Origin of the sequence: Brevibacillus laterosporus, from assembly GCF_030489605.1 — a bacterium.
Lineage (GTDB): Bacteria > Bacillota > Bacilli > Brevibacillales > Brevibacillaceae > Brevibacillus_B > Brevibacillus_B laterosporus_E.
Map to the genome: position 1 here is coordinate 173,015 of NZ_JAUKFY010000002.1, position 57,671 is coordinate 230,685.

Consider the following 57,671-nt stretch of genomic DNA (forward strand, 5'->3'; position numbering starts at 1 on the left):
CAGTCATGCAATATGGTGTGGAACGTTTTTTTGCTGATTTACGGACATATGGACTTGACGGGGCCATTATCCCGGATTTGCCGTTTGAAGAGAGTGGGGAGGCGCGTGAAACGGCAAAGAAAAATGCAATACATTTGATTCAATTAATTGCGCCAACATCACAGGAGAGAATCGCGATGATCGGCAAAGAAGCAGACGGGTTTTTATATTGCGTTTCGTCTTTGGGGGTTACAGGGGTTAGAGACAATCTTCCGCTTGAATTAGATGATTTAATTAGAACTGCCCGTGAAAATAGCAGTATACCTGTTGCGGTAGGATTTGGGATTTCTTCTCCTGAACAAGTTCGCGCTGTTGCGGGTTATGCTGATGCTGTGATTGTGGGAAGCGCAATTGTCAGTGAGGTGGAGAAAAATCTAGAGGCCCTCTCTAGTGAGGAGATGCGAAACAGCGGATTAGAACGTGTGAAAAAGTTTGTAAAATCCTTATCCAATGAGTTAAAATAACAGAAACAAAAAAGCATGGGGTGAGGACAAGTGCTACCAAAAGAGCGAATTTTAAATGTTCCGGTGTACAAACCTGGAAAACCTATCGACGACGTAAAGCGCGAATTAGGGCTTACAGAAGTAATTAAATTAGCTTCTAATGAAAATCCGTACGGTTATTCCCCAGTCGTAAAAGAAGCGATGCTCGCTGCTATGAATGATCTGGCTATCTATCCAGATGGTGCAGGTATGCAACTGCGATGGGAACTTGCAGAATTTTTAAACGTACAGCCTGAACAATTGATTTTCGGCAATGGTTCTGACGAAATTGTACTAATGATCTCCCGTGCTTATCTGGAGAAGGGGACCAATAGCGTAATGGCTACCCCGACATTTTCTCAATACAGATCTAATGTGACGGTAGAGGGTGCTGATTTACTCGAAATCCCACTAAAGGATGGCGTCCATGATTTAGAGGCGATGGTAGCTGCCATCAATGAACAGACTCGAGTGATTTGGGTATGCAACCCTAACAATCCATCCGGAACTATGAATACATCTGATGAACTGCTCGCTTTTTTAGAAAAGGTACCAGCTAACGTATTAGTTGCGCTGGACGAAGCTTATTACGAATATGTGGTGGATGAACATTACCCTCAAACCATACCGCTCCTTGATAAATTTAAAAATATCATTATTTTACGTACATTCTCGAAAATCTATGGATTGGCGGCCCTGCGTATCGGGTATGGTATAGCTAATCCAGATGTCGTCTCACATCTTAATCATGTGCGTGGACCGTTCAATACAGGTTCACTTTCGCAAGTCGCAGCACGTGCAGCGATTTCAGATCAGGAATTTGTGACACAATGTAGCCGGAAAAATCGTCAGCAGATGAAGCGTATCACAGACAAATGTGATGAACTAGGACTACACTATTTCCCTTCTCAAACCAACTTTGTTTTACTGGAGGTAAAGAGAGATTCTGACGAGGCCTTCCAATACTTGTTGAAAAAAGGGATTATCACTCGTTCAGGCAATGCGCTCGGTCATCCCGGTTATCTGCGTGTCACGATTGGAAATAGCGAGCAAAACGATAAGCTGTTAGCAGCTTTGGAAAGTCTAGTGACCGAAGCTGTAAAAAAATAACGAAATAAAAAAAGAGGGCAAAAATAGTAAGATAAGTAGTGGAGCAGGCCGGTCAACACCGGCTTTTTCTACTATCTATTGTACTCCTTTGTTCCCATGCAAAATAGGAGGACAGGTAAAACGAAAAAATAGAGAGATTCTTTGGAGTGGAGCGAAGAATATGAATAGAACAATTGCCATTCTGGGAGTAGGATTAATAGGAGCTTCCATTGGACTTGCGCTGCGTCAGAACCCTCTCAACAGAATTGTCGGGTTTGATTTGCACCAGGAACAATTGGACAAGGCGATAGATAAAGGAGTTATCCATTCTGGAAGCACAGACCTGCAACTTGCTGTGAAGGAAGCGGATATTATATTTATTGCAGCTCCCGTAGAGCAAATCCATCATCTCATGCGATCACTAGCTCAATTGCGTTTAAAAGAAGGAACGATTATTACGGATGTAGGGAGCACTAAATATCAGGTAGTACAAAGTGCACGCATTTTACGTCAGAAAGGTGTTACGTTTATCGGGGGTCATCCCATGGCAGGATCTCATAAATCAGGAGTAGAAGCAGGAAATGAACGTTTGTTTGAAAATGCTTTTTATGTGCTTACACCAGATGAAGAGACACCTTTTGAGCAAGTAGAGTTATTGCAGGAAGTACTTGAGCCGTTACGTGCAAAGGTCATTGTTCTGCAGCCTGACGAGCATGATGAAATCGTTGGGGCAATCAGTCATTTTCCTCATTTGATCGCTGCTCTATTAGTCAATCAAGTATCAAAATACAACACGCAAAAACCGTGGTATCATCGATTAGCAGCGGGCGGATTTCGTGATATCACTCGTATTGCATCAAGCAATCCTAAACTGTGGAGAGATGTTTTATTAAGCAATAAGACATATTTGTTACAGATCGCTCGCGATTGGCAGAAGGATTTTACTGCGATTATCCATGCGCTGGAGCAGGATGATGCAAACGAGATTGAATCGTTTTTCCAAGATGCCCGTGAATTCCGTGATTCTATACCGGAACGGCGTCAAGGGGCTATTCCAGCCCTACATGATTTATACATTGATATTCCTGACCATCCAGGTGAGATTGGCAGAATTACCACTTTACTAGGAAGTAAGGAAATTAGTATTACGAACATACAAATCAGAGAAACACGCGAAGACGAATATGGCGCGCTGCGAATCAGCTTTCGCAATGAAACAGAGCTGGCAAAAGGGATAGAACTCCTTCGGTATTTTGATTACAATGTGTATGGTAGAGACTAAAAGAGGGAAATAAAGAGAGGAGTAAAGTCATGTTAACCATTCAACCAGCTAAGAGAATACAGGGTGAAACACAAGTACCTGGAGATAAGTCGATTTCGCATCGGGCTGTCATGTTTGGGGCACTGGCAGAGGGAATCACACATATAAGTGGTTTTTTACAAGGAGCAGATTGCTTGAGCACGATTGATTGTTTTTCCCGTATGGGTGTCGTAATAGAGCGAGAAGGTGAGCGTGTAACGGTTCATGGGAAAGGCTGGTTCGGATTGCAGGAACCGGATCAAAAGCTTGATGTAGGCAACTCGGGTACCACTATCCGTTTAATGAGTGGTATTTTAGCTACGCAACCATTTCATTGTGTCGTAGAAGGGGATGAATCTATTGCGAAACGTCCGATGCGACGAGTAGTAGGGCCTTTGCGTGAAATGGGCGCCAAGATAGATGGCCGAAAAAATGGTGAGTTCACCCCGTTATCCATACGTGGAGGCGATTTGACAGGTATAACCTATACTTCGCCAGTGGCGAGCGCGCAAATTAAGTCTGCCATTCTCTTAGCTGGCTTGCAAGCTGAAGGAACCACAACTGTTGAAGAACCAAGCGTATCACGCGATCATACCGAACGAATGTTGCGGGCATTTGGTATCCAAGTAACCCAATCTGGAAAAAGTGTCAGCGTGCAAGGTGGGCAAAAACTGATTGGTAGAGAGATTAGTGTACCTGGAGACATTTCATCTGCCGCTTTCTTAATTGCGGCTGTTATGATGCTGCCAGAAAGCGAGCTTCTGATTAAAAACGTGGGAATTAACCCAACACGTACTGGAATACTTGATGTAGTCCGTGCGATGGGGGGGACTATCGAATTACGCAATGAACGAGTAGTGAACGAGGAACCGGTAGCAGATATCTATGTAGCTCATGCAAAATTGCATGGAACCGTTATTGAAGGTGATCTGATTCCGCGTTTAATAGATGAAATTCCTGTGATTGCCGTCATGGCTACACAAGCCGTAGGAGAAACGATTATCCGGGATGCTGGAGAATTAAAAGTGAAGGAGACAGATCGAATTGCAACCGTGGCAAGCCAGCTGGGGAAATTTGGTGCTAAGGTTCAACCGACTGATGATGGTATGATCATTACGGGAGAATGCGGCTTACAAGGTGCGGATATCGACAGTATGGGTGACCATCGTATCGGTATGGCAATGGCTATTGCTGGATTGGCATCACAAGGTGAAACGATTGTTCGGCAAGCTGAAGCAATCGACGTATCGTTTCCTGGCTTTGCTACCTTACTTGCTTCCATTTGTCAGCGGTAAGTTGCAGAGAACTTAATGAAATAAAGCTTTGATTTTATCAGCGCTTAGTAGGGATAGCTTCTATCATCATTGGTAGGAGCTATTTTTTGTTTATTGCTAAATTTATAGGAAACAATCGGGGGTCTTAGTCGAAGATACGTCCAAGGACTGAGCCGATATCAAATGTGTTATGCTACAATTAACCCAACGTACAAACGGATGTAGTTTAGAGAGGAGAAGTTCATGCGTCAGCCGAAAGATAAACAATCATCTTTAGATTCCCACCGATCTCGTCAAAAGCGGATAGGTCCTTGGCAGTTAGCCATAACTGTTTTAGCTATAGGGATTGGTATTTTAGTGGATCAACTTTTTTATACGAACGTTTTAGCAACAGTCTTAAAGTTTTGGCCGTTGCTCCTCATTATCATTGGAGTAGAATTAATTTTACGTCAATTATTCCAAACATCTGAGAATAGTTCAGGCTGGAAACTAGATGCTAGCAGCTTGATCCTAATAGTTGTGATTCTTATGGGGGCAAACGTTTACCAGGCTTTCTCTAATGGAAACATTATGGAGCTGGTAACGAATCGGCTTTATAAGGGACCTGTGCAATTTGTTACCGTCATGGAAAAGGATTTGGAAGTGGCTGATATGCAAACGCTTCGGCTTACAAATGATTTTGGCAAGGTTATGGTAGAGGGTGCGGCGGATGGCCGTTTTCATATTCGTGTGGATGGGAATGTGAAAGCTGATTCGAAGCAAGAAGCCCAGCAAAGAGCCCAGGATATAGAAGTAAGTATAGAACAAGGGCAAGAAACCAGTATAGAGATCAGCGATAACTACAATAAAGCTAGAGATTTAACCTTATATGTGATGGTACCTGAAAATACGGCGATTATCTCTGAGGTACAAGCAGGTGTAACAGACATTAAGAAGGTAAGAAAAGCTGATGTGACATCAGATGCAGGCAAGGTTACAGTTTCTGATATTGCCGAACAGCTAAATGTTAGTTCGAACGCAGGTGCTATTGATGCGACAAACATTTCGAATGCAACACTCCGTTCAAAAGTAGGAATGATTACGGTGAGCGGATCAGTGCAAGGAACGCTGGATGTAGGAAATGATGCCGGTAAAATTAATGTTTCAAGTGATGTAGTTCTTAATGGGCCGTGGCAACTGCACTCTGATCTAGGGGCTGTTATGATACATATCCCCAAAAAGAGTCAGGTGACATTAACAGCAAGTACCAAATTGGGAAGTATTACAGGGAATGAGTTAGAAGTTGAACGTAGCGGAGCAAGTGTCAAGACGGTCAAAACATTGGGAGATGGGACCTTTCCGATTCAGGTATCAACTGATCTAGGGAGTATCACTTTTGATGCTACACGATAAAGAAATAAACCCCAGCAATGGAAAGAATTTTGTAAGTAAAAATCTCCTTGCTGGGGTTTTTATTTCTTTATAAAATACGTACTTTTCAAAAATATACTCACGATAAAAATAGTTTGACAAGTTACTAAATCTGGGTATAATTAGAAGTACAGTATGGTTTCTCTCCACTCCTATCCAAATATTTTGCACAAGTGTGCTACCGTTGATTGAATGCGCTTTCATTCGATCGACGGTTTTTTTTTGAATCGAATTGTCTGAATCCTAAAATCTTGGGAATAATCAAGGAATTTTCACATATGCTCGTAGTAAAGATAATCTTACTTTACTAACGAAAAGATCAAGAGGAGGACGAGCATGGATGGGCTTCTCACGATAATTCGTAATGCTTCAGTTGTTACACAGCATGCGGTGAAACAAGAGGATATTTGGATTCAAAACGGTAAAATTGTGCGCACTCATCCAGATACATTGCGTAGAGAATGGAGTAGTGGACAAGCTAGATTAGAAATTGATGCTTCCGATTATTATGTTTTGCCTGGATTTTTACAGGTAATGAAAGCAAATTCACTCAATTATCGTCCTGCCCAATCGTATGTTCAACAGATCCAAATGCTAGTCGAACAAGGAATTACAACATTTATTGATACAATTAAGATAGACAAATGGATGGATGAGTCACAATGCATGTACCAGCTAACTCCCCATTACAATAGTCCGCTTGATTATGCAGTTCGAATCGAAATCATGGCTTCTGAGTGCCATTACCATCGGATTCGGCAATTCATAAAACAAGGATTTCGTCTCATCCAAATTGTAGTGTGCACAGTAGAAGAAGTGCACCGAATTAACTGGAGTAGCCTATATCCGCTCCTACTGCAGGAGCAAGTGTCATTGCATTTGCACATTTTAGGTGAAACCATTTCCCGAGAAGATCGTCAGACTATCATAGAAGCATGGTTGCAATATTGCCATTATGGAAAAATACGCACCTGCATAAATGAAAATCAAATAAAAGACGTAATAAAAGAAGCGATTTCTTTTTATCATCTCCAGCCGGTTGGGAAACTTGAAGAGAAACAGAAAGAGCATGGATGGATCTTGAAGCACTTAAGAAATTGGTATTCGCACCATTCTCTATATGCTTCAATCAAGGAGTTAACCGTTCCATCACAATTTTGGGCGCGTGGACAAGCAGAACGAATCCTGTCCTTAACAGTGCGACTAGCTTCGACGAACGTTGCAAAGCTGGCTGGCTGCTATCCGATTAAAGGAAGCTTGTTACCAGGTGCAGATGCTGATTTATTATTCCTAAAAAAAGACAAATGGTTGACAAATCATTCTATTTCCACTATGCTCATTCTTAGCGAAGTATGTAATCCTGTGAGAGTTATGTCGAAAGGCGTCTTTATTTATCAGAACGGTACGCATCATTCGACAATTGGTGCAGGAAAACATCTGAGGTCATTACGGCCATATAACTACGCGATGTAACCCCGTCATGGGGTTTTTTCATACTGTTCTTACTATGATGAAGTCCCCTGTTTTTCTTCTTAGTTACTCTACGTAGGCTACTTTTGCATATGAAATGGTGAGTTGTAGAACGTGTTCCTTCAGAAGGGCTACGCTTTTCCTGAAGGCAGATTCTTCATCGCTGAAAAAGTTTATGCCTTTTCCGCAACTTTTGGTGATCTGCGTGGTCTAATTTAGTGCATGGGTCACTGGGGAGTTTGGAATCGCTTAGGAGGTAAACCTAGTCAATGACCGATTCCCAGTTAATTCGCGAAATAAAAGAGGGCAATATTGAGAGTTATGCCGAGCTGATACGTCGGTATGAAAGGAAAATCTTGACCTTTGTTGCTCATATGCTGCGCCAAGCTCATCTGGAGCATATAGCCGAGGACATTTGTCAAGAAACCTTTTATAAAGCGTATAAAAGCCTTCATTCTTTCCGAGATGTGGAAGCTACATTTTCAACATGGCTGTATACCATTGCTCGCAACACAGTTTTGAGTGAGTTGCGTAAAAGCCGTAACGCTGACGTCTATTTGGAAGACAGTGTTCAGGTTCCGAGCATTTCCTTTGAACGGCTCCCTGAACAACAATTGTTGCAAACAGAGCGTGAGGATCTGGTGAGACAAGCGATTAATAATCTTCCTGAAAAACAACGGTCGGCGCTTATTTTACGTGAGTATGAGCAACTGGATTACAATGAAATTGCTAAAATCCTCGATCTTACGGTTAGTTCGGTTAAATCTCTTTTATTTCGGGCTCGACAAAGCATTAAATTACAATTGGAATCCTATTTTATCGATTCTCAATTGGAAGAAGCCGAAGGGATGAGTAAGCGATGAGGTGCGATGAAGCACAAGAAATGTTACATGACTATGCACAGGGTGATTTGCCAGAGTTATCGGAGCGCAGGCTTCAGAACCATCTGGCCTGTTGTGACTCCTGTCATTCAAAATATGATGTATTACTAGATAGCGACAAATTCATACAAATGCATAAAGATGACTACATAGCTGATCCACCTGCCACTTCGATTGTAGATGCTGTCATGGCACGCATTTTATCGGAAGAGAAATGGGCCATTCCTATTGGGAAAAAGGTGTTTACATTAACCGTGCGTATGCGGCGTATTGGACTTAGTGTTGCCATGATACTTTTAATGATATGTTCTTTCACTCTTTATCATAATTCAGATGACAATCTTAATTCGTTTGTACCTTACACTGCAAAAGCAGAAGCTCTGTCCTCAGATAATGTCAAATCTGAGGTTAGTACAGCCTCTGAAACAGATCAAGATGTGGCAGTGCAAACAATTGATTCCGGCGGTGAAACAGCTGCTCCGTTAATAAAACAACAAAAAGAGATGCGTGTTAATGTGATTACCTCTGATATGGAACCCTCGTCGAATAAGCCGAATTATAGTGTCATTTTAAGCTTTTTTGGGATTTTAATTACGGTTTTGACTATGAGCTGGTTTACAAGAGCTTAAAATCATATAAAATAAAGGAAGAGGACCGTCAATTTGACGGTCTTTTATCGCTTAGTTATAGAAATGGGGTGTTTCGCATGCCAAAAAAATGGCTGCGTATCATTGAGGAAGCTGTTAATAAAATCGAAAATGATGAAATGGAACTTGGATTGCAAGTTTTACATAAAATAGGTGAACACGGCAAAGAAATTCCTGAAGTAATGTTCTGTTTGGCAGATGTTTGGTGTGGACTTGGACATAATCAGGAAGCAATTAAGATCATTCAAGATTTGCTAGCAAATCCCACTATACCAAAAGAGATGAATCAGGAAGCCAAAATTATGGCTGCGGAGATTGCATTAGACGAAGCAGACTACGATGCTGCCCATGAATATCTGTACGCGCTTAAAGAAGAAGGCTATGATGAGATTCAATTGTATCTCCTATTGGCTGACTTGTATGCTATGCAGGATTTAGAAGAGGTAGCTGTAAAGTATTTAAAAATTGCTCATGAACGTGATCCAGATAATGAAGAATTACGAGCGGCTTTAAGCGAGATGTATATGAAAACAGGCGAGGTGCAGGAAGCCATAAACCTGTTAGATGAGATTTCTGAAACCACGTTCCATGCGCTTGTATTAAAAGCACGTACATTTGCTCAGCAGGGTCAATTTGAAGAAGCCTATCAACTCTATACCAAGGCAGTGCAGTACGAGCAATTACCAGAGGTTGTATACGGCTGTGCTTTGATGTCTTTCTATACCGACAAATGGGAAGAAGCAGAGCGCTATATTCAGCTCTTGATTGCGATTGATGAAGAATATGTAATCGCCTATCCGTTGTATAGCGATATTTTGTTATCCCAAGGAAAGACAGAAGCAGCGATTGATGCGCTGAAAAAGTATGTAGATCTTTCTGGTTTTGATGTAGAACATATCCGCCGTTTAACAGCTCTATTAATGCAGGCTGGCCGTTATGAGGAATCAAAAGAATATCAGAAGCTATTGGAGCAATGGGATTTACAGGAGGAGACAAACGAAGAATAAATCAGCAGGTTGAGTGTGAAGGTAATCAAGCTGTCTGATTGGATTTTCATGAGCAGTTCTCTACTTCCCATGCCATTTGCAAAGCACAGTGAAAGCTGTGCTTTTTTTATTTGTCGCATTACCAAATAGGCTCATTTGCTTTCAAATAATAATTTGATCTGTGTTTAAGGTTTTCTTTATCAAAATGTTTGGAGCAGGTTTAATCCTAGAATGAACTGGGCAACAATGGAAGTAAATCTGCAAAGTAAGAAGGGATGCGCAATGAAATTAGCTGAAGTACTCGTTTACGCTGATATTACCCAATTACATCAGATTGCGAGACATTATGGTTATCAGTGCGATCCGCATTCGAAAAACGAGTTGGTCACTACCTTAATGACCGGGCTGCGACATCAAAAGACAATACGTGCAGAGCTAGAGCAGCTTTCTTCGGCTGATCTGCACTTCCTGCTGCTGTTATTTCTGGATAAACGCGAGCGGTATACACTCGAGGATTTACTGGCAAAAGCAGCAATTGCACAAGTAGAGGAGTGTGAGGAAAAGAAGGAAGAGGCGCGTAAAAAAGTAGCGTTTGCCTTAAAACGAGGTTGGATTTTTCCGGCGAAGGGCAGGCTTCAAGGACAGTTTGAAATCCCAGTCGATATTCGTGAGCTGTATGTACAGACATGGATACAGCAACTGCCTGGAATAAAAGTCCAGAATGAGGTCCCTAGTGCTTATCGTGATGAAGGAACGGCTTTATTAGATGATATGCTGATTTTGCTCCGTTTCCTGCAAAATGAGCCTGTACCTCTTACTCAGGATGGAGGCATGTACAGACGCTTTCAAGTACAGCTATTTCATTTTTTAAGCGTAAAAGAGGAACCGCTTGCTCCACAGAAATGGCGATTTGGTTATGGATTGCATTTTGACCTATATCCAGACCGATTCTCGCTGCTTTATGATTTTTGTTATCATAAAGGTTGGATTGCTGAGGATGGGAAGCACGTTTTTATCACACCGATTGGTTTAGAGGTTCTCCAACAAGGAATTAGCCAGCAAACTCACAATGAATGCATCCGTTTTTGGTTTCGTTTATATAAACGAGCGATTCCTAATCTTCCCTTGTTAGTTCAGTTGATAGCGATGCTAACTTCTAATCAATGGTACTCCTCCCAACAGCTATCCGATTTGCTACTGCCTTGGATGAAGTCTTTTTATTATGACAAACGAGAGGAAATCCTATCCAACCGTATTTTAAAAATGATGGTTCATGTTGGATTGCTAAAGGTAGGGCAATCGAGAGCAGGCGAGTGGGTTTATGAAAGAACGGACGTTTGCGAGGTTTGGCTGCGAGATTATAACGGTTTTGTCGATACCACCATATTAATGAAATGAGGGACTAGTCATGGAACAGTCCAAGTACTTGGGCAATGGTTTTATGTCGGGATTGCTATCGGAGATCATGATTGATCAGCAGGTGCGACAATTTCGCAAGCGCACACTATATAAAGAGATTGATGAAGCATTGGCTGTAAAAAATAAGGAAAAGTTTCTGATGCTGACAAATGAATTGAAAGAATTACTAACATATGAGATAACTGAAACAGGTTAAAAAATGAGGAGCTCGCTTGTAAGCGGGCGTTTTTCCTCGTTTTAGCTTAATATAACGGGGAGAGGCGGTACGCACTATGCAATGGAATGTAGAAGAACTGCAAGGATTCGAGGCAGTTAGACCTTATTATGATTCAGCAATTTTACCGCATTACATATTTGACAAGAAGCTATCAATCGCGACAAATGCTACACGTATGGGTTACCTCTCTAGTCTGGCTATGGCTGTGGAACAACGATTGAAGGGAAGAATCGTGTTGTTTCCCCTCATGTATCAGATAAAAGAGGACGCTGCAGGAGCCAACGAGATTCAATTGCCCAATGAATTTGATTACAATTTTATTTTACGTTTTTCCGGAATAGATGTTTATATACCGCAATATCAGGATTTAGAAACTCATGCGGAGTTTTTGACGATCAGTGATGAAGATTTGGAGTCAGAGATTCGCTTTCAAATTACATGTGATGTTTTATATCAAGAGATTTTGCAAATTTGGCAAAAACATAAAAAACAGACTAATTTATAGAAATGTGAGAAAGGGAATTTACTTTTCGCCAGATAAGACTGATTCTGGATGAGTAATCCCTTTCTTTCCAATAACAGGGTGAAAAAGAGACGAAATGATAAGGGTTTTTGGATAACTCTTCCTTTTTGAGCCTAATTTGCCTGAATTGTGTTGAATTTTTGACAAAATCTTAACATTATCAGTATTTTCGCAAAGCAATGGTAACTCCAAAGAGTCATATTATTGACATTACTTGAGGGGTTAGCTATTATTGGTCTTGACCTAGTGTTTCCTATATGCATGTAGTCGAAATCTGAAAGAAATCTAACAGGATAAGGAGGGAAATAGATGAGCAAAAAAGAAATTTCCAGACGTACGTTTCTAAACTATGCGCTCATGGGAACTGGTGGTTTCTTGGCTGCAGGTATGATCACACCAATGATTCGCTTTGCCATTGATCCTGTGCTGAAAGCTTCGGCTGCTGGAGATAAAGTTGCGGTTGGAAATGTAAGCGATTTTGGGCCGGAACCAAAGAACGTGAACTTTACTCTTCATACGAAAGACGGCTGGTATGAATCAGAAACAACAATGTCTGCCTGGATTCGTAAGCTAGAAGATGGCAAGCTTTTGGCATTGTCGCCTATCTGTAAGCACTTGGGCTGTACCGTGAGCTGGAATTCAAGTGAAGATTTTAAAAACGAGTACTTTTGCCCATGTCACTTTGGTAGGTATGCAATTAATGGAGAGCACATTCTGAATACTCCGCCAACTCAATCGCTTGATGAGTACGAAGTAGAAATTAAAGATGGTAAAGTTTACTTAGGTAAAATTGTACCAAATCCACGTCCAGGGGTGAGCGGATAAAATGATACAAAAAATGTATGATTGGGTGGACGAACGCCTAAATATCACTCCTATGTGGCGTGATCTGGCTGACCATGAAGTACCTGAACACGTAAATCCCGCACATCACTTTTCAGCGTTCGTTTACTGTTTTGGGGGCCTTACTTTTTTTATTACTGTAATTCAGATTTTATCTGGAATGTTTTTGACCATGTATTATGTTCCAGACATCATTAATGCTTATGAGTCCGTAAAATACTTACAAACTGAAGTTGCTTTTGGTGTAATCGTTCGCGGTATGCATCATTGGGGCGCAAGTTTAGTAATCGTCATGATGTTCCTACATACCTTACGTGTCTTCTTCACAGGATCTTATAAAAAACCGCGCGAATTAAACTGGATTGTAGGGATGTTAATTTTCTTCGTTATGCTTGGACTAGGCTTTACTGGTTATCTTTTACCTTGGGATAACACAGCGTACTTTGCTACAAAAGTAGGGCTTCAAATCGCAGACTCAATTCCGATAATTGGACCTTATGCGAAAACTTTGTTAACCGGTGGGGAAATTGTAGGTGCGCAAACGCTTACTCGTTTCTTCGCTATCCATGTATTCTTCTTGCCAGCTGGCTTGTTGGGATTATTGGGTGCTCATTTTATTATGATTCGTGTACAAGGTATTTCTGGACCTCTATAAAACTAGTCTTCAACAATAGGAGGAATTAGCATGGCAAAACAAGATAAAAATGCTACCTTCGTTGGAGACTCTCGGATCTCAGCGAAGCGCATGCCAAATGTGTCACCTTCGTATTCTGACTATCCAGGAACCACTGAACCGTTTTGGCCAAACTTTCTATTAAAAGAGTGGATGGTTGCTGCGGTTTGTTTGCTTGGTTTCTTGGTGTTAACGGTTTCACATGAATCGCCACTAACGGCAAAGGCTGACCCAAATGATACTTCTTTTATTCCAGTACCGGACTGGTATTTCTTGTTCCTGTACCAATTATTGAAGTATCCATGGGCAGCAGGCGATCACGTACTGCTTGGCGTAATCGGTATTCCGGGCATTGCTTTTGGTGCTATGATTCTAGCGCCATTCCTGGATACAGGTAAAGATAGACGTCCAATTCGTCGTCCTATTGCAACTGGACTTATGCTACTGTCCCTGTTCTCCATCTTCTTCTTGACTTGGGCAGCTCATGACGAGCATGAAAAACAGTTAGCTAAGCTGGGTGGCGGTAGCGGCGGCGGCGGAGCTCCGGCTGCTGCAGCAAAGGCTGATCCAAGCTTTAAAGCTGACCCGTTGTGGGCAGCAAATCAGTCTTGTATTGGGTGTCATGGTGGAAATCTTGAAGGCGGTATGGGACCTAATCTGCAAAAAATTGGTTCAACCCTGAGCACTGAAGATATCCACAAAACCATTGTCGAAGGAAAAGGTGCCATGCCAGGTGGTATGTTTAAAGGATCAGATGAGGATCTGAAAAAACTGGTAGATTACCTAGCGAGTTTGAAATAGCAAAGAACGAAAGCTGGCTGATGTCCTCGGCCAGCTTTTCCTATTTTTGGATACCGTGCATAATAGACAGTTCGACACGCAACTGTAACACAATTCTTACAAACGTGTGTACATCGGTTGCAGATGTAAGTTGGTACATGTAAACTAGAGAGGTATCTTTTTACAGCTAATAGGGGTGACGTAAGGAAATGAAATTGATGTGGCTCTGGTTTCTAGGATCATTGAAAAAATCGTGGTTTCTCTGGACATTGTTCTTCATTAACTTTTTCGGGACAATCTACGGTTTTTACTGGTATAAGGACCAACTTGCAGATGTAGCTGCCTATAATGCGCCCTATTTGCTGTTATTTGTCCCAGATAGCCCTACTGGGAGCGGACTATTTACTCTAGTGATCTTTATGTATATATTGGGGCGAAATGTTCCAATATTGGAAGCGGTAGCATCAGTTACGAACTTTAAGTACGGAATGTGGGCAGTTGGAGTTATTATTGCAGGATGGTCTCTTGGCAACGAGGTTCGTTGGCAGGATTTGATGCTGTTAGCGTCCCATTTGGGCATGGCAGTAGAGTCAATGCTATATGCTCGCTACTATCAAATAACGTGGTTGGGTCTTGGAATAGCAGCGCTTTGGGTGTTAAATAACGATTTTCTCGATTATGTAATGGAAATTCACCCGTACCTACCAACACCACTGGTTCCATATACCGGTATCGTGGGCTTGTGTACGGTTGTCTTAAGCTTGCTTTCCATTGCGACTATTTATTATTTACATACACGAGCGAATAAAAATCAGGTCTAATCTTGTCCTCCATTCCATAGTCTGTACTATGGGAAAGGAGGTTTTTTTGTGCCAAAAAACATCAAAATGCTGCTGCTCTTATTGGTGATGGGATTTCTATTATCCATGCCGATTAGTTACTTTGTGACAAAAATGAACCAACCGCCAGAAGAAAAACATTTGGCTGATTTAGATAAGGTGGCAGGGGAAATGCTACGAGCTACTGAAAAAGGAGATTATGACACAGCAAAACTTAAAATAGAGAGGCTAGCTTCTCAATTTCCCAATGAAACCCTTCCTATATCTTTACGGATTGAGAGTCTTAATGCTGTAACACAGTCCATTTTATCAGCCAAAAAAGCTTATACAAATCCAAAAACGACAGAGAATCGGTTGTTGTGGCATGCGACACAGGTGAGAGTAGCTGTAGATGCACTGAGCCATCAAAGGAGCCCTATGTGGCGCACTTATTATAATTCCTACTCAAAGCAGATGCAGAACCTATTGCAAGCCGCAGTCGAGCGAGATACCGAAACCCTTCGAGCGCAATATGAAGAAAATTACCAGCTGTATTTAGCACTACGGCCTGCAATGACGATCCAATTAAAAGAACAGGCAATGGATAAGGTAACACGAAAATATGAAGAAATAGCCAAACATCTATTAAATCAAAAGCTGGATTGGCAGATAATGCGCTCTTCTATTAGAGAACTGAGTAGTACGATGCAGGAAGCGTTTGTTGGAGAGGATCAGACTGCTGTGGGATCATTTATGGATAATCCGGAATCAACATATCGTCTGATGGTTTGGATATCGACCTTGGTGACTGTTTCACTAGCCTATGTAGCTTGGATAAAGTACTCTGCTATGAAGCAACGAAGGATTTAACCCGGAATGGAATAATTCATAATGAAAAAGACCTACTCATATTCAGAGCAGGTCTTTTTTGAAGTTAATGATGATTAGATTAAGAGATTGGTAAATATACATGAGAACAACCAAAATCTTGTTAATTCAAGCTAAAGATATAACGAACAAAGCCATTTATGTTTGGCGCAAGGGCTTTTTATTTTCATCAAATGTAAAACCCTCACCTAAAACTTCATGAACCTCGCTAACGATCACAAAAGCATGAGGGTCAATTTCATTCATAAGGTTTTTAAGACGAGGGACTTCATTTCTGCTAACAACACAGTAAACGATCTCCTTCTCCATGCCTGAGAAAGCCCCTTTTCCATTTAGAATCGTGACACCTCGCCCTGTGGTCAAAATCTCCTGAGCTATTTTTTGAGGGTACTCCGATACGATCATTAAAGCTTTGCCAGCATAAGCCCCGTCCTGGAAAAAGTCTATGACACGGGCAGCAATATAGACACAGACCAAGGTATACATAGCGTTTTGAACAGATAAGTAGACCAAAGATGCGCCGATTACCAGAATGTCACCCATGAGTAAGGTGCGACCCATACTGATCCCAAACATTTTGTTTAATAAGCGGGCGATAATATCGACACCGCCTGTTGTTCCACCATAACGGAAAATAATACCAAGGCCGCTGCCGATTGCTACTCCGGCAAATAAAGTGGCAAGTAAAGTGTCGCCCAATTTTTCATAATCTAAAATCATGCCAAATACTGAAAGAGACACAGATAAAGAAACCGTTCCCACAACAGTGTAAAAAAAGCTGACCTTCCCTAACAAACGATATCCAATAAAGAATAAAGGAAGATTGAGTAATAGATACACAATCCCCTGATCAATAGCTGGAAAGGCTAGCTTGATCAGGATGCTGATCCCTGTGATACCGCCTTCTGCCAATCCGTTTGGAATGTTAAAAGCGTTAATGCCAAAACCCATGATGATAGAACCGAGGATAATTGCCAATATGTTCTTCAAGTGCAATTTCATGAAGGGAAATCTCTCCTTTTCCGGTGAATCAAAAGGTAGCAAACATGCTGACTGTACACAGGTAGGAAAAACTTGCTTGTAACCCTAATCAGAGTCATTATAAAGGAGGTTTTTTGCCTTGTCTATTTATGATACACTTTAGCCAATAGGATTTTTGATTAATTTGCTTGCTTACATAGTTTGCTCGGTTTTGGGTCTAGTATGAGGGAGGAAAAAATGGATAATAAAAAAACATTGCAAGAAATTCAAGGAGAAGTGGATCAGTACATATCTCAGTTTAAAGAAGGGTATTTTTCTCCATTAGCTATGTTGGCTCGTATGACTGAGGAAGTAGGAGAGCTAGCTCGCGAAATTAATCATTATTATGGAGAAAAGCCGAAAAAATCAACTGAAGCAGAAAAAACCGTTGAAGATGAACTTGGAGATGTTTTCTTCATTGTCTTGTGTTTTGCCAATTCTCTTGGAATAGATTTGCAGGAAGCGTTCGATCGTATTATGCACAAGTTTAATACTCGTGACAAGGATAGATGGACCAGAATAGAAGAGTAGGAGAGGGTAGGATGGAAAAGAAAATTCGCGTTGCCGTAGCTGGCGCCAAAGGAAGAATGGGGCGCGAAGTGGTTAAAATGCTTGAACAAGATCCCTCTCTGGAGTTTGTTGCAGGGATTGATTCAAAGCTGACAGGTGTAGATGTGGGGGAAGTATTAGGCGGTAAGCCACTGGGCGTACCAATGGTTAATTCCTTGGAGGAGGCCCTACTAGCTTTTAAACCAGATGTCGTTGTAGATTTTACTACACCTTCACAGGTTTACCAAAACATGCTTCTGTGTCTGAAACATGGTGTGAGACCAGTTGTAGGTACGACTGGTCTTAGTCCTGAAGAGATAGAAGAAGTAAAACAAATATGTGTAGACAATGAGCTTGGAGCTATCATCGCCCCTAATTTTGCTATCGGAGCAATCCTATTGATGAAATTCGCTAGCATGGCAGCTAAATACATGCCGCATGTCGAGATTATTGAACTTCATCACGATCAAAAACTAGATGCCCCAAGCGGAACTGCTATTAAAACGGCGGAAATGATTGCTACAGCTCGTAATGAGATACAGCAGGGTCATCCAGATGAGAAAGAGATCCTTGATGGAGCACGTGGAGCTGATTATAACGGCTTCCGTATCCATAGTGTCCGTTTGCCTGGTATGGTAGCACATCAGGAGGTATTATTTGGAGCAATTGGACAAACCTTATCCATTCGTCATGACTCCATAAATCGTGAATCATTTATGCCAGGCGTTCAAATGGCAATTAAGGCAGTTGTCTCGTTACAGACGTTAGTATATGGACTGGAGCACCTTATCGATTAATACCAAAAGAGTAGTGGTAAATAAGGACAGAATGAGTGACTGAGAGGGGATTTTACATGAACATCGCATTGATTGCACATGATCAGAAAAAAGAAGAGATGGTTCAGTTGGCTGTTGCCTATGAGGGAATTTTACAAAAGCATCATTTGTTTACGACAGGGACTACAGGGCTGCGCATTATGGAAAATACGAGATTGCAGGTAACCCGCTTTTTATCAGGACCATTAGGCGGCGATCAGCAAATTGGTGCTATGATTGCCAAGAACGAAATGGACGTCATCGTGTTTTTGCGTGACCCACTCACTTCTCAACCACATGAACCAGATGTTCTGGCTTTACTACGATTGTGCGATGTTCATCGAATACCAGTTGCGACTAATCTAGCTACAGCAGAAATCTTGCTAAAAGCTGTGGAGCAGGGTAACATGTCTTGGCGGGAAATCTAACAGGGGGAATATTAATGGAAGAGAATCATTTAGACATATTAGCCATTGGTGCTCATCCTGATGACGTGGAGATTGGGGCAGCAGGTGTCTTGCTGCGAGCCAATCAACAAGGGAAAAAAGCGGGTATCCTTGATATGACGTATGCGGAGCTTTCATCAAATGGGACAGTGGTGCGCCGTCAAGAGGAGGCAGCCATTGCTTCTGAGCATATGAAATTAACTGCTCGTTACAATTTTGGATTGCCTGATCGCGGACTCGAAGCAAACCGTGAATTGGCGATAAAAAAGGTGGTCGATCTTATTCGAAAAACGCGACCTAAAGTAGTTTTAGCCCCGTATTTTCATGATCGGCACCCTGATCATGAGAGCGTAAGCCGGATCGTAAAAGAAGCAATTTTTTCGGCAGGAATCAAAAAATTCGTAGGCGAACGCGAATTACCAGCCTATCGTCCTGAGCATTTTTATTATTACTTCATTAATAGCACCGCTATCCCTAGTTTCTTTGTAGATATCACAGATCTGTATCCGCAAAAAATACAGGTGCTAGAGTCGTATCGAAGCCAATTCGAACAAGAAGAAGGAAGTGTAAGCACTCCGTTAAATAATGGCTACATTGAATTAGTAGAGTATCGGGAACGTTTATTTGGGCAACAAGCAGGAGTGAAATATGCAGAAGGGTTTGTGAATGCCACGCCTTTGGTGCTTTCATCCTTGTAACAGTGGAGACGCCCGAGTGCCTGTCAGCCGATGACAGGCCATTTCCTGTGTAAAAAAAGGGAGGAATGAAAATGAATATAGGTATTACGTGTTATCCTTCCTTGGGCGGTTCCGGTGTGGTAGCCACAGAGTTAGGCAAATTGTTGGCTGAGCGTGGACATAATGTACATTTTATTACAGCGGGCATGCCGTTTCGTTTAGGGAAGTTTCACCCCAATATATTTTTTCATGAAGTAGAAGTAAATCAATATGATGTATTTAAATATCCGCCATATGATTTAACATTAGCAAATCGGATGGCGCAGGTTGCACAAAATGAGAATCTCGATATTTTGCATGTTCATTATGCCGTACCTCACGCATTGTGTGCTTATTTAGCCAAGCAAATGGTAGGCGATCATTTGAAAATCATCACTACCTTACATGGCACAGATATCACGGTCCTTGGTTATGATCCAAGCTTACGCGACATGATTCGCTTTGGAATTGAAAAGAGCGATATGGTAACGGCTGTTTCTGCTGATTTAATCCGCGAAACACATGATTCTCTTCAGGTAGATAAGAAAATCGAGCTTGTTTACAATTTTGTAGATAAGCGAAGATATTCGCGTAAGGATGTAGCTGAGTGGCGTGCAAAATTCGCACCTAACGGGGAAAAAATCGTCATGCACATTTCCAATTTCCGTCCGGTTAAGCGTGTCCAGGATGTAGTAGCAGCTTTCCGCTATGTTCGTGATGAAATGCCTGCTAAATTAATTCTGATTGGTGAAGGCCCTGAGCAGTGTAACATCAGGAAACTGATTCAGGAGGAAAACCTATGTGACGATGTTTTCTTTTTAGGAAAACAAGACGACGTAGCAGAGGTCATATCATTAGCCGACCTCATGCTACTTCCATCCGAAAAAGAGAGCTTTGGATTAGTAGCATTAGAAGCGATGGCATGCGGTGTGCCTGTTGTTGCTTCCTGCGCTGGAGGCTTGCCAGAAGTGGTTTCACATGGTGAATCAGGATATCTATGCGAGATTGGCGATACCAAGCAGATGGCGATGTATGCTCTTAAACTGTTACAGGACGAAAAGCTGTACGAAAGCTTTCGTGTAGAAGGACTGCGTCGCTCTCAGGATAAATTTAGCTATGATAATATTACTTCCCAGTATGAATCGCTATATGAGCAACTACTCTCTACATAATAGAGCAACCTTATTTGCATCAAAGGCAGACAATTGACGTAGACAAGGCCTAACGTGTGGTTAGGCTTTGCTACGAAATGAAGTGAAAAATTGAGAGATAAGCACAGCAACTCCTATTAAAATACGCATATCTTAACACCCCTTTGCAAAGTAGGACAAAAAAATGGATGTAGCAAGAAAGGACAGGAGGCGAGTAAATGAAAGAAGAGGCGAAAAAGGTACTTAAAAAATTGGAAGAACACGGATACGAGGCTTATTTTGTCGGTGGTTGCGTCCGTGATTGGCTTCTTCACCGTCCTGTTCATGATATAGATATATGTACAAATGCCCATCCAGGAGACATTATGAAGCTGTTCCCCGACCATATTCCTACAGGATTGCAGCATGGAACAGTTACTGTTAAGCAGGATGGCTATTTATTTGAAGTGACTACCTTTCGAACTGAGGGAGTATATGAAGATTTTCGCCGGCCAAGCGAAGTCACATATGTAAATGAAGTAGTCGAGGATTTGGCCCGTCGTGATTTTACAATTAATGCAATGGCAATGAAATATAATAAAGAACTAATTGATCCTTTTTTTGGACTAGAGGATGTAAATGATCATGTAATCAGAGCAGTGGGTGATGCTAGCCGCAGATTTCAGGAGGATGCATTACGACTGGTTCGGGGAGTTCGTTTCGCTTCTCAGCTAGGCTTCCAGATTGAGGATGAAACAAGAAGGGCCATGAGGGATAACGCTCCATTGCTGATCCATATTGCCGTTGAGAGGGTCCGCGAAGAATGCAATAAACTAATTGATAGCAGGCATCCTGATAAAGGCTTCCAATTTGCGAAACAAACAAAGATATTTCAATCCATCCCTTTGTTACAACAATTATTTGATCAATCGACAATTCATTTATGGAGATTACAAACGGTAGAGAACGTTATCCATAAATGGGTAGTGTTACTTTTTGCGGCAGACTTCAGTTGGGAGCAATCACGTGAATTATGCCGATATTTAAAGATGTCTCGGAAAGAAGAAGAAACAATTACGTTTCTTATGCAACAGCTAATGCTCCTTAAGCCAATATGGGATCAATGTCAAACTGTCGACTGGATACGACTGATTATGAAGCATGGTCCAGATCGCTGCTATGACTTGGAAAAAGTGTTGGATGCCCTGTGGTGGAACGATCTCTCAAATAAGAAAATCACCCTGCAAGCTGCTTTAGATAAGATGGCAGTGAAAACCTTGAAGGAATTAGCGGTAGATGGATCAGAAATCAGAAAGCTGAGTGATCAAAAACAAGGTCCTTGGATACAGCAAACCCTGGAATATCTCTGGGAGCGTACAGTAACTGGAGAACTTGCCAACGAATCAGAGGCCTTGCTGATAGCAGCTAAAAATTTTATATGTTGTGAGAAGGAACATCCTGCGAATGAAATGAAAAAATGACGTTTGGTTCTGCATAAGCGTTTGATGGATGTACGAAAAAAGTATAGAATTGTTATTTTTTGCGGCTATGACGGAGGAGACGTATGAATATTAAGCAGGAAATATTACGCGCTTTTCATAATCATCCACATGAATTTATCTCGGGTGAATATTTAAGTCAAATTTGTAACTGCACGCGAGCGGCAGTATGGAAACATATTGAAGAGCTGCGTCAGGAGGGGTATGAGTTTGAAGCGGTACGCAAATCAGGGTATCGGCTTGTTTCCTCACCAGATTCATTATCGGCAGAAGAGATTTTGTCTGCCATGCAAACAGAACGTATTGGAAAAAATATAATTGCTTACGAAACGGTTGCAACAACACAGGCATTAGCTCATGATTTAGCTTCTAAGGGAGCACCTGAAGGAACCCTCGTGGTAGCAGATCAGCAAACGGGCGGTAAAGGTCGGTTGGGTCGGGTATGGCATTCACCAAAAGGGACAGGAATATGGATGAGCTTAGTGTTGCGTCCAGTAATCCCAATTGGGCGTGCTCCCCAAATGACGTTGCTAACAGCGGTTGCTATGGCAAAAGCGATCCAAGAGTTCCAAATCTCGGTTAAAATTAAATGGCCTAATGATATTTTTGTAAATGGCAAAAAAGTGTGTGGAATTTTAACAGAGCTGCATGCAGAGGCTGATCGTGTCAATTACTTAATTATTGGGATTGGCGTTAATGTGAATAATCAAGAGTCAGATTTTGATCCGGCTCTGCAAGAGGTTGCAACCTCATTACGCATAGTATCAGGTGAGCCAATAAAGAGATCTCAATTCATTCAGGCATTTTGCCGTAGATTTGAACAACTCTATCTGGCATATCTAAGCGAGGGATTTGGTCAAATCAAGGTTGCATGGGAAGCATTGTCAATGTCCTTACATCGTCGCGTTACAGTCCGTACTCTGCAAGCCGTATTGGAAGGGGAAGCTACAGGGTTAAATGAAGAGGGAGTGCTCTTATTGCGCGATGATGAGGGAGTCATGCATAAAGTATATTCTGCTGATATTGAGTATAGCGATACCTAGGAAATTTTGTTATACTGCTTCTGGAGGCTATATCCTATTGGAATAGCACTTCCATTTAAGAAGTATGCTAGGAAAACAACTGAAACAAAAATCTGCTCTAAGCCTAAATGGACCGAGACAGAAGGAAGAAATTCTAATGGATTACGTGCTTTATTGCGTAAACACAACCTTCGCCTGCGGTGCGGAGGTTTTTTGGTATGTAGAAAGCACAACAAACGTATGCCATTGGAATACATTCAAGACGGTATTGGGTGTAGGAGACAACGGGAGTGTCTGATGTGCAGGAAAAGAAACCAATAACGACGTCCAAGCTACGTCAAATGAAGCAAAACAAAGAGCCAATTACTATGCTTACTGCCTACGATTATCCCTCTGCAAGATTGGCAGAAGAAGCAGGAATAGACATCCTGCTAGTGGGGGATTCGTTAGGAATGGTAGTGCTAGGCTATGAATCTACAGTGTCTGTTACCATGGATGACATGATTCATCACACAAAAGCTGTTACACGTGCAGCAAAAACAGCCTTTGTTGTAGCGGACATGCCCTTTTTGACATGCCACGGCTCTGTTGAAGAAGCCATTCATCATGCAGGCCGGTTAATTCAGGAAGGAAATGCAAAAGCCGTGAAGATTGAGGGAGGAGAAGAAATTCTTCCTATTGTCAAAAGATGCACAAAGGCTGGAATTCCAGTTATGGGTCATTTAGGGCTAACACCACAGTCTGTCCATCAATTAGGTGGATATAAAGTTCAAGGCAAGGATCTGGAATCTGCAAAGCAATTAATCACGGATGCAAAGGCATTAGAAGAGGCTGGAGCGTTTGGGATTGTTTTGGAATGCGTACCAGCAGAAGTAACAGCGAAAGTTGCGGAAGCTGTGGAAATCCCTGTTATTGGTATTGGAGCTGGAGTGCAATGCGACGGACAGGTTCTAGTGTTCCATGATGTACTTTCTTATGCTTCCAATTTAACGCCTAAATTTGTGAAATCATACGCCCAGATCGGTGACATGATTCAGTCAGCGATTTCTCAATATGTAATAGAAGTAAGAAGCAGACAATTCCCTGAACAACGCCATTCCTTTGCTGCTTCCGAAGAAACGATTCAGCAATTATATGGAGAAGAGGTACGAGTATGATCACGATTAGCACCATCAAAGAACTGCGTGAAGCGCTTTCTGTGCATAAAAGAGCAGGGAAAACAATTGGATTTGTACCAACGATGGGTTACTTGCATGATGGACACCTCAGCTTAGTAGAGCGGGCAAAAAACAAAACAGATGTGGTGGTCATGAGCATTTTTGTTAATCCATTACAATTTGGTCCAAATGAAGATTATTCCGTTTACCCGCGAGATTTAGCACGCGATCAGAAATTGGCAGAGAGTGCCGGAGTACATTATTTATTTACCCCTTCTGTAGAGGAAATGTACCCCCGCCCTATGCTGACAAATATTTCTGTCCATAACATTACGGAAGCCTTGTGTGGTTTGTCGCGTCCGGGACATTTTGATGGAGTGGCGACAGTGGTCAATAAGCTTTTTAATATTGTAGGCCCCCATAAAGCATTCTTTGGCCAAAAAGATGCACAGCAGGTAGCTGTTATTGAACAAATGGTTTATGATTTGCAAGTACCTGTTGAGATTGTCCCTTGCCCTATTCATCGCGAGAAAGACGGACTGGCAATGAGCTCGCGAAATGTATTCCTTTCAGAGGAAGAGCGTTCTCAGGCATTAATTCTCTCCAGAAGCTTGACTCGTGCAGAACAGATGATTGCGAATCATCAAAGAGACGTAGACGTTATTTGTAACGAAGTACGTAATCTCATCCAAAGTCAGCCTTTAGCAGAGATAGATTATGTAGAATTGAAACGTTATCCTGAAATGACTGATATCGAATTTCTAAAAACAGGGGATAGGATTTTATTTGCACTTGCAGTAAAATTTGGTCGTGTCCGTTTAATTGATAACGTAATTCTTACGGTCGCGGATTAAAAGTGTGAACAAAAGATAGTAAACAGTAGAAGATTCACATAAAAGGGAGCGAATTTGGATGTTTCGTACAATGATGACTGCTAAAATTCACCGTGCTACCGTTACGGAAGCAAATTTAAATTATGTAGGTAGCATAACCATTGATAAAGAAATTTTAGACGCACTTGATTTACTACCAAATGAGAAGGTTCAGATCGTAAATAACAACAATGGTGCGCGTTTAGAGACCTATATTATCGAAGGTGAACCAGGCAGTGGCGTTATTTGCTTAAATGGAGCAGCAGCAAGGCTTGTCCAACCAGGGGATGTGGTTATAATCATTGCCTATGCGATGATGACAGATGAACAGGCACGCAAGCATAAGCCTAAGGTTGCCATTATGGACGAGCATAATAAAATCGCTCAATTATTAGCGGAAGAAGTCCACGCTACTATTTTATAGAACAAGAGCTGAAAGGACTACCAGCGCCATTTTTGCATAGAGCCATCCCACTTGTGAGACAATGAGACTACTCACTCTGACAAAGGGGGTGGCTTTTGTGTTTATTGAGGATTGGTTTGAGGACTTACGTCAAAAAGTAGATCGTATTGAGAAAGAATGGGCAACGGCTTCTACAGAAAAGCAGGAACACCTGATACAACAACTAAAACAACTCCGAACATGCAGTGACCAGGTGATTGATCTGTGGTTAAAATATGAAGAAAAGCTAAACGAAGCAATTCGGATGATAAAGCAAACAAGTGATATACCCGCTTCCGCTACAGAAAGCTTGAAAAAAGAATATGATAAGCTGTCGGGGGCAAAGCAACCACTTGAATTCTCTACACTTCTTGAGGATGAGCAGCCACAAATGGAACAACACAAGGAGCTATATGAAAAGGCAGAAGGATTTTATCATCTACGGCTATATGAGCAAGCTAAACAACACTTTGCTTCTTTCTTAGAACAGACGCCTGACTGGGAAAGCGGACGCCTTTATTATGCCTATAGCCTATATTACTGCTGTGATTATGAACTTGCTTTAAAAGAATTTCGATTGTTGACACGAACGGCTGTTTCCCCTAAAGTTGTTTCCATCAGTTACAATGCCTTAGGGTGCATGTATGTACAGGAGCAAAAGTGGCTAGAAGCCATACAGGCGTTTGAAATGGCAATATCTGTCCGTCCTCAGTACACGGAGAGTAGATACAACCTGGCCATCTGTTATTTGGAGCAGGGAGACACGGAAAAAACAATGAAAATATGCGAACAGCTATTAGCTGAGCAAGATCAGGATTGGGAAGTGCAAGTGCTCTATTTACGTGCTGTTCGTCAGTTATTTGCTCATTATCCACAAAAAGATATAGAGCGAATGCTGAAAATGTACGACCCGAATCGAAATCTTGATACGCCAACCTTATGGGAATTAGCTATGCTGGCAGAACAAGCTGGGTTTTATAAGCATGCGCTTAGTTGCTACCAATTCCTTTTGGAACGTCAACCATTAGATGCTGGGCTATGGCATGCGATTGCTTGGAATAAGTGGCTGTTAGATGGTCCTAAGCAAGCGATGCCTGCTTTAAAAAAAGCACTTACCCTGGCACCTGAGCATCCAGATTACTTATTTTCATATGGTTGGATGCAGCTCGCAACAGGTGAGATTACTTCAGCTCGGATCGCCTTTTCAAAAATATTAAACGCCACAGAAAATCATCATCTTGGCTTACTGGGATTAATTTATGCCCATGAGGGAGAAGGAGCTTATGATCAAGCGAAGGATATAGCCACTACTCTCATTCAAAAACAGGATCAGTACTCACAGATGCTGGGGCATTATCAACTGGGAAAATTATCTCTTCAACAGGGAAACCAGATGGAGGCAAGTCAATATTTGGAGAAAGCACGCTCTTACAGCGATGTTGTCCCAGAGGTAAATCAATGGTGGGAGAGATGTAAGAACACAAAGGACCATGTGCAGGTAACTAGTCAAACAGCAGGAATTCCGACATCAACTGCCGAATGGTAAAAAGAAAACAGTAGCAGCATGAGTTGTGAGTGTCAATAGAGGTGACGATAATGAAGCAGTTCATCGTCGTAGATTTTGAAACTACGGGTAATCAGCCACGGCAAGGAGATTCCATCATACAAATCGGAGCTGTCGTGGTCGAGAATGGACAAATAATAGAAAGTTACTCCACATTTGTAAAACCAGATAAACCAATCCCGCCATTTATTACGCAGTTGACGGGAATAACCGATGAGATGGTCAGTGACGCTCCTTCTATAGAAGATGTGCTTCCTGATTTATTGCGCCTTTTGGATGGGCGTGTTTTTGTGGCACATAATGCAGCGTTTGACTTGAATTTTTTACAAGAAGCCCTGCTAAGTCAGGGCTATTATCCATTTGATGGGCCTATTTTGGATACAGTGGAATTAGCACGGGTATTGTTGCCCATGCAAAGTGGCTATCGGCTGGTAGAGCTAGCATCTGATTTTGATATTCGGCATGAAAATCCACACCAGGCAGACAGTGACGCTATTGCTACTGCACACTTATTGTTACGATTGTTAGATATCCTGCATAAGCTTCCTCTTATCACGATTCAAGGATTACAGATGATGATCTCTTCTTTCCGTTTTGATGTAGCGACCTTACTGCGGGAAATTGAGATGGAGAAGCTCATGCACAGTTTTCCTGTAGACGAAGCAGGCTCCTTTACAACTGCATCTTCTATACCTGAGAAAACAAGCAATTATGATATCTATCGGAATCTTGGATTAAAACGACGAAAGAAATGGACGGAGAAGCAATCCGAACAGGCACCGATCCGTTTTTCTTTTGAACCATTTTTCGAACGTATGGTTGCATTAGATGGCGATGGGCTCGCACTTCATCATGAACACTATGAAAAACGTGAGTCGCAGGAAACGATGATGCATGCTGTATACCAAGCGTTTACTGACCAAAAGCATTTGTTAGTAGAAGCGGGTACAGGAACAGGAAAATCGTTGGGATATTTGTTACCAGGTATCTTATGGGCACGTATGCATAAACAGCAAGTCATCGTGAGTACGCATACAATTCATTTACAGGACCAGCTTTTCGACAAAGATATACCTCTATTACAAAAAGCATTGCCATTTTCCTTTCGGGCTGCCCAATTGAAGGGCCGAGGAAATTATCTGTGCTTGCGAAAATTTGAGCAAAGCATAGAGAGCCAGGAGGGGGCCACCCAGGACATACAGCTAGCAAAAGCGCAGATTTTAACATGGCTTACCGAAACGTCTACTGGTGATGTAGAGGAGCTTAGTTTAAGTCCGAGCGGGCAGTCATTTTGGCAATCAGTCAAGAGTGACACAGCCTCCTGTTTAAATCGAGAGTGTCCGTGGTTTAGCCGCTGTTTTTACTTCCAAGCAAAGCAGCAAGCAAAAGAAGCTGATGTGATTATTGTTAACCATGCCTTATTAATTGGTGATATTGATAAGGAGAATGGCGTATTGCCATCGTTTGAAGTTGCGATTATTGATGAAGCGCATCAGCTTGATGAAGTAGCAAGTCAACATTTTGGCACACAACTCTCCAGTATAGAATTGTTTCAATTGGTAGAGCAGCTTGGAACAGAAGGAGAAAAGCAAATGCTGCTTCTGTTAGCCAATGAGCTAAAAGTGTGGCAGCCCGCTGAAAAGGCAAGAATAGAACAACACCTCCAACAAATTAGGATTGAGCAGCAAATGCTAAAAGAGGCTGTTACGAACTGGCTACAGCTCTTTTATCATTGGGGTTCTGAACGGGGCATGGATACAGGAGAATCACAAAGAGCTACACTTCGATATAAGACAGAAGACTTTAAGAAAAAATATAAGAAGCTTGGAAAATCCAGCAATCTAATTTTACAAAAGTTAGGGAATGCAGCTAAGGAAATTGAACAATTGCTGAGTATACAGTCATCCTCTAAGGGGGAAGCTCCGTACTCCTTACAGCGGTTGCAAACGGATGCTGCTGGTTTAGTAGAAGAAATCAGTCAAGTGGCTGTAAAGCTCCATTTTTTGTTAGTAGAAGAGCAGGATGAGTATGTAAGCTGGATGGAAATAGAAACAAGAACGTCCCGGAAACAACTCTTTTTCTTTAAAACGCCACTAGATATAGCCGATACCTTGCGTACAGCTTTACTGGAGCCAAAACGCAGTATTATTATGACCTCAGCGACACTAACGGTGAAGAATAGGTTTACCTACTTTATGGAGCGAATGGGTTTTGCTAATCTACCTGAAGAACGAGTCGAAACACTCTCACTCCCATCACCTTTTGACTATGCTAAGCAAGGACTCATCCTCATTCCCTCCGATTTCCCTTCTGTAAACAAGGAAGGTGAACAGCTTTTTGTTGAAGCCGTAATCGCTGGCTGCGTTGATGCTGTTCGAGCCAGTGAGGGTCGGACGATGATCCTATTTACTTCATATAGTATGCTTAGAACCGTTTATGAAGGAATGAAGAGCTTATTAGAAGGGGAAGAGTTTGAACTATTAGGTCATGGAGTAGATTCAAGCAATAGAAGTAAGCTGGTACGTCGCTTTCAAACCGGGACAAAAACAGTGCTTCTGGGAACGAATAGCTTCTGGGAGGGTGTAGATATACCTGGAAATGTACTAAGCTGTTTGATCATTGTTCGCCTCCCTTTTCAACCGCCCAACCACCCACTATTGGAGGGACGTTCGGAGCGGCTGAAGGCCGAGAAAAAGAATCCTTTTATGACGCTTTCCTTGCCTCATGCAGTTATACGTTTTAAGCAAGGAGTGGGCCGATTAATACGTCAACAGACAGACAGCGGTGTTGTAATTGTATTTGATACACGCATAGTTGAATCTAAATATGGTCGTATGTTTTTGCAATCTTTGCCGCCTTATCAGGTAGAGACTGGTCCATGGACTACATTACGTGAGCGAATAGCTTTGTTTTTACAATAAAATCATTTCCCTAGGAAAAACAAATCTAAATGATTGTATTGAATTTCCCAAGCCATATAAGTAGGAGGGAGGCAGATCCATGACTATGAAGCGATATAACCTATTTCTAGTTAGTTGTATCGGCATGATGATCTTTGCATTATCCCCAAACGGTGAAGCAAGCCGGCCCATTGCGATAGCACAGCAGTTACAGCATATTAAGGACCCGGATGCTGTTGAACAGGAGGAAGATTTTGTTGGGCTTACCACTACTTTTTTCTCGTTACCAGAAGGAGAAAGTACGCTCATTCGCTTCCCTTCTGGTAAAACGATGCTGATTGATGCAGGTAGCGAAAAAGATACGGAAAAATTGGTTTCCTTGCTACTTGAGCGCCATGTTACAAAAGTGGATTACCTGTTATTGACAAACGATTTACCTACTCATATTGGTGGCTATGATAAGCTTGCGGAGAAAATTCAATTTGATAAGATTTACATGCCAAAATTGACAGCCTTCGCAATTCACAGTAATATCCATATATCTAGGGAAAAGCAAGTTGTGTATGTAAAGGAAAGGGATCAATTACTGGATGGCAAAGATGTGGTGATCACATTTTTACATCCCAGCGAGCAGCTGTTTTTATCACCACAGGATAATTCGCTTGTGTTTTGTCTGACCCAAGGAAAGCTCCAATTTTTGTTCACCAGTGCCATCAATGAAAAAGCAGAGGAGCGTTTGCTTGCGAAATACCCTTCTCTACTGCCGGCTGAAATCATAAAGGTTGCGGCACAAGGCAGCAATCAGGCTTCTATTCAATCCTTTTTGACTAAGGTTGATCCCCAGATTGCTGTTGTGCAAACCGGTATTCCGCGCGAGCAATGGAAAGAGTCTCTGCGAGAGGTGGTGGAGCGTTTGGAGGAATCATGGGCAGATACGTATGTGACTAGCCGGGATGGGTCAATTACCATTCTCTCTAACGGACAAGATTATAAGGTTTTAAAGGCAGTCAAGACCTCTACACGTGATAGACAATGAAGTTAGGAGTGCAATTTATGGGGAAAGTACCAAAAATTTCTGAAGCGGTCGTTCGCCGTCTGCCGATCTATTTGCGATATTTAACAAATCTACAGGAGCTACAGGTAAAAACGGTGTCTTCCCAACAGATGGGTAAAACAATGGATATTAATCCGGCCCAAATTCGAAAGGACCTGTCTGCATTTGGTGACTTTGGTAAAAAGGGCATTGGCTATGACGTAGATTACTTGATTGAAAAGATTCGTCATATCTTGAAATTGGATCAAGTGATCCATGTAGCGTTGGTGGGGGCCGGTAATCTAGGTCAAGCGATTTCCAATTACAATGTTTATTTAAAAGATAACATGAAAATTGTTTCCATTTTTGATGCCGACCCGCAGAAAATAGGCAAGGATTTAGGTGGATTGGTCATTGAACCGATTGATAAAATGGAAGATATCATTAAAGAAAAACAAATTCGGATGGCGATAATTACGACGCCAGCCTCCGCCGCACAGGAAGTGGCAAATAAACTGATTGAAGCTGGAATAGAAGCGATCCTCAATTTTGCTCCAACAACCATTCGCACCGAAAAAGAAGTAAAAATTGATCATAACGATTTGACTTCCAGCTTGCAAAGCTTAGCGTATTATTTAAACTAAGTAATAACTAACAGATAAAGGGAGAGTGTCTACGTTGATGAAAATCATTACCAACGCAACCGTAATCACTGTTAATGAACAGAATGAGGTTATTTATAATGGAGCGGTTGGCTTTGATGGGGGAAAAATTACATATGTAGGTAAAACGCCAGAGGATTTATCAGCATATGACGAGATCATTGACGGAACTAATAAATATCTAATGCCAGGATTAATTAATACACATGGTCACGTAGGCATGTCTTTACTGCGCGGATTTGCGGATGACCTGCCTTTAAAACAATGGCTGGAAGAAAAAATGTGGCCAATGGAAGGTCAGTTTACAGCAGAGCATGTGAAATGGGGTACAGCTATTTCCATTATTGAAATGATCCGTACCGGTACAACTACCTTTGTAGATATGTATGATCATATGGATACAGTAGCACAGGAAGTGGAAGCATCCGGGATGCGCGGTGTGCTATGCCGTGGGGTAATTGGTTTCTGCTCAGAAGAAGAACGTCAGCAGAAATTGCAAGAAGCCGCATCTTTCGCATCACGTTGGAACGGTGCAGCCAATGGCCGCATCCATACAATGATGTCGCCGCATGCTCCTTATACGTGCTCTCCTGAGTACATCCAGCAAATCCTGGAGAAGGCTATCGAGTTAAACGTACCATTACATATCCATATGTCTGAATCAAAAGCAGAAGTAGAGCAAAACGTTCAGGATTACGGTGTGCGTCCTGTTGCTCACTTGGAAAATCTAGGTGTATTTAATCACCCTACACTAGTTGCCCATGCTGTACATTTAACGGATGAGGAAATTGATACATTGGCTAAATATAATGTTAAAGTAGCTCATAATCCGATTAGTAACTTAAAATTGGCAAGTGGTGTAGCAAGAGTACCTGAGATGCTTGCGAAGGGTGTTTGTGTAAGTTTGGCAACTGACAGCTCAGCGAGTAACAACAACTTGAATCTATTTGAAGAGCTAAAATTAGCAGCTATCCTGCATAAGGGTGTTTCCTATGACCCAGAAGTGGTTCCAGCAGAAGAAGCGCTTCGTATGGCTACACGTTATGCTGCAGATGCTGTGTTCCAAAAAGACAGCTTAGGGTCCTTGGAAGTAGGGAAAAAAGCAGATATGATAATGCTAAATGCTGCCCAAGCACATTTCCAACCGGCAAATGATCCGATTTCCCATGTTGTTTATGCAGCAAATGGCTATGATGTAACAGATACAATTGTTGATGGGCATTTCTTAATGAAAGATAAAGAGTTAATCACAATGGATGAACAAAAAGCAATCGCTGAAGTGAACCGTGTATTTGCGTTATTAAAGCAATAAGCTCATAAAAAGCTGCCCTATCCATATGGCAAAGGCTCCTGCCAAGTGGTTGAGACGGCAGGAGACAGTGCAGTGTAGGTGCGGTGTGTAGGCAGAGAAAAAATTTAATCCGTCCGTTGCATCTCTGTTTGCCATAAATCTGTAAGTGAGGAGTGGCGAACAGAGAGCGTAGCGGTAGGTGGCAAGGTACGCAGCGGTGAGGATAGACCTGCCCAGGATTCGTACAAATCGTTTTGTTCCCAACCCTGTTTAGGTAGGGCAAGGCTCCTGTCGGTTTGATTCACACGCTCACCTCCTTGTGGTGTACTGATAGTATGGCTACTTCTCATGACTCTATAATTAGTAAGTTTTCCACGTGGTTCTAAAACCTTCTTGTATCTCATAATTGTTAGGAGATACGTAAGGGAGGGGTGCCCATGTATGTGAAACAACGGTATCTTTGGATGTTGGTGCCAATATTAGCCTGCTTATTTGGTTTGGGAGTATTACTGGGACAAGCAGCAGATAAGATATCTGTAGCACAAGATAGGACGAATGAGTCAATTGATAAAAGTAGCTGGAATGAAGATCAAAATAACACCAATCTAAAACAATTGATTGACCAACTTTTTGTAGAGAAAGCAACTCCATTTGGAGTTAAGATACAAAATCAGCCTTTTACAGGGAGCTATCGAGGCAATCACTTTCAACTTACTGGTGCTTTGCAGGGAAAAAAAGTGAAAATTGAACGTAACAATCGAGGTGCTTTGCTCGTCATAGATAATGAACAACGGGAATTGAACGTACTGCCTTATGCTTTGTTTACACCAACTGAGCATGCCTCGCTCTTGAAAGATCAAATCTCCCAGCTACAGCCTGTCCCACTCGCTTCAAGAGATGAAGCAGGTTTGCGAGGGTATAACGTTAGACTACAGCCAGAAAAAGTCAAAGACCTTTTAAGAGAATGGTTGGGATCTTCTTTTCCAGCAGAAAATGAACTTGTACAATTACAGCAATCAACTACAATTAATTATCAATTGTGGTATGATGATGAAAGAAAACAGTTGAAGCGTATGGTCGTCTTGCTTTATTTGAAGAATCAGAAGGGCGATAGATCAGATCAACTGATTTTTAATTTTTAGGGAAGTAGGAGAATCATTGTGTGGAAACGCATCTTGATCATTTCAGCATGTGCGCTTGTCGTGCTAGGCGCATCCCTGTATCAGCTACTTTCCAGCTTATTGTCTGAGCGTCACACGTTAGAAGCAGAGGCCAGAGCATTAGTAGCAGAAAAAACAAACATTGCTGAGATCGATACGATAGAAGAATATCGAGGACGGGAAGCCTATATTGTCGTTACAGGAAAAAACAAGGCAGGAACCCCGGTGGTGGCTTGGTTTAGCAAAGAACACGTCACATTTGACTTACTGGAAAAAGCTTTTCCGCGAACGAAAGTTAAACAATTAGCGGAAGCCTCTTATCCCGGAGCACAGATCGAACGTATTGTACCAGGTATAGAGGGTGATAAGAAACTGTGGGAAGTCACTTTAGTGGACAAGCAAAATCGTTACAACTACGTATATTATGATTTTTTGACTGGTCAAAAAATACGGGCATATACGTTAAATATTCCAAAATCATAAGATGACCCGTTCCTTCTGGAAAGGGTTTTCTTACTTTATCACCGTTTTTTTATTCCTGAAATGGAATTGGTCACAGTTCCAGCAAATACATAGCAAAAAGGTACCATAAAAATGCTATACTTGGTTTCGTAACTGATAATAAAGCCGCATTGAACGGAACAGATAAAAGTTTTTATGAGTAAAGAAAGGGGAGTTATTGGTGAAATTACGTAAAGTACCTATGTTACTGTCACTGCTTGCCGCACTTACGCTCCTCTTTGGTGGCTGGTTTCTATACCAGAAGATGCAGGTAGAAAGTCCATTGAGAGAAAAGGCACAACAACTAACATCGGCTACCTTAGTCGATTTTAAGATGAATAAAGAGCGTGTTGATATGAAGCTCCAAGTCACAAATCCAGATAAATTTGTAGAAGAATACCCGGACCTGTTAAAAACACTTCAAGCCTATGCACGCGGGAGGGCATTTGATATAATGCTTACCAATCAAGCTGATTCACTCAAGCCGGTCTGGAATGAAGGGCTATTTGGACTAACGGAAGCCATCGAAGGTAGGGCTTATAGTAAAATTCCTACCATTTTAGCTCAAATGAAAGATCGATATAAGCTTGATAAAGCATTTGGACGAATTGACGATGCAAATGTTTATATTTTTTTGAAGCGAGGAACTGATGAATATTACCAAATTATTCCTCGTAAACAGTCAACAAGCGAGGTGGCAAACCTTGGGTAAAGAAATATTGTTTGGTGTAGTGCCAGCGGTTATCGTTTTCTTGCTGTTTTTGGGTATTAATATTGGACCATTTTTGCTGTTTGGGGCAATTTTAGCAGGTACATACTTGTTGTTTTCCAAACAAGGAGGCATGCAGATTGGTTCTGGTAAAAGCAAAAGTGGTAGTCAGGTTGTGAGGAAATCCAATATTACATTTGCGGATATCGGAGGACAGCAACGTGCAAAAAAAGAAATCAAGGAAGCCTTAGATTTTTTGCTCCATAAGGATGCGATCGCTCAATACGGAATTCGTCCTTTAAAGGGTGTGCTGTTAACGGGACCTCCTGGAACAGGTAAAACGTTGATGGCAAAGGCTGCCGCTAATTATACGAATTCTGCATTTGTTGCAGCATCTGGCTCACAATTTGTAGAGATGTACGTAGGGGTAGGAGCTCAGCGTATTCGTGAATTGTTTAAGGAAGTTCGTGCTTTAGCTGAGAAAAACAATCAAGACAGCGGGATTATTTTTATTGACGAAATCGACGTTATTGGTGGAAAACGCGATGGTCAGCAGCAAAGAGAATATGATCAAACCTTAAACCAGCTGTTAACCGAAATGGATGGTATGACAACAAGTGAAAAACCGCGCATACTCATTATGGCGGCAACGAACCGAAAAGATATGCTTGATGCAGCATTATTGCGTCCAGGTCGTTTTGATCGTCACATCCAGGTCGATTTGCCTGATAAGCCGGCCCGTGAACAAATATTAACCATACACACGGAAAATAAACCACTTGCGCTTGACGTAAAATTGGAAAAAGTGGCGCAAGAAACATTTGGCTTCTCCGGTGCCCAATTAGAAAGTGTGTGTAATGAAGCTGCTATTTATGCAATGCGTGACAAATCTGATAAAGTGATGCAAAGTCATTTTTCACTTGCTATCGATAAGGTTATGATGGGGGAAATGACTGATCGTGAAGCGCCTCAGACTGAGAAAGAGCGGGTAGCGATTCATGAATTGGGGCATGCTATTGTAAGCGAACGAGTACGTCCTGGCTCCGTGTCACAGGTAACATTAACCCCTCGCGGACAAGCATTGGGTTACGTCCGTCAAAATCCAATGGACGATCATTATCTTTATACCCGTGAGTATATGGAAGGACAGATTATGGTTTGCCTTGCAGGTGCAGTGTCAGAAGAAATTTATTATGGCGGACGTAGCACGGGGTCTAAAAATGATTTTGAACAAGCCCTGCAAATGGCGCAAGAAATCGTTCAAAGTGGTATGTCTAGATTAGGGATTATTAATATGCAATATGCGGATAAAAATGCAGTCCATCAAGAAGTACATTCTATCATTGAAGGATTGCTTGAAAAAACGCGGTCTTTGCTGAGCGAACATGATTCAGTTTATCGCTATAGTCTGCAGGTGTTATTGGAGGCTGAAGTGTTAAGTGGTGATCAATTTCGCGAAAAGCTGGCCGAAATAGATATGGTAGTAGCGTAATGACCGATGGATTCATCTATCGGTTTTTCTTTTGTCAATTAAAAAAGAATGGTCATGTTTCTCTTTCCTACATACAATATCGTATTCATGACAATAAGGAAAGGATAAGAATATGGCTAAACAAAACTTACAAAAGCAGAATATTAAAAACAGGCAAAGGAAGTTGAAAAAGAAAAACAAAGCTCTTCAAGAGTTAGATGCACTGGAAACAGCCTTGATTAATAATTGGATTGATGATAGTTCCGATTTTTACATCCAAGAGGAGGAGACCTCCATTCCTCACTCGGCAAATGACGTGAAGACATTGCTACAGGAGTCTTCTCAAATGGAAATTTATAAGCCTAACCGCTCACAGCCCAAAAAGCGAAAGCAACGAAGTCGCCGAAAGCCAAAACGTTACTCTTCTAAGCGAAGCCCGACATATTCGGATCTTAAATTAGTTTCATCAAAAATTCCACAAAGTCAGCAGCACTTCATTACAAAATGGAATGATGATGAAAAAAGTAATGACGAGGAGTCACCTTATTCTGGAGTACCATCCTATTATGAGGAAAGTGATTGTAAGCTTGTTGATGCAAAACCAAGTATAGACGATCAAATTTTTTCCCAGCTTCCGCATCAAGTTGCGCAAATTATGTGTACAATGCCAGAGGTTTTCGGATTGACAGAGCAACATTTGCAACCTTTGGCCGTACTGACTCGACATTTGCAAGATTTTTTAAACGCTGAGAAAAAGATAGAAGGTGAGCAAGCAGTATCAAATCAATCAGATGCTTCTGTTGTAGATGCTTCTATTGTGGAAAATCAAATTGCTAGCGATCCTTCTAGTGATCCATCTCAGGTGTTGCTGGATCAACCACCGAATCAGTTGGAAATAATAGATCTGCAACAAGTCGGAAAAGAAAGTTTTACGTTACAACAAGGTCGCGTGAGAACAAGCTTGACAATCAATTTAACAGAACCATTTCAAGAGAAGGAATATGTATTTATGGCAACGACAGATATACCTTTTTGTTTTGTCGTTGTAGAGAAGAAGGAGTCAGATAAAGTAACTATTGAAATCATACGTCAAATTGCTAATCGTGAGGTATCTGGACAGGTGGAATGGATAGCAATCGGTACAAAAAGAGTAGAGAATCAGATGGTTGAAATAGTGGAGTAGCAATTTGACGAGTTAGAGATAATACGAACTAGAAACACCATGGAGGCCATGGTGTTTCGGTCTTCTCTTTTTACTAAAGGAAAGCCTCTTACTAAAGCAAGCGAATCAATGTCTGAAGATGCTCTTGCCTGTTGAGCTTCTGAAGAGATAGGCTGAAAAAAGTCGTATCAACGCTATTATGAATGACGGTAATTGGAGCCGTGTTACATAGATATTAAACCGCTGTTGGTCGGTAGGAGTAGGGTACAATATCTGAACGGATTGAGTACCATGGAAGATGGACAGAGAGGGATGGCTTCATTATTTCAGGAGTGCGGCTTATAAATCACAGGTCCGTATATTGTGCCGCTTTTAACCTGCATTGCGCCTCTGTTGTTTCAACAACAATAATCGTGTCATCGTGATTCCCTCGGCATAATCCTTATACTTGCGGTACTGTCTGCTGTAAGATATACTTGGGAAACATCCGGTGTCATGTTCATGCCGCGATAGTAGTGTAAAAACATTCAGTTTCGTTACCATTGAAAAAATATCACGATTGCGCCATTCAGTATTTACTCCCACCAACGGTTTACAGTCGCCAAAATGATTAATATTTTCATTTTCTAGCCAACTGGGTGTGTACGTATTCCAGAAAAGATTAACGCTTTGAAAATAAGACCACAACGTTTTTCTGGTGCTTTCCGGTTGGCACAAAATATATTTTCTTTAATGTATGGTTACTCTGAATCGTAAAGGTATAGTTTATTTGAGAGGGATGCTTTTTCAACGCAGGGGCTTGTTCCTTTTGTTCTAGGCAAGTTTGTTCAATAGGGACAGCATTATCTTGTTTTGTTACTATTTGTTTTTCCATTGGCATTTTTTCTGTTTCTTCCTTGCGAATGGCACTTGCCTTACTTTCGAGCATCTGTTCAAAAAGGGCGGGTTCATGAACAGGGAGCAGAGGTTGAGTTGCTTCATTTGCGATATTTTCAGGGAGGGGTAATTTCTTCTCGGAAATGACTCCGTACATATAACAAGTTAAGCTGTTCATTTCATAATATTGCTTCCATTCGTTATACAGCTCAGATGCCATTTTTTCTACGAAAGCAAGGAAGAGAGTGGCTTGCTTAGTAGCAAGACCGATAAGTAAATTTCGGGGATAAAGATAGGTGCGATCTCGCCGAGCACTTTTGCCCCCATCTTTTACCTTGAGCTGTCCAGATGAGAGCAGGTAGAGATTCTCCTTAACCGGATCACTTTGTTCAGAACTTATTTTTTTTAAGATGGAAAGTATCTGTATTAGCTTCAACAATAATTCTTTAGGTATGATCTTTGATTGTAGATATTCACGCAAATCAATTTCGGTAATTTGTTTTAATACATTGTAATTGTTGTCGCTCTCAGAGCTGGCTGGGAGTAAGTCCGTATGTTGTCCAACTGGCAAAACGCAATCCTTACCTTCACAATCCTTTTGCTCTCCGGACATCTTGGCGAAAATACTATTCATTAATTCGAGGACATCCCCTTTTTTCTCTGTGTCTATTGATTGTACCGGGGTCGGATTTACTACTTCCACATCTTGATTTACTTTTGGGATTACCCAAATGAGAGCTAGGCATTTAAGGAAATTGTTATACTCCAAAAGATCCCCTCCTTACTGCTGCATTGCAGTATATTTGATACCTTTATTAGATGCACCAACTCCCATAGTCGTTCATAAAATAGTCGCTTGTACGTTTGATATTAGCCCTTAAGATTCTATAACGAAGAACTATACATCTATATCTATGTGTGATAGGCTAACATTAAAGTATTTGGCATTTTTTATAACACGACGTTACCAGGAGGTTCAGGTTTTCCATGAAACTTGCAAATCGAGTCACAGTTCTTTCTCCATCTTCTACTTTGGCTATTACGGCGAAAGCAAATGAAATGAAGCGGCAAGGGATTGACGTTGTTAGCTTTGGAGCGGGGGAGCCTGACTTTAATACCCCGGAGCATATCATTGAAGCAGCAGAAAAAGCGATGCGCGAAGGAAAAACCAAGTATACTGCAACAGCCGGTATTCCTGAATTGTTACAAGCCATCAGCAACAAGTATCAGCAGGAATATAATTTGACTTACAGCACCAAGCAAGTCATTGTGACCAATGGGGGAAAACATGCCTTATTCAACTTGTTCATGGCGTTGTTAAACCCTGGTGATGAAGTGATTGTTCCAATCCCTTATTGGGTGAGCTATCCAGAAATGGTTAAGGTAGCAGAGGGGGTTCCTGTTTTTGTTGAAGGAAAGGAATCCAATAATTTCAAGGTGACAGCCGAGCAAGTAAAACAGGCTATTACCCCTCGGACACGTGCTCTCATTATAAATTCTCCAAGTAATCCTACCGGTAGTATTTATACACGTAAGGAATTGGAAGAAATTGTTGATGTTTGCTTGTCACACAATGTGTTGATGGTTTCTGATGAAATTTATGAAAAGCTGATCTATGATGGTCATGAAGCCGTTACGGTAGCCTCATTTGGCAAAGAAGCCTATGAAAACACAGTGATTATTAACGGAATGTCTAAACCATACTCCATGACAGGCTGGCGGATGGGGTACGCTTTAGGGAATGAGAAATTGATTCGAGCCATGGTTGATTTGTCGAGCCATAGTACATCTAACCCGACTTCTTTTGCTCAATATGGAGCACTAGCGGCATTGACAGGACCTCAAACTTCCTTGGAAATGATGCGAGGCGAGTTTGTGAAGCGCCGTGATCGTGTAGTCGATTTATTAAATGAAATCGAGGGTGTAACATGCCTAAAACCAGAGGGAGCCTTCTATGTTTTCCCGAATGTTGCTAAAGCCATGGAAAAACAAGGCTTTACTAATATAGATGACTGGAGCAAAGCGTTATTAGAGCAACAAAATGTGGCTTTAATCCCGGGCAGTGGCTTTGGATCTCCTGAAAATATTCGAATTTCTTATGCAACATCTATGGAACAATTGGAAAAGGGCATTGCTCGTATTAAGCAATTCGTGGAAGGAAAGTCTCTCTAAGGAGGGGCTTTTTTTCCATGCCAAAAAAGTAGCAAGAACAATCGTTGAAATTAGTAGAGAGAGGATAGTATAATTGTAAGGGTTATCTGGTACAGATAAATGGAGGTCTTATTATGTCATTAATTACAATTGCTCAGGTCGGCCAACATGTCGGGGAAGAAGTCAAGATAGGTTGCTGGCTATACAACAAGAGAAGCAGTGGAAAAATTCAATTTCTCCAACTGCGTGACGGCTCCGGATTTATTCAAGGGGTTGTAGTAAAAGCAGAAGTAAGCGAAGAAGCTTGGAACAATGCGAAAGAACTAACACAGGAAAGTTCTTTGTACATAACAGGAATGGTACGCGCAGATGATCGTGCTCCAAGCGGTTATGAGCTGACGGTAACAGGAGTAGAAATTATTCAAATTGCCCAAGATTACCCGATTTCTCTTAAAGAGCATGGGGTAGATTTCTTGATGGATAACCGTCATCTATGGTTGCGTTCTCCACGCCAGCGTGCCGCGATGGCTGTTCGCTCCGAAATTATTCGTTCCGTGTACGAGTTCTTCCAAATCAATGGATTTTATAAAGTAGATCCGCCGATTTTGACACCTACATCTGCTGAAGGAACAACTAACTTGTTCCATACGAAATATTTTGATGAAGATGCTTATCTCTCCCAAAGTGGTCAGTTGTACATGGAAGCTGCTGCAATGGCTTTAGGGCGTGTATTTTCGTTTGGTCCTACATTCCGTGCTGAGAAATCCAAAACACGTCGTCACTTGATTGAGTTCTGGATGATTGAACCGGAAATGGCATTCGTTGACCATGAGGAAAGCTTGCGTATTCAAGAAAATTTTGTATCACATGTTGTTCAGTCCGTATTAAATAACTGCCAACGTGAGCTTAAAACACTTGACCGCGATACCACGAAGCTGGAAAAGGTTAAAGCACCATTCCCGCGCATTACGTATGATGATGCGATTAAGCTTCTTCAAGAAAAAGGCAGCGAGATTAAATGGGGCGATGATTTTGGCGCACCAGATGAGACCGCAATTGCTGAGCATTTTGATATGCCTGTTTTCATTACGCATTATCCTGCTGAAATCAAGGCATTTTATATGAAGCCGCATCCAGATCGTCCAGAAGTGGTTCTTTGTGCTGACTTGATTGCTCCAGAGGGCTATGGAGAGATTATTGGCGGTAGCCAGCGTATTGATGATCCAGAATTACTAGAAGCACGTTTTAAAGAGCATAACCTCTCTGAAGAAACCTACAAATGGTATATGGATCTACGTAAATATGGAACAGCACCTCATTCTGGTTTCGGCTTGGGCTTAGAGAGAACAGTGGCATGGATCTGTGGATTGGATCATGTACGTGAGACAATTCCATTCCCGCGTCTATTGTATAGACTATACCCATAATAGATTGTTTATCAATCAATAAACTTTTAATTTGTTAAATAGTAGGAAAACCCCTTGTTCAAAAAAATAACAAGGGGTTTTCCTCTTTTCTAATGTTTAAAACTACTTAATTTAACGAAAAAACGGCCAGAAATGTAGAAATGACGAAAAAACAGTTGAATGTGAGAATGAAAATCATTTATAATACTCTTTGGATGATGGTTAATGAAAATCAATCTCATTTGTAATAATTTGTAATATAAACAAATACATAATTGATCCATAACACGAAAATAGAACGATTAAATAATAGAGATCACATCAGTTGCTAATGTCATACGGGGGGAACTATGAAAAAGAGATATTTATTTTTAGCATTAATCATCCTATCCATGTGTTCCTTATTTATTGGAGTCAAAAACATTACTCCACTTGACATTCTAAATTTTAAAAATGAGCAAGTTGAAATTTTCTTAATCAGCCGTGTTCCACGACTAGTTAGCATTATTGTGGCTGGTATAAGCCTTAGTATCTGCGGCTTAATCATGCAGCAGATCACCCGTAATAAATTCGTATCTCCTACTACTGCAGGAACGATGGACTGTGCTCGATTAGGCGTGCTGGTATCACTCATGCTATTTACTACAGAGAGTCCGATCGTAAAGATGATTGTCGCATTCATATTTGCCTTAGGCGGCACCTTTATTTTTATGAAAATCCTTAAAAAAATAAAGTTTAAAGACAACATCTTTATTCCATTGGTAGGTATCATGTTTGGTAATATTATCAGTTCTATAAGCACTTTCTTTGCTTATAAATATGACCTGATACAAAATATATCCTCATGGTTACAAGGGGACTTCTCCATGATCATGAAGGGAAGATATGAGCTTTTGTATATCAGTATCCCCCTTGTCATTATCGCCTTTCTTTATGCGAATAAATTCACGGTCGCAGGGATGGGCGAAGAATTCGCGGTTAATCTAGGGCTTAACTATCAGCGTGTGATCAATATCGGATTAATCATCGTTGCTATGATTTCCTCTCTGGTATTGCTCACAGTCGGAATGATTCCATTCCTTGGTTTAATTATTCCGAACATCGTTTCCATTTATCGCGGGGATAATCTACGGAACAGTCTACCGCATACAGCCTTACTCGGAGCCGTATTTGTCCTAGCATGTGATATATTAGGGCGTATCGTAATTTTTCCTTATGAGCTCTCGATTGGACTTATGGTCGGAGTTATCGGCAGTGGAATCTTCCTGTACTTACTCATGAGGAGAAATGCATATGCAACAATGTAGAAGAATGTTGGGCATCCTTGCGATGATCGCAATCGTCTTGATTGGATTATTTATTTTCTACAAGATGAATGCGAACAATTGGGATTATGTTCTTCCCAAACGCAGTAAAAATGTACTTGCTATTTTATTGACTGGGGGAGCGATTGCGTTCTCATCTGTTGTTTTTCAAACGATAACGAATAACCGAATCTTAACTCCTAGCGTCATCGGGTTGGATTCGCTGTATATGTTTATCCAAACATTGGTTATTTTCATATTTGGTTCAATGCACATCACAATCATGAATAAAAATGTTAACTTTGTTCTTTCAGTAGGACTCATGATTGTATTCTCAAGCATTTTATTTAAAACGCTGTTTAGAGGTGAGGGAAGGAATATATTTTTCTTGCTTTTAGTGGGGATTATCTTTGGAACCTTTTTCTCCAGTCTATCCTCGTTTATGCAAATGTTAATTGATCCAAACGAATTCCAAGTCATTCAGGATAAAATGTTTGCCAGCTTTAACAGTGTAAATACAGATATCCTGATACTATCTGTGATTGGAATAGTCTTAGCTGGCGGTTATGTTTTTAAACAGTTAAAATTCCTTGATGTATTGTCTTTAGGAAGAGATCAAGCGATTAATTTAGGAATTAACTACGAGCGAGTTGTGAAAAGATTACTGATCGTAATTGCGGTGCTAGTTTCTATTTCAACCGCATTAGTTGGTCCAATTACCTTTTTGGGATTATTGGTAGCCAATTTGGCACGGGAATTCTTAAAGGTGTATCAGCACAAGTATTTGCTAATTGGTTCTATGCTGATTAGTACCATTGCTTTAGTTGGCGGACAGTTCATCGTGGAGCGGGTTTTTCAATTCTCGACACCGCTCAGTGTCATCATCAATTTCATTGGTGGTATGTACTTCTTATATCTGCTGTTAAAGGAGAATAAAGCATGGTAGAAGTTAAAAACGTCACAAAATTCTATGGGAATAAGCCTGTTGTTGAAAATATATCGGTGAAGATCAAAAAGGGAAGCATCACCTCCTTTATCGGTCCCAACGGTGCTGGGAAAAGTACATTGCTGTCCATGATCAGCCGCTTGCTCAAGAAGGATGAAGGCGAGGTTTTTATTGAAGGGCAGGAAATAAGTAAATGGAACAGCAACGATTTAGCCAAGAAGATTTCGATTTTAAAACAGTCCAACCATATTAATATTCGCTTAACTGTGAAAGAATTGATCAGTTTCGGTCGTTTTCCTTATTCACAGGGTAATTTATCGCCGGAAGATTGGAAATATGTCGAAGAAGCGATTGCTTATATGGAACTGGAGGAGATGCAGGATAAATATTTAGATCAATTAAGCGGTGGACAAAGACAGCGAGCTTATATCGCAATGGTAATCGCGCAAAACACGGATTATATCCTGCTGGATGAGCCACTTAATAATTTGGATATGAAGCACTCGGTGCAAATCATGAAAACACTGCGACGTTTGGTAGCTGAATTAGGCAAGACGATCATCATTGTCATTCACGATATTAACTTTGCTTCCTGTTACTCCGATTATATTGTTGCATTAAAAGACGGTAAAATCGTCAAAGAGGGCTCGACCCAAGAAATCATTAACCCTAAGGTCTTGCAGGACTTGTATGAGATGGATTTCAATATCCAAAACATCGAGGGTAATGACATTTGTGTCTATTTCGCTTAACAAAGAATATCAATGAAAACCATTTACAAATCGTACTGATAACGTAAACGGATGTAGTTGGATTCATGAAACAAAGACCTGAAAATGATGGCAAAACTGGCCTGCCGATGTGGGAAACCTTTTTTCCTTCCTTTCTTAACGTACGGAAAAGACCTGCGGGTTGTTTCCGAGCTGGGTAATACCTAATGACAAGCATCCTGTCGTCACTCAAGCAGGGGGATCACGGACCGCGAAGTAATGCAGGGACGTGAATTGACATAGGACACTTGGAGGAAGAGAAAGAAGGTACAAAGCAGGCACAGATAAGTTTACCCTTTGTTTCATTAGCGGAAGGAAGAGCAGGTTTTCCTAGCAAATGATCTGTTCTACATCTTGTTTCAAAAAATTTATAGAGGTGAGAATGTTGAAGAAATTAGCAATGGTATTTGCTACATTTATGCTAGCATTGGTTACTGCAGCTTGCGGGTCTAATAATGCTACAGATAAAACATCTGGTGCTCAACCAGAAGCAGCAAAACAAGCAGCTGCTCCTGCGGAAATTACTGTAAAACACGAATTGGGTGAGACAGTAGTAAAGAAAAATCCACAAAGAGTCGTTGTGTTTGACTTTGGTTCCCTTGATACTATGGATGCATTCGGCGTAGAACCAGTTGGTCTTCCACAAAAAAGCCTACCTAGCTATCTAGATAAATACAAAGATGAAAAATATATCAATGTAGGCGGTTTGAAAGAGCCTGACTTTGAAAAAATTCATGAAGCAAAACCCGATTTAATCATCATTGCTGGTCGTCAATCCGATAAGTATGAAGAATTTAAAAAGATCGCTCCAACAATCTATATGGATGTTGATTATAAGAAATACATGGAATCCTTCACTACGAATGTAAAAACATTGGCTCAAATTTTTGATAAAGAAGCAAAAGCTGATGAAATGCTAGCTAAAATTGAAAAAGAAATCAAAGACCTAAATGAAAAAACAAAAGCTGACGAGAAAAAAGCTTTAGTTATTCTTGCTAACGATGGCAAAGTAAGTGCTTATGGTGCTACTTCACGCTTTGGTATTATTCATGACTTGTTTGGTTTCAAACAAGCAGATGATAAAATCGATGCATCTACACATGGACAAAGTGTTTCTTTCGAGTACATCTTGGAGAAAAACCCTGATTACATTTTCGTAGTTGACCGTACTGCGGCTATTAAAAAAGGTGAATCCTCTGCGAAACAAGTAGTAGAAAATGAAATTGTTAAGAAAACGAATGCAGTTAAAAACAATAAAGTCATTTACCTAGATCCAGGATACTGGTACCTATCTGGTGGCGGATTAGAATCTGTATCTGAAATGGTAAAAGAAACAGCTGCTGTTTATAAATAAAAAATAAAATAGCACTGAAGAAACGTTACAGCTAGTAGAAATCCCCCTTTCTACTAGCTGTTTTCTTTTTCAGCTTTTTGTATGGCAAGAAAGATCCTCCAATGGTGTATGTGTTTTTTTACTAGGTGAATTTGCCTGTCCTTGTTATAATAGGGGAGAGGTGAAAGCACGACATGGATCGACAAATAAGACAATTGATACAAGAGGGTTCTACGTCCGTATCTAATTTATTATTAAAGAATTATAAACGTATGTCATTAGCGGACGAAGAAATGATGTTAATTATCCACCTCTTGTCATTTCAACAAGAAGGGAATCAATTTCCCACCTTATCGCAGCTTGAGGATCGGCTCTCCATGTCTGGATTGCGTTTAATACAATTGTTGCAGAAAATGATGAAGGATCAATGGATCAGCATTGATGAGAATGTTGATGAACAAACAGGCTTTCGTTCGGAAAGCTACAATCTTTCTGTTGTCTATGACCGTTTGTTTGAATGCTTGAAGCAAAGCTATCAAGTACAACGTGAAGCATTTAGTGATTCCAGACAGGAAGTGGCAGTTACTTCTCACATGGATATTCCGGGCGGACCTGCTGATACGATGCTATTTACATTGGATGAGGAACAGCAGCCAGATAGTTTGTACACACAATTTGAACAAACATTTGGTCGGCCGCTTTCTCCGATTGAGGTAGAAACATTACAAATTTGGGTGGAAGAGGATAGATATGCAGAAGAGCTAATCATAGCTGCCTTACGAGAGGCACAGTCTGTTGGTAAGCTATTTATCCGCTATATTGACCGTATCTTATTGGAGTGGCAACGCAATCAGGTCTGCTCTGTTGAGGAAGCGAGAGAGTACAGTCAGCGATTTCGTCGCCAAGTAGCTGTAAAAGAGGGACGGTAGGTAAGTAATCAGAAATTATCCAGGCTACAGGATAAAAAAATAGAGATAAAGAAAAACCCCTTTACGCAATCGATAAAAGGCTGTATGTCTTGATGCTCTTTATCGATGCGCAAAGGGGTTTTTGTATTCCTTGGCTTTATCGTAAACAGCCAATAAGATTGCCAAGTGAGAGCATTGCATGATTTGGATGGGAACAACCTAGTAGGTATGCACCCATCAACCGGTTAAGTACATAGAATATAACAAGTAAAGGAGGGATAACTAATGGATAATCGAAAGCAGCTAGAACTGAATACTGAGGGAGGGCCGTTTGTTTTCTCGGCCATGTTTGATTTGCAAGCCTCAGGGGGCCAAAATGACTGCCGGGTGATCCCTGATGCCGTGTTATTGGAGGGACTATATCCAAAAAGGGCGAAAGAAAAGCAAGAATTACTTAATCAGTGGAAAGAAATGCAGCAGCGTTTGGATCAGTTAGAGAAGGAGCGAATCGCATGGCAGGAACAAATTAAAGAATATCAGCAGGTAATGGCTACGATGGAATCCAAAATGGCAGCGATGATAAATCGATGGGAGATGTTACAGCACAATAGCGAAAAATGGAAACAGCAAGTGGAGAAAGTAGTTCTTCAATGGAACAAGGAACGAGAACAAATTTATCAGATTGTGCTTGCCATTAAAAAGGAATGGGAATCGAACAGAGCATGAGGATTGCAATCATAAGTCCTGGCCCTTTTTCTGTTCCACCTGTTCGGGGCAGTTCAGTTGAGTTGGATATTGATGAGGTAAGTAAAAGATTAGCACTGTCTCATGATATCGAAATCTACACAAGAACCTGTAAAGATTACCCACGGTCAGAACGAGATGGCAGAATCAAGTACATTCGGATATCTTATCTTGGACAAAAATCTTATATTAAGCAAGTAGCAAGTCGAATAAAAAAAAACAAGCCTGATTTAATTTTGATAGAGAATCGTCCAAGTTTTGTTTCTATAATGCGCAAGGCTTGTGAAGATATACCTATCGTGCTTAATATGCATTCTCACGTATTTGCTTCACGAAAGGTGATTTCGCCTCTCCGTATGAAAAAAGTGAAAAAGCAGGTAGATTGTTTGATTACCAACAGTAACTATCTGCGACGATATCTGATCAAGAAACATGGTATAGCAAAACAGAAGATACACGCCGTTCATCTTGGAGTAGATGTTGCCACTTATTCACTGTCTAAGGAGGGACAGAAGATCATTTCTGAAAAACGAAAATCTCTGGGTTATCAACAGCACCATCGCGTGATGATGTATGCCGGACGATTAATGCACGAAAAAGGGGTGCATCTCTTAATTCGTGCCTTCAAACAGATCGCTAAGCGAGACCAGCATGCACGTCTTCTGATAGTTGGTGGAAAAGGGTATGGAAACAATCAGGAAAACAAATACGTGCGCTATTTAAAAAAATTGGCTAAACCCCTAAAAGAGAAGGTGCGTTTTGTTAATTTTATCCCTTCAAAACAGATGCCAGAGTGGTATCATATCTGTGATATTGTAGCTACCCCATCCGTTTGGAACGAGCCGTTTTGCCGGGTTAATATAGAGGGAATGGCGGCAGGAAAGCCTATTTTAACTTCAACAAAAGGAGGAATAGGAGAGGTGGTTGAACACAATGAGACCGGCTATCTCATTCCTCCTAAGGAATGGGTGAAAACCATACCAGACCTTTGGGAACAAATGTGGAATTCTGCCTCTTTCTTTACATCCTTTGCCAATCGTTCGATATTACGAGCAAGTGAATTTACATGGGAAAAAACAGCTAATGAATATCTGGAGGTTTTCAATAAGGCAATTAAGATACGTGAACAGAAAAAACAGCGCCCACGCAAGAAAACGTAGGCGCTTTTTACATAGGCATCCGCCACTATTTGGGTAATTATAGCCAATCACCCAAACCGTTGCTATCCCTGTGCATACAGTATAGATATCTCTATGGAACAGGGGTGAATGTCATTTGAAAGGGTTAATTTTATGCGCTGGCCGTGGCACACGACTATATCCACTTTCCTATTCACAGCCCAAGACACTCCTACCTGTAGCTAATCTACCGGTGATCCAGCACTGTTTGCAAAAGTTACTCGATGTCGGTATCAGGGAAATAGGTATCGTAATTAGTCCAAACCAATTGCAAATACCCGCGTATGTTGGGGATGGACAAAAATACGGCGCAGTGATTAGGTATATTGAACAGCAGGAACCATTGGGCATTGCCCATGCTGTTTCTTTAGCTGAATCCTTTATCGCTGAAGAAAAGTTTGCTTTGTTTTTAGGGGATAACTTAATGATGGAATCCTTGCATAATTTACACGACAGCTTTATTAAGACAGATGCCTACGCTGCCGTTTTATTAAGCGAAGTAGAGAAACCTCAGGATTTTGGCATAGCTGAAGTGCAAGGAGAGCAAATCCAGTCCATTGTTGAAAAGCCGCAGTTTCCCAAAAGCAATTTAGCTGTAATCGGAGCCTATTTTTTTACCCCTGCTATCTTTCAAGTAATTGCTGGATTACAACCATCTAAGCGGGGCGAATATGAAATTACTGATGCCATTGCCGCGCTTTTACAGCAAGGTAAAAAGGTAGTACATTCTACAACCAAGCTACCTTATTCCGATGTAGGGACGATGGAGAGATGGTTGGAGGCTAATCGCTGGATGCTAGACAAATCTGTTGGAACTGAGGTGCAAGTAGGAGAGGGAAGTCGGATTGATAATTGCGAGATTATAGGCCCAGTGATGATAGGTGAAAACTGTAAATTGTCTAACTGCACAATTGGGCCTTATGTATGTATCCAAAATGGAGCGGAGGTAAGAAATTGCCAAAGAATTGAAAACAGCATTTTATTAGAAGACACCAAATTAGTAAATTTGGATTGTTACATTCATGACAGTATTTTTGGACGCTCGTCTTATTTAGTTGGGGGAGTACCAAATGTTTCACGACAGGACATGGGGATATTTATTATGAGTGATCATTCGACGATAACACTACCTGCGACAAGGAGAATTGAGGTTTCATGACTGATATAGATGATAATGCAGTTATCCCCATGTTTACTGTCGTAATACCCACCTATAATCGATCGGATATGCTACAAAAGGCGATAAAAAGTGTCTTGAAGCAGACCTGTGATGATTGGGAAATACTAATCATTGATGATGCTTCTACGGATAGTACGGAGGAAATTGTCGCTAACCTTTTTACTCATTCGAAGATTCGATACTATCGTATGGATAAGAATTCAGGAATATCGAAGGTCATGAATATGGCATTGGAACTGACACGCACCCCTTATCTTATTCAATTGGATTCCGATGATTGGTTAGCCAAACGTACTTTGGAGAGGTTTAAACAAGCAATTTTGAAAAATCAACACAGTATAAAAAAGGAAAAATGTGCTCTGTACTATGGAAATATGAATGTGTGGCGTGTTTATAAAGGTAAATATCGTAAGCGAAAAGGCATTAGACATCGGCAAATTAGAGGGAAGTATGATTTTTTACAATATGATGGATGGATGGTTGCACCGCGTTGTTATCGCGTGAATGCCTTGCAAGAGGTAGGGGGATGGGATACCTCAGACAAATATGGTGGCAGAATTATGGAAGATCGTCGAATGATTTTACGATTGATTGAAAAGTATCCCGTTCAGCATATAGATAAGACGTTATATAACAGAACAAAGCATCAAAATCAATTGACAGAGCCAGGATCGATTCGAAAACGTAATTATTTACGAAGGCAAACGTATGAATATTATTTAAAGAGATGGGGGAATAAATATCGTGCAATTTATGGCAAGAGAGGATGTTTTCTAGTCATTAAAGAACTAGAGAAGCGCAAAAAGAAAAGAGGTCATCGCAAATGAGGAAAAAAGCTGTGGTGACTGGCTGCGCGGGATTTATCGGCTCTCATTTGACCGAGCGATTGCTGGCAGACGATTATGAAGTAATTGGTGTAGATAGCATGCTTCAAAACTACCCATTATCTTATAAGGAACGAAACATCAAGTATAGTCTGCAGGATTCCCGATTTCATTTTATCAATCAATCCATCCAGGATGTTGACTGGTCTTATCTGTTAAAGGGTGTTCAGTATATTTTCCACCTGGCTGCCTTACCTGGCGTGCGAGCAAGCTGGGGGGATGCTTTTCAGGAGTATGTCAATCACAATGTGACCGCTACCCAAATCCTATTAGAAGCTAGCCTTACTCATCAATCATTGCGAAAAATTGTGCTTGCCTCCTCCTCTTCTGTTTATGGCACAATGCAAGAAGGATTAACACAAGAAACAGCTCCGCTTGAACCACTTTCCCCTTATGGTGTAACCAAAGTCTCAATGGAGTATTTGATGCAAGCTTATGTGAAAGCCTATCAATTACCAGTGGTTGCACTCCGTTATTTTACCGTATATGGCCCCAGACAGCGTCCTGACATGGCCTTTCATCGTTTTTTTCGAGCTATGATGCACAAAGAGCCCATACAAATTTACGGGGATGGTAGTCAAAGCCGTAACTTTAGCTACGTACACGATGTGGTGGAAGCCAATCTGTTGGCGAGTGAGTTCGGTCAGGCGGGGAAGATTTATAACATCGGTGGAGAACGAGAAATTAGCTTGTTAGAGGCCGTTTCGCTTATGGCAAAGATCATGCAAGTGGAGCCGGATATTACCTTCACAATAGCAGAAAAAGGTGATTCGAGGCGTACCTGTGCTGATATATCCCTAGCAGCTCAACAGATTGGCTATCGTCCACATACCTCGTTGGAACAGGGGCTCTACCAGCAATTTCAGGATATTAAGAAGCTGTACCAGGGGGGATGAAAGCATGCATCGCGTTCTTTTATATCGGCGAATTTATCTTCCAAGAAGTGAAACCTTCATTTACGAACAATTGATTGGACATACACAGGTGGAACCGTTAGTAGTAACGAGGAGTAAACCGATTAATGTGGATCAGTTTCCTCATAAGTCTATCTTCGTAAAAAAAAAGATAACGAATCTCCATCATTGGGTGAAGAAAAAACAGATTAAGATACTTCATGCTCGATTTGGAACAGGGGGACTTGATTTACTGCCGGTTGCCAAGCGTTCCAAATTACCCTTACTTGTGTCATTCCACGGAACGGATGTATCACGCAGGCCCAATGTTGATCCTAAATATAGGCGAAAATTAAAGCAATTATTTCGGAGAGGAAGCGCATTCACAGTCGTAAGTGAGCACATGAAAAAAAAGGTAATAAAACTAGGATGTCCGAAACACAAAATAACATTGCTGCGATCAGGAATTGACCTTCAAAAATTTTCCTATCAGGCTATGCAACCTGTTTGGAATCATTCCTATAAATTTTTAAGTATTGGGCGACTGGTAGAAAAAAAAGGAATGGATACGCTCATTCGCGCCTTTCGACATGTACACAAGGTTTTTCCAAATGCTACGTTAACAATAGTAGGGGAAGGGGATCAGCAAAAGAAACTAAAAAAATTGATTAAGCGCTACAAGTTACAAAATAGTGTGGTGCTTAAAGGCGGTGTCAGCCACCCTCAAGTAGCTGAGGAGTTGGCTCATTGTCATATGTTTGCACTTGCTTGCAAAACGGCGAAAGATGGCAATCAAGAGGGGATTCCTAATGTGCTAATGGAAGCCATGGCTACAGGAAGACCGGTTATTTCTACAAACCATGCTGGGATTCCGGAACTGATAGAGCATGGTGTAAGCGGGTTGCTTGCTCCCGAGGGGTCACCTCGCAAATTTGCCGAAATGATGATTCGTATGATCCAGGAAGAAGAGCGGTGGATAGAATACACCTTGAATGCACGTGTGAAAGTGGAAAAACAACATGACATTAACAAGCAACGTAAGGTTTTGGAAAACGTATATATACGACTAATAAAAGAAAACCAGTAGGCACTTAGCAACCAAGTAACATGAATATCACCAAATCATGGCGGAGGTGTCAGCATGAAAGTAGCCGTCATTGGAACTGGATATGTAGGAGTTACAACAGGGGTCGCACTAGCAATGGCAGGACATGAAGTGACGGGAGTGGATGTAGACGAAGAAAAGATACGCTTGTTGCAAACCGGCAAATCACCCATATATGAACCGGGATTAGACGAAGCTCTGATTGATGTGATAAGCAGAGGAAATCTGGAGTTTACTACTGATCATACAGTAGCTATACTTCCAGCTCAGATCATATTTATCTGTGTAGGCACCCCTTCCGATCAGGAGGGAAGGGCTGATTTACGTGTTTTTAAGGATGTAATAGATCAGGTTTACTACATGCTTCGTCACGATGATGACGAACGCGTATTAGTCATCAAGAGTACAGTACCTGTAGGTAGCAATGATCAAGTAGCAGAGCTTTTTTCCGATTGTCCACAGATACACGTTGTCTCTAACCCAGAATTTCTACGGGAGGGAAGCGCACTACAGGATTCATTAAAGCCAGCCCGCATCGTAATAGGAGCTTCGTCTACTCAAGCTTTTGAACGGTTGGAGGAATTATACAAAAACATTGAAGCACCACGGATTAAAACAAGTCGGTTAAATGCAGAAATGATAAAATATGCTTCTAATGCTTTTTTATCTATGCGAATTTCTTTTATGAATGAACTGGCACGGCTAAGTGATAAGCTGGGAACAGATATTTCGATTATCGCTACTGGAATGGGGCTTGATTCCAGAATTGGTCCGGAATTTTTACGAGCAGGCTTGGGGTATGGGGGTTCTTGTTTCCCTAAGGATACTTCAGCGTTACTCGCAATAGCTGAAGAGAAAAATGAACCACTGAATATTTTGAATCAAGTAGCTAAGGTAAATGAGCAACAGCCTGCCTGGTTTTTGCAAAAAGTCGAACAACGCTTAGGAGACTTGGCTAACAAGCGAATTGCTTTATTAGGTTTATCTTTTAAACCAAATACCGATGATATCCGAGAAGCTCCTGCACGAAAATTGCTAACGATCTTACAAGAAAAAGAAGCGCTCATCACTGCTTATGATCCTGTCGCTGTGCCTAACATGCAACGCGTTTATTCTGACGTGCAGGTAACTTATACCCGAACAGCTTATGAGGCTGTGAAAGGAGCAGATGCGGTTATTCTTTGCACGGAGTGGGGAGAGTTTCTTGAATTAGATTATGAACATGTGTACCACATTATGAGGCAACCTCTGATCTTTGATGGTCGCAATGCATTACCCCACTCTGAGTTGAGAAAAATTGGATTTGAATATGTAGGGATTGGAAATCAAGTGGGGAGCCTGGTGTAGAAGCCAGGTTTTTTCTATTGGGACCCCATTTTTTTCTTCAAGGATTCGTTTTGTTCATTTCCAGTGGTGGCAGAAGTTCGCAAAGAATTGAATCAGAGCTTCGCTTGGTGTACGATGGAGAATAGTACCAGTTTTTCTGATGGCTCTGCCTATTTTCCATAAAAAGGAGTGTGCATTACCGTGAATAAAAGCAAAACATTACCCAAACGAAACGAAGTACCGGACCAATTCAAATGGAAGCTAGAAGACATTTATGCTTCCAATAACGATTGGGAAAAAGACGCAGAGCTGGCAAAAACCTTGATTCAGAAAGCGCAAAGCTTTAAGGGGAAATTAGCTGATTCTGGGAAACAATTGTTAGAAGCGCTGACATTAATGGATGAGCTGTCTCAATTGATAGAAAAACTGTACGTGTACGCTCGCATGAGAAGAGATGAGGATAATGGAAACTCTACATACCAGGCTTTAACAGATCGGGCAACCTCTCTATCTACGCAGGTCTCCAGTGCATTGGCATATATTCAGCCAGAAATTTTAGCAATAGAAGATGAGCGTCTCGAGGCTTTACTAAACGAAGAAAGTGGTTTAGATCATTACAGAAAATTTTTAGAAGTGGAGATCATTCGTTATAAGCCGCATACGTTGTCTGCAGAAGAAGAGGTTTTGCTTGCTGAAATGCGTGAGATTGCAGGTGCTCCTTCCAACATTTTTACGATGTTAAACAATGCAGATATTAAATTTCCAATGGTTACAGATGAAAATGGCGAAGAGGTTGAACTAACAAAAGGTCGATACTCTCAATACATGGAAAGTAAAGACCGTCGAGTGCGCCACGATGCTTTCAAAGCCTTGTATGAAACCTACCGAAACCATAAAAACACAATTGCAGCAACATTGATTGCAAGCGTAAAACGTGATGTGTTTTATGCACGTACCCGGAAGCATTCGTCCGCATTACAGGCGTCTTTATTTAACGACAATGTAGATCAATCCGTATACGACAATCTCATCGCCACCATCCATAAGAATTTGCCTGAACTACAGCGTTATTTAGATTTACGCAAAAAAATGTTGGGTGTAGATGAGCTTCACATGTATGATTTATATGTTCCGATTGTAGCAGAAGCGAATATGGAAATTCCTTATGAAGAGGCTGTTAAAACAGTGGAGGACTCATTGGCTCCACTTGGTGAGGACTATGGAAAGGTGCTGCATGAAGGATTCACTTCCGGATGGGTAGACGTCTATGAAAATCAAGGCAAAACGAGCGGTGCTTATTCGTGGGGGACATATTCTGTTCATCCTTACGTGCTAATGAATTATCAGGATAACCTAAATAACATGTTTACGTTAGCACACGAAATGGGCCATGCCATGCACAGCTATTATTCGCATAAAAACCAGCCATACACCTATTCTCAATATCAGATCTTTGTAGCAGAGGTAGCGTCTACATTAAATGAAGCCCTGTTAATGCAGCATTTACTTGCTCAAACGACTGAAAAAGAAAAGCGCATGTATCTGCTCAACTACTACTTAGAGCAGTTTAGAGCGACTGTTTTCCGTCAGACCATGTTTGCTGAATTCGAAAAAATGATTCATGCTACCATTGAAGAAGGGCATGCGCTGACAGTAGACTCTCTTTCCAGCATGTATCGTGAGCTAAATGTGAAATATTTCGGAGATTCTGTGGTAATCGATGAGGAGATTGATCTTGAATGGGCAAGAATTCCTCATTTCTATAACAATTTCTACGTGTACAAATATGCTACCGGCTTCTCAGCTGCTACTTCACTGTCGAAACAGATTTTGGAGGAGGGTGAACCAGCGGTCGAGCGCTACTTGAACTTCCTATCTAGTGGGGGTTCAGATTACCCTATTGAATTATTGAAAAAAGCTGGAGTCGATATGGCAAAACCAGAGCCGATCGAGGAAGCAATGGAAGTCTTTAAAGGCTTGTTAGATGAATTGGAGCAATTAGCTTTATCGAAATAGAAGCGTTGAATCAACTTACAAAGGGGAGGGTGTGTAACCCTCTTTTTTGTTTGTAAACTATCACAGCTTGTCATATAGAAAAACTGACTAGAAGCATCAAGAAAGCTGGTACGTCAATACTTCGGTTGTGTGTCTGATTCTTGAAGAGTAAGAAGATTCTTGGGTAACAGCATTGTTTTCTGTTACAATAATAAGTGAGAAATCGCTTACGTAGACTTTTTTACAAACGCTTTCTCCATAATAATTATAGGAAATGCGTATAATCGGACGCCTAACCAAAAATAGACAGAGGCTTCCTGTAGTTCGAAAAATAGGAGGAGTAAACCATGACTGTTACTCAAGCACAAAAAATTATAAATGTGAATATTGTCACAGAAAAAGGTATTCTTGAACAGGCCATTCTCCTTATGGAAAACGGAAAAATTATCTATGTAGGCCCTGAAAATGGACAAGAAGCAGAATATGTATACGATGGAAAAGGTGCAACTCTAGCACCAGGATTCATTGATTTGCATGTACACGGTGGTGCGGGATATGATTTTATGGACAGCACACAGGAAGCAGTTGACGGCATTTGTAGCTTCCATGCTAAGCACGGTACTACTGGTCTATTAGCTACTACGATGACAGCTCCCATCGAACGTAATCTTGAAATATTAGAATTTTATTCAAATATAAAGGAGAACAAAGGTGCTAAAGTAATTGGCGTTCATATGGAGGGCCCGTTTATTAATCCTGTTTTAAAGGGAGCCCAAAATGGAGAGTGGATTGAGCCCCCAACACTTGCTAAT

General features: G+C 41.2%; 56 protein-coding genes (2 of these 56 running past the window's edge). 53 read left to right on the plus strand and 3 right to left on the minus strand.

What is annotated here, in order from left to right; all coding sequences use genetic code 11:
• The 17 genes from trpA to QZ995_RS02780 form a co-directional block, all read left to right on the plus strand.
• Positions 1–503, plus strand: partial view of a tryptophan synthase subunit alpha gene (gene trpA, locus QZ995_RS02700; protein WP_301802685.1) — the 3' portion only. Its footprint begins 316 nt before the window's first position; the window shows 503 of its 819 coding nt (coding positions 317–819); its start codon lies off the left edge, out of view; its stop codon occupies positions 501–503.
• A gap of 30 nt (positions 504–533) precedes the next feature.
• Positions 534–1,631, plus strand: coding sequence for a histidinol-phosphate transaminase (gene hisC, locus QZ995_RS02705; protein WP_301802689.1), 1,098 nt, complete (start codon positions 534–536; stop codon positions 1,629–1,631).
• Positions 1,632–1,791: 160 nt separating this feature from the next.
• Positions 1,792–2,892: a prephenate dehydrogenase gene (locus QZ995_RS02710; RefSeq protein ID WP_301802692.1), complete on the plus strand. Its 1,101-nt coding sequence runs from the start codon at positions 1,792–1,794 to the stop codon at positions 2,890–2,892.
• 29 nt (positions 2,893–2,921) lie between these two features.
• Positions 2,922–4,205 (plus strand): 3-phosphoshikimate 1-carboxyvinyltransferase, encoded by a 1,284-nt coding sequence (gene aroA, locus QZ995_RS02715; protein ID WP_301802693.1) that lies wholly within the window; start codon positions 2,922–2,924, stop codon positions 4,203–4,205.
• Positions 4,206–4,427: 222 nt separating this feature from the next.
• Positions 4,428–5,576 (plus strand): DUF4097 family beta strand repeat-containing protein, encoded by a 1,149-nt coding sequence (locus QZ995_RS02720; RefSeq protein WP_301802696.1) that lies wholly within the window; start codon positions 4,428–4,430, stop codon positions 5,574–5,576.
• A gap of 354 nt (positions 5,577–5,930) precedes the next feature.
• Positions 5,931–7,067: a hypothetical protein gene (locus tag QZ995_RS02725; protein WP_301802697.1), complete on the plus strand. Its 1,137-nt coding sequence runs from the start codon at positions 5,931–5,933 to the stop codon at positions 7,065–7,067.
• A 266-nt stretch (positions 7,068–7,333) separates the two neighbouring features.
• Positions 7,334–7,927, plus strand: a complete 594-nt coding sequence (locus tag QZ995_RS02730; protein ID WP_003338575.1) for an RNA polymerase sigma factor — start codon at positions 7,334–7,336, stop codon at positions 7,925–7,927.
• Positions 7,924–8,574, plus strand: coding sequence for an anti-sigma factor family protein (locus QZ995_RS02735; protein ID WP_301802710.1), 651 nt, complete (start codon positions 7,924–7,926; stop codon positions 8,572–8,574). The genes QZ995_RS02730 and QZ995_RS02735 overlap by 4 nt, the downstream gene beginning before the upstream one ends.
• A 77-nt stretch (positions 8,575–8,651) precedes the next feature.
• Positions 8,652–9,599, plus strand: a complete 948-nt coding sequence (locus tag QZ995_RS02740; RefSeq protein ID WP_301802711.1) for a tetratricopeptide repeat protein — start codon at positions 8,652–8,654, stop codon at positions 9,597–9,599.
• A gap of 261 nt (positions 9,600–9,860) precedes the next feature.
• A complete protein-coding gene (locus QZ995_RS02745) occupies positions 9,861–10,976 on the plus strand; it encodes a hypothetical protein (protein ID WP_366919674.1) in 1,116 nt (371 codons plus the stop codon).
• 10 nt (positions 10,977–10,986) lie between these two features.
• The gene (locus QZ995_RS02750) at positions 10,987–11,193 is read left to right on the plus strand and encodes an IDEAL domain-containing protein (RefSeq protein ID WP_018670086.1); all 207 of its coding nucleotides are present in this window, start codon (positions 10,987–10,989) and stop codon (positions 11,191–11,193) included.
• A 76-nt stretch (positions 11,194–11,269) separates the two neighbouring features.
• A complete protein-coding gene (locus QZ995_RS02755; RefSeq protein ID WP_301802721.1) occupies positions 11,270–11,719 on the plus strand; it encodes a DUF2487 family protein in 450 nt (149 codons plus the stop codon).
• A 327-nt stretch (positions 11,720–12,046) separates the two neighbouring features.
• Positions 12,047–12,562 carry a ubiquinol-cytochrome c reductase iron-sulfur subunit gene (locus QZ995_RS02760; RefSeq protein WP_031414554.1) on the plus strand — a complete coding sequence of 172 codons (516 nt, stop codon included), beginning with the start codon at positions 12,047–12,049 and terminating at the stop codon, positions 12,560–12,562.
• 1 nt (position 12,563) lies between these two features.
• A complete protein-coding gene (qcrB, locus tag QZ995_RS02765; protein WP_003338582.1) occupies positions 12,564–13,235 on the plus strand; it encodes a menaquinol-cytochrome c reductase cytochrome b subunit in 672 nt (223 codons plus the stop codon).
• Between the two features lie 30 nt (positions 13,236–13,265).
• Positions 13,266–14,054 carry a menaquinol-cytochrome c reductase cytochrome b/c subunit gene (locus tag QZ995_RS02770; protein ID WP_301802725.1) on the plus strand — a complete coding sequence of 263 codons (789 nt, stop codon included), beginning with the start codon at positions 13,266–13,268 and terminating at the stop codon, positions 14,052–14,054.
• A 188-nt stretch (positions 14,055–14,242) separates the two neighbouring features.
• Positions 14,243–14,854, plus strand: a complete 612-nt coding sequence (locus tag QZ995_RS02775) for a DUF1405 domain-containing protein (protein ID WP_301802729.1) — start codon at positions 14,243–14,245, stop codon at positions 14,852–14,854.
• Positions 14,855–14,902: 48 nt separating this feature from the next.
• Positions 14,903–15,721: a sporulation protein YpjB gene (locus tag QZ995_RS02780; RefSeq protein ID WP_301802731.1), complete on the plus strand. Its 819-nt coding sequence runs from the start codon at positions 14,903–14,905 to the stop codon at positions 15,719–15,721.
• Between the two features lie 156 nt (positions 15,722–15,877).
• On the opposite strand, the gene QZ995_RS02785 is transcribed toward QZ995_RS02780, so the two are convergent.
• Positions 15,878–16,741, minus strand: coding sequence for a YitT family protein (locus QZ995_RS02785; RefSeq protein ID WP_301802734.1), 864 nt, complete (start codon positions 16,739–16,741; stop codon positions 15,878–15,880).
• A 216-nt stretch (positions 16,742–16,957) separates the two neighbouring features.
• Between QZ995_RS02785 and QZ995_RS02790 the strand changes: the two genes are divergently transcribed.
• The 15 genes from QZ995_RS02790 (at position 16,958) to QZ995_RS02860 (ending at position 32,878) form a co-directional block, all read left to right on the plus strand.
• Positions 16,958–17,290, plus strand: a complete 333-nt coding sequence (locus QZ995_RS02790; protein ID WP_301802736.1) for a nucleotide pyrophosphohydrolase — start codon at positions 16,958–16,960, stop codon at positions 17,288–17,290.
• A gap of 11 nt (positions 17,291–17,301) precedes the next feature.
• A complete protein-coding gene (gene dapB / locus QZ995_RS02795) occupies positions 17,302–18,105 on the plus strand; it encodes a 4-hydroxy-tetrahydrodipicolinate reductase (RefSeq protein ID WP_301802739.1) in 804 nt (267 codons plus the stop codon).
• A gap of 56 nt (positions 18,106–18,161) precedes the next feature.
• On the plus strand, positions 18,162–18,551 hold the full coding sequence (locus QZ995_RS02800) for a methylglyoxal synthase (protein WP_301802743.1): 390 nt from the start codon (positions 18,162–18,164) through the stop codon (positions 18,549–18,551).
• Positions 18,552–18,565: 14 nt separating this feature from the next.
• The gene (bshB1, locus tag QZ995_RS02805; RefSeq protein WP_301802745.1) at positions 18,566–19,267 is read left to right on the plus strand and encodes a bacillithiol biosynthesis deacetylase BshB1; all 702 of its coding nucleotides are present in this window, start codon (positions 18,566–18,568) and stop codon (positions 19,265–19,267) included.
• Between the two features lie 71 nt (positions 19,268–19,338).
• Positions 19,339–20,457 (plus strand): N-acetyl-alpha-D-glucosaminyl L-malate synthase BshA, encoded by a 1,119-nt coding sequence (gene bshA, locus QZ995_RS02810; RefSeq protein WP_301802748.1) that lies wholly within the window; start codon positions 19,339–19,341, stop codon positions 20,455–20,457.
• A 197-nt stretch (positions 20,458–20,654) separates the two neighbouring features.
• Complete coding sequence (locus QZ995_RS02815; protein ID WP_301802750.1) at positions 20,655–21,896, plus strand: CCA tRNA nucleotidyltransferase; 1,242 nt, start codon at positions 20,655–20,657, stop codon at positions 21,894–21,896.
• An 83-nt stretch (positions 21,897–21,979) separates the two neighbouring features.
• A complete protein-coding gene (locus tag QZ995_RS02820; RefSeq protein WP_301802753.1) occupies positions 21,980–22,957 on the plus strand; it encodes a biotin--[acetyl-CoA-carboxylase] ligase in 978 nt (325 codons plus the stop codon).
• Positions 22,958–23,226: 269 nt separating this feature from the next.
• Positions 23,227–24,093, plus strand: a complete 867-nt coding sequence (panB, locus tag QZ995_RS02825) for a 3-methyl-2-oxobutanoate hydroxymethyltransferase (RefSeq protein WP_301802755.1) — start codon at positions 23,227–23,229, stop codon at positions 24,091–24,093.
• On the plus strand, positions 24,090–24,947 hold the full coding sequence (gene panC, locus QZ995_RS02830; protein ID WP_301802757.1) for a pantoate--beta-alanine ligase: 858 nt from the start codon (positions 24,090–24,092) through the stop codon (positions 24,945–24,947). Before panB ends, panC begins: the two co-directional genes overlap by 4 nt.
• Before the next feature lie 58 nt (positions 24,948–25,005).
• Positions 25,006–25,389, plus strand: coding sequence for an aspartate 1-decarboxylase (gene panD / locus QZ995_RS02835; protein ID WP_003338597.1), 384 nt, complete (start codon positions 25,006–25,008; stop codon positions 25,387–25,389).
• Positions 25,390–25,486: 97 nt separating this feature from the next.
• A complete protein-coding gene (locus QZ995_RS02840) occupies positions 25,487–26,953 on the plus strand; it encodes a tetratricopeptide repeat protein (protein ID WP_301802762.1) in 1,467 nt (488 codons plus the stop codon).
• Positions 26,954–27,003: 50 nt separating this feature from the next.
• A complete protein-coding gene (gene dinG, locus QZ995_RS02845) occupies positions 27,004–29,892 on the plus strand; it encodes an ATP-dependent DNA helicase DinG (protein WP_301802764.1) in 2,889 nt (962 codons plus the stop codon).
• Positions 29,893–29,971: 79 nt separating this feature from the next.
• The gene (locus QZ995_RS02850; protein WP_301802766.1) at positions 29,972–30,907 is read left to right on the plus strand and encodes a ComEC/Rec2 family competence protein; all 936 of its coding nucleotides are present in this window, start codon (positions 29,972–29,974) and stop codon (positions 30,905–30,907) included.
• Between the two features lie 17 nt (positions 30,908–30,924).
• Complete coding sequence (locus QZ995_RS02855; RefSeq protein WP_003338602.1) at positions 30,925–31,548, plus strand: redox-sensing transcriptional repressor Rex; 624 nt, start codon at positions 30,925–30,927, stop codon at positions 31,546–31,548.
• A gap of 37 nt (positions 31,549–31,585) precedes the next feature.
• Positions 31,586–32,878 (plus strand): amidohydrolase, encoded by a 1,293-nt coding sequence (locus QZ995_RS02860; protein WP_301803194.1) that lies wholly within the window; start codon positions 31,586–31,588, stop codon positions 32,876–32,878.
• Positions 32,879–32,982: 104 nt separating this feature from the next.
• Here QZ995_RS02860 and QZ995_RS02865 read toward each other — a convergent pair whose 3' ends face one another.
• A complete protein-coding gene (locus tag QZ995_RS02865; RefSeq protein WP_301802771.1) occupies positions 32,983–33,162 on the minus strand; it encodes a hypothetical protein in 180 nt (59 codons plus the stop codon).
• Between the two features lie 132 nt (positions 33,163–33,294).
• On the opposite strand from QZ995_RS02865, the gene QZ995_RS02870 reads away from it, so the two are divergent.
• From QZ995_RS02870 to QZ995_RS02890, 5 genes are all read left to right on the plus strand, one after another.
• Positions 33,295–33,999, plus strand: a complete 705-nt coding sequence (locus tag QZ995_RS02870) for a hypothetical protein (protein WP_301802774.1) — start codon at positions 33,295–33,297, stop codon at positions 33,997–33,999.
• A gap of 18 nt (positions 34,000–34,017) precedes the next feature.
• A complete protein-coding gene (locus tag QZ995_RS02875; RefSeq protein WP_301802777.1) occupies positions 34,018–34,500 on the plus strand; it encodes a cell wall elongation regulator TseB-like domain-containing protein in 483 nt (160 codons plus the stop codon).
• A gap of 199 nt (positions 34,501–34,699) precedes the next feature.
• Positions 34,700–35,230, plus strand: a complete 531-nt coding sequence (locus QZ995_RS02880) for a hypothetical protein (RefSeq protein WP_301802779.1) — start codon at positions 34,700–34,702, stop codon at positions 35,228–35,230.
• On the plus strand, positions 35,223–36,719 hold the full coding sequence (locus QZ995_RS02885) for an AAA family ATPase (protein ID WP_301802782.1): 1,497 nt from the start codon (positions 35,223–35,225) through the stop codon (positions 36,717–36,719). The genes QZ995_RS02880 and QZ995_RS02885 overlap by 8 nt, the downstream gene beginning before the upstream one ends.
• Positions 36,720–36,831: 112 nt before the next feature.
• Positions 36,832–37,881 (plus strand): WIAG-tail domain, encoded by a 1,050-nt coding sequence (locus QZ995_RS02890; RefSeq protein WP_301802784.1) that lies wholly within the window; start codon positions 36,832–36,834, stop codon positions 37,879–37,881.
• A gap of 640 nt (positions 37,882–38,521) precedes the next feature.
• On the opposite strand, the gene QZ995_RS02895 is transcribed toward QZ995_RS02890, so the two are convergent.
• Entirely contained in the window at positions 38,522–39,505 is a 984-nt protein-coding gene (locus QZ995_RS02895) for a hypothetical protein (RefSeq protein ID WP_301802786.1), read from the minus strand.
• A 218-nt stretch (positions 39,506–39,723) separates the two neighbouring features.
• Here QZ995_RS02895 and QZ995_RS02900 point away from each other — a divergent pair, with 218 nt between their 5' ends.
• The 16 genes from QZ995_RS02900 to nagA all read left to right on the plus strand — a co-directional run.
• Positions 39,724–40,908: a pyridoxal phosphate-dependent aminotransferase gene (locus QZ995_RS02900; RefSeq protein ID WP_301802790.1), complete on the plus strand. Its 1,185-nt coding sequence runs from the start codon at positions 39,724–39,726 to the stop codon at positions 40,906–40,908.
• Between the two features lie 113 nt (positions 40,909–41,021).
• Complete coding sequence (gene asnS, locus QZ995_RS02905; protein ID WP_301802792.1) at positions 41,022–42,314, plus strand: asparagine--tRNA ligase; 1,293 nt, start codon at positions 41,022–41,024, stop codon at positions 42,312–42,314.
• Positions 42,315–42,643: 329 nt separating this feature from the next.
• Positions 42,644–43,600 carry an ABC transporter permease gene (locus QZ995_RS02910; RefSeq protein WP_301802794.1) on the plus strand — a complete coding sequence of 319 codons (957 nt, stop codon included), beginning with the start codon at positions 42,644–42,646 and terminating at the stop codon, positions 43,598–43,600.
• Positions 43,587–44,543: an iron chelate uptake ABC transporter family permease subunit gene (locus QZ995_RS02915; RefSeq protein WP_301802795.1), complete on the plus strand. Its 957-nt coding sequence runs from the start codon at positions 43,587–43,589 to the stop codon at positions 44,541–44,543. Before QZ995_RS02910 ends, QZ995_RS02915 begins: the two co-directional genes overlap by 14 nt.
• On the plus strand, positions 44,537–45,295 hold the full coding sequence (locus QZ995_RS02920; protein ID WP_301802796.1) for an iron ABC transporter ATP-binding protein: 759 nt from the start codon (positions 44,537–44,539) through the stop codon (positions 45,293–45,295). Before QZ995_RS02915 ends, QZ995_RS02920 begins: the two co-directional genes overlap by 7 nt.
• A gap of 403 nt (positions 45,296–45,698) precedes the next feature.
• Entirely contained in the window at positions 45,699–46,667 is a 969-nt protein-coding gene (locus QZ995_RS02925; RefSeq protein WP_301803197.1) for a siderophore ABC transporter substrate-binding protein, read from the plus strand.
• Between the two features lie 173 nt (positions 46,668–46,840).
• Positions 46,841–47,575, plus strand: coding sequence for a DnaD domain-containing protein (locus QZ995_RS02930; protein ID WP_301802798.1), 735 nt, complete (start codon positions 46,841–46,843; stop codon positions 47,573–47,575).
• A gap of 264 nt (positions 47,576–47,839) precedes the next feature.
• A complete protein-coding gene (locus tag QZ995_RS02935) occupies positions 47,840–48,280 on the plus strand; it encodes a hypothetical protein (RefSeq protein WP_301802799.1) in 441 nt (146 codons plus the stop codon).
• Complete coding sequence (locus tag QZ995_RS02940; RefSeq protein ID WP_301802801.1) at positions 48,277–49,458, plus strand: glycosyltransferase family 4 protein; 1,182 nt, start codon at positions 48,277–48,279, stop codon at positions 49,456–49,458. The genes QZ995_RS02935 and QZ995_RS02940 overlap by 4 nt, the downstream gene beginning before the upstream one ends.
• A gap of 115 nt (positions 49,459–49,573) precedes the next feature.
• Complete coding sequence (locus QZ995_RS02945) at positions 49,574–50,635, plus strand: glucose-1-phosphate thymidylyltransferase (protein ID WP_301802804.1); 1,062 nt, start codon at positions 49,574–49,576, stop codon at positions 50,633–50,635.
• A complete protein-coding gene (locus QZ995_RS02950; RefSeq protein ID WP_301802806.1) occupies positions 50,632–51,483 on the plus strand; it encodes a glycosyltransferase family 2 protein in 852 nt (283 codons plus the stop codon). Before QZ995_RS02945 ends, QZ995_RS02950 begins: the two co-directional genes overlap by 4 nt.
• Positions 51,480–52,436 (plus strand): NAD-dependent epimerase/dehydratase family protein, encoded by a 957-nt coding sequence (locus QZ995_RS02955; protein ID WP_301802808.1) that lies wholly within the window; start codon positions 51,480–51,482, stop codon positions 52,434–52,436. Before QZ995_RS02950 ends, QZ995_RS02955 begins: the two co-directional genes overlap by 4 nt.
• 4 nt (positions 52,437–52,440) lie before the next feature.
• On the plus strand, positions 52,441–53,520 hold the full coding sequence (locus tag QZ995_RS02960; RefSeq protein ID WP_301802812.1) for a glycosyltransferase: 1,080 nt from the start codon (positions 52,441–52,443) through the stop codon (positions 53,518–53,520).
• A gap of 54 nt (positions 53,521–53,574) precedes the next feature.
• Positions 53,575–54,885, plus strand: coding sequence for a UDP-glucose dehydrogenase family protein (locus QZ995_RS02965; RefSeq protein WP_301802814.1), 1,311 nt, complete (start codon positions 53,575–53,577; stop codon positions 54,883–54,885).
• Positions 54,886–55,065: 180 nt separating this feature from the next.
• Positions 55,066–56,880, plus strand: a complete 1,815-nt coding sequence (gene pepF / locus QZ995_RS02970) for an oligoendopeptidase F (RefSeq protein ID WP_301802817.1) — start codon at positions 55,066–55,068, stop codon at positions 56,878–56,880.
• A 326-nt stretch (positions 56,881–57,206) separates the two neighbouring features.
• On the plus strand, positions 57,207–57,671 hold the beginning of the coding sequence (gene nagA, locus QZ995_RS02975; protein WP_301802820.1) for an N-acetylglucosamine-6-phosphate deacetylase. Its footprint extends 705 nt past the window's final position; only the first 465 of its 1,170 coding nucleotides appear in the window; the start codon lies at positions 57,207–57,209; its stop codon lies beyond the right edge, outside the window.

Bases quoted from the DNA above. Each gene is read 5' to 3' on its own strand.
- QZ995_RS02710 (WP_301802692.1), top strand. From the start codon at position 1,792: ATGAATAGAACAATTGCCATTCTGGGAGTAGGATTAATAGGAGCTTCC.
- aroA (WP_301802693.1), top strand. From the start codon at position 2,922: ATGTTAACCATTCAACCAGCTAAGAGAATACAGGGTGAAACACAAGTA.
- QZ995_RS02720 (WP_301802696.1), top strand. From the start codon at position 4,428: ATGCGTCAGCCGAAAGATAAACAATCATCTTTAGATTCCCACCGATCT.
- QZ995_RS02725 (WP_301802697.1), top strand. From the start codon at position 5,931: ATGGATGGGCTTCTCACGATAATTCGTAATGCTTCAGTTGTTACACAG.
- QZ995_RS02730 (WP_003338575.1), top strand. From the start codon at position 7,334: ATGACCGATTCCCAGTTAATTCGCGAAATAAAAGAGGGCAATATTGAG.
- QZ995_RS02735 (WP_301802710.1), top strand. From the start codon at position 7,924: ATGAGGTGCGATGAAGCACAAGAAATGTTACATGACTATGCACAGGGT.
- QZ995_RS02740 (WP_301802711.1), top strand. From the start codon at position 8,652: ATGCCAAAAAAATGGCTGCGTATCATTGAGGAAGCTGTTAATAAAATC.
- QZ995_RS02745 (WP_366919674.1), top strand. From the start codon at position 9,861: ATGAAATTAGCTGAAGTACTCGTTTACGCTGATATTACCCAATTACAT.
- QZ995_RS02750 (WP_018670086.1), top strand. From the start codon at position 10,987: ATGGAACAGTCCAAGTACTTGGGCAATGGTTTTATGTCGGGATTGCTA.
- QZ995_RS02755 (WP_301802721.1), top strand. From the start codon at position 11,270: ATGCAATGGAATGTAGAAGAACTGCAAGGATTCGAGGCAGTTAGACCT.
- QZ995_RS02760 (WP_031414554.1), top strand. From the start codon at position 12,047: ATGAGCAAAAAAGAAATTTCCAGACGTACGTTTCTAAACTATGCGCTC.
- qcrB (WP_003338582.1), top strand. From the start codon at position 12,564: ATGATACAAAAAATGTATGATTGGGTGGACGAACGCCTAAATATCACT.
- QZ995_RS02770 (WP_301802725.1), top strand. From the start codon at position 13,266: ATGGCAAAACAAGATAAAAATGCTACCTTCGTTGGAGACTCTCGGATC.
- QZ995_RS02775 (WP_301802729.1), top strand. From the start codon at position 14,243: ATGAAATTGATGTGGCTCTGGTTTCTAGGATCATTGAAAAAATCGTGG.
- QZ995_RS02785 (WP_301802734.1), bottom strand. From the start codon at position 16,741: ATGAAATTGCACTTGAAGAACATATTGGCAATTATCCTCGGTTCTATC.
- QZ995_RS02790 (WP_301802736.1), top strand. From the start codon at position 16,958: ATGGATAATAAAAAAACATTGCAAGAAATTCAAGGAGAAGTGGATCAG.
- dapB (WP_301802739.1), top strand. From the start codon at position 17,302: ATGGAAAAGAAAATTCGCGTTGCCGTAGCTGGCGCCAAAGGAAGAATG.
- QZ995_RS02800 (WP_301802743.1), top strand. From the start codon at position 18,162: ATGAACATCGCATTGATTGCACATGATCAGAAAAAAGAAGAGATGGTT.
- bshB1 (WP_301802745.1), top strand. From the start codon at position 18,566: ATGGAAGAGAATCATTTAGACATATTAGCCATTGGTGCTCATCCTGAT.
- bshA (WP_301802748.1), top strand. From the start codon at position 19,339: ATGAATATAGGTATTACGTGTTATCCTTCCTTGGGCGGTTCCGGTGTG.
- QZ995_RS02815 (WP_301802750.1), top strand. From the start codon at position 20,655: ATGAAAGAAGAGGCGAAAAAGGTACTTAAAAAATTGGAAGAACACGGA.
- QZ995_RS02820 (WP_301802753.1), top strand. From the start codon at position 21,980: ATGAATATTAAGCAGGAAATATTACGCGCTTTTCATAATCATCCACAT.
- panC (WP_301802757.1), top strand. From the start codon at position 24,090: ATGATCACGATTAGCACCATCAAAGAACTGCGTGAAGCGCTTTCTGTG.
- panD (WP_003338597.1), top strand. From the start codon at position 25,006: ATGTTTCGTACAATGATGACTGCTAAAATTCACCGTGCTACCGTTACG.
- dinG (WP_301802764.1), top strand. From the start codon at position 27,004: ATGAAGCAGTTCATCGTCGTAGATTTTGAAACTACGGGTAATCAGCCA.
- QZ995_RS02850 (WP_301802766.1), top strand. From the start codon at position 29,972: ATGACTATGAAGCGATATAACCTATTTCTAGTTAGTTGTATCGGCATG.
- QZ995_RS02855 (WP_003338602.1), top strand. From the start codon at position 30,925: ATGGGGAAAGTACCAAAAATTTCTGAAGCGGTCGTTCGCCGTCTGCCG.
- QZ995_RS02860 (WP_301803194.1), top strand. From the start codon at position 31,586: ATGAAAATCATTACCAACGCAACCGTAATCACTGTTAATGAACAGAAT.
- QZ995_RS02870 (WP_301802774.1), top strand. From the start codon at position 33,295: ATGTATGTGAAACAACGGTATCTTTGGATGTTGGTGCCAATATTAGCC.
- QZ995_RS02890 (WP_301802784.1), top strand. From the start codon at position 36,832: ATGGCTAAACAAAACTTACAAAAGCAGAATATTAAAAACAGGCAAAGG.
- QZ995_RS02900 (WP_301802790.1), top strand. From the start codon at position 39,724: ATGAAACTTGCAAATCGAGTCACAGTTCTTTCTCCATCTTCTACTTTG.
- asnS (WP_301802792.1), top strand. From the start codon at position 41,022: ATGTCATTAATTACAATTGCTCAGGTCGGCCAACATGTCGGGGAAGAA.
- QZ995_RS02910 (WP_301802794.1), top strand. From the start codon at position 42,644: ATGAAAAAGAGATATTTATTTTTAGCATTAATCATCCTATCCATGTGT.
- QZ995_RS02915 (WP_301802795.1), top strand. From the start codon at position 43,587: ATGCAACAATGTAGAAGAATGTTGGGCATCCTTGCGATGATCGCAATC.
- QZ995_RS02920 (WP_301802796.1), top strand. From the start codon at position 44,537: ATGGTAGAAGTTAAAAACGTCACAAAATTCTATGGGAATAAGCCTGTT.
- QZ995_RS02930 (WP_301802798.1), top strand. From the start codon at position 46,841: ATGGATCGACAAATAAGACAATTGATACAAGAGGGTTCTACGTCCGTA.
- QZ995_RS02935 (WP_301802799.1), top strand. From the start codon at position 47,840: ATGGATAATCGAAAGCAGCTAGAACTGAATACTGAGGGAGGGCCGTTT.
- QZ995_RS02940 (WP_301802801.1), top strand. From the start codon at position 48,277: ATGAGGATTGCAATCATAAGTCCTGGCCCTTTTTCTGTTCCACCTGTT.
- QZ995_RS02950 (WP_301802806.1), top strand. From the start codon at position 50,632: ATGACTGATATAGATGATAATGCAGTTATCCCCATGTTTACTGTCGTA.
- QZ995_RS02955 (WP_301802808.1), top strand. From the start codon at position 51,480: ATGAGGAAAAAAGCTGTGGTGACTGGCTGCGCGGGATTTATCGGCTCT.
- QZ995_RS02960 (WP_301802812.1), top strand. From the start codon at position 52,441: ATGCATCGCGTTCTTTTATATCGGCGAATTTATCTTCCAAGAAGTGAA.
- QZ995_RS02965 (WP_301802814.1), top strand. From the start codon at position 53,575: ATGAAAGTAGCCGTCATTGGAACTGGATATGTAGGAGTTACAACAGGG.